This window comes from Aerococcus sanguinicola (genome assembly GCF_008726925.1).
GTDB lineage: Bacteria > Bacillota > Bacilli > Lactobacillales > Aerococcaceae > Aerococcus.
In genome coordinates this window covers 287,313-344,106 of sequence record NZ_VYWO01000001.1, presented here as the reverse complement: position 1 = coordinate 344,106, position 56,794 = coordinate 287,313, and the positions used below count along the sequence as shown (strand labels likewise).

The window sequence follows — 56,794 nt, the reverse complement described above, 5'->3', positions numbered from 1 at the left end:
ACGAGTCCTAAGTTTCTTGTCAAAGAGAGTGTGACAAAAGTCGGTTAGCCCTGAATCTGCTAACGCATACTATATCTGTAACTCCCTTCGCTTCGAACAGCTATAGCAACTGTCCGCGAATTATGGAAGAACCTTGTCAAAGGATCTTCCATAGTTCGTGAAGTGGATGTCAGGACTGACTTTTGGAGCACGTTTTTAAAGAATAGTTCGTATTTTATAAAGAGGCCGGGACTTTTGTCCCAGCTTTTTTCTTATTTTTATAGCAGGCTGGTCCTGTGTTAGAATAGGGGTAAAGCTTAGAAAAGAGGTTGTCTGATGCAAATCAAATGTCTAACTGTTGGCGCACTCCAGGCCAATTGCTATATTATCAACCAAGAAGGGTCCAGTCAGGCCCTCTTGCTGGATCCAGGGAGTGAAGCTGACCGTATCATCGCTTACCTAGAAGATCAGGGTTTAGAACTTGAAGCTATCCTCCTAACGCATGGACACTGCGATCATATTGGCGCCTTGGAGGCCATCCGCCAATATAGCCAAGCAGCTGTCTATATTCATCCAGCTGACCAGGACTACTTGCTATCTGCGGAGAAGAATTTATCCGCTCTCGGCTTTGCTAGCCAAGCTGTGACTTGCCAGCCTGCTGAGGAGACCTTCCAAGAGGGGAAGCTCTATCATTTAGCAGGTCTTAGCTTCGAAGTCTTCCATACGCCAGGCCATACACCAGGCGGGGTCTCTCTTTATTTTGAAGACGAAGGCCTGCTTTTTTCTGGGGATACCCTCTTCCGCCATTCCATTGGGCGGACCGATTTGATTGGTGGAGATACAGCGACTATTCTCAAGTCTATCATTCAAAAGCTCTTCTTGCTTCCAGAAGAAACGCGAGTCTTCCCTGGACATATGGGAGAAACGACGATTGCTGAAGAAAAATCCCATAATCCCTTCTTTAAGCTATCTGATTAAGGGATTTTACTTACAATTTGGCCTTTACTAAGTTATAATTATATTAGAAAACAATGCTTACAATTAATCAATCGGAGGGATCACACGATGTCCATTAGAAAAACATTTGATAACCAACTACATGAACTGAGCGAACTTTTTAAAAGCATGGGGGAATTAACCCTCCAAGCGATTGAACATTCGAGTGATGCTTTACTCGATCATAAGGTCGTTATCTCCCAACAAGTGATTGAAAATGATGATGAAATTAACGAGTACGAGTTCAAGATTGAGCGGGATTGCTACCGGTTAATTGCCTTACAACAGCCTGTTGCTAACGACCTACGCATGATTGCCTCGATCTTGAAAGCTACCTCTGACTTGGAACGGATGGGTGACCACGCCGTATCGATCGCCAAATCTTCCTTGGTGATTGCCGATTCCCAACGTCTACCAGACATTGAGGAAAAAATTCGCGACATGTCCGTCAAAGTTGAAAAAATGGTTAAAGATGCCATCGCTGCATTCTTCGCAAAAGATGCCAAAGCAGCTAAGGAAATTGCCGAAAGAGACCACGAAATCGATGCGCTCTATAAGCAAGTCCATAATGATATCGTTGAGGAAATTACTGCGGGCGGGGATGCTGAAATCAGCGAAAGTGCAGCAGCTTATCTCTCGATTGCTTCAAACTATGAACGTTTAGGGGACTATACGACTAATATCTGTGAACGCGTTCTTTATATGGAAGACGGAGATATGGTAGACTTAAACGCTTAATCCTCAACCTGAATGAGCCAGTCTGGAAACAGGCTGGTTTTTTTTATTGCCTAGACCTAAGCGATCAATCGTGACCGCTTATTGACTGACTAATAGTAAGTGATTTATGCTATGATAAGTATAGATTGGAGGAATCACAATGAAAAAAACTAAAATCATCTTACTTGCCGTCCTAACACTTTTCCTCACGGCTTGTTCCCAGGGACAGACCGAGTCAGCGTCTGGTGAGCAAGACCACTATATTATTGGATCTATGTCAGGGGATGCCGACGTCTGGGACTTCATTAAAGATTCTCAGGCGCTCAAAGATGCCGGGCTAAGCATTGAGGTCCGCCGCTTTGATGATGGTGTCTCCGCTAATACAGCGACGATTGAGGGGGAGGTAGACGCGAACGCCTTCCAAATGATTGCTTATCTAAAGCAGGTTAACGAAGAAACAGGGGATAAGCTTCGGGCTGTGGGGACAACTTATCTAGAGCCCATGGGTATCTATTCTGATAAATATGAGACTTTGGAGGAAGTCCCAGATGGAGCGACTGTGGCGATTTCAGACCAAACAGCTGGTTTAGCCCGGGGTTTGGAATTATTACAGACAGCTGGCTTGATTGAATTAGCTGATGATTTTGATTCTTTTTCTACCCAAGCAGATATTACTTCAAATCCTAAAAACCTACAATTCGTTGAAGTGGACGATCCCACCATGCCACGCGTACTCGGTGATGTAGATATTGCATTAATGGGTAATACAAATGCCTTGGAAGGCGGTTTAAACGTCTTCGAGGATGCGATCTTCTATGAAGAAGTTAATGAAGATACTGTAGATAAGGTCAATGTGTTTGTGACGCAGAAAGGCCGGGAGCAGGATCCTGGCTTGCAGAAACTCCTAGAGATTTATCATTCAGATGATGTGAAGGCTTTTATCGATGAAGAATTTGGAGGGACTAAACAATCTGTTCAGCTATCGGGAGAAGAACTCGAAGAAGTTTTAGGATTATAGATCCAGAGGCACCTCTTGCCACTAGCTTATAGGCTAGTGGTTTTTTATTGACAAGTACTTAAAGCAGTTTTTGCTTGACGCCTAAGAATTAGGTCTTTAAGCTTAACAAGGGATAGAAATTAGTTTAGAATAAGTTTAGCTGACGAAATTTTCATAGAAAAGGTGCAAAGCATTGAAAAAAGGATTGTGGACGTTTTTCTTAGGCTTGCTTCTAATTTGTGCTTTGGCAGCTTGTCGGCAGGCCGCCGAGCCCCAGGAAGACCTGACGATCGAAGTTTATGTCGATGACCAGCAGCTTGAGCAAAGAACTTTAGCTAATGAAGAAGTTGTCGGGGAGAGTCTGCTGGATGTCATGGCAGACAATTTCAAAATTGAAACGGATGGGCACTATATTCAAGCCATCGATGGTTATCGGGAGGACCCCCAAGCCAAACGTTGGTGGCGCTATGAAGTCAACCAAGAAGCGAGTGATATGCCCTTAGACCAGGTTCAGATTGAAGCAGGCGACCATTTTGTTTGGAAATTGGAGAAGATCAACTAGCTGATCTTTAGGCAAACTAAAGTTAAGCAATGAAGAAAGGAAGAAAAGCGATGAAAAAATTGACACATTACCTCGCAGCCCTAAGCTTGGCGGCCCTGGTTCTCAGCGGTTGTTCAGCTGAGAAGGCGCCGGTCAAGGAAGCCCATGAGGCAGCGAGTGAACAAAGTAGCCAGGTGGAGGCGTCCTCTAAAGCAGACCAAAAGGCGAGTGCGGAAGAAGTTGCGGCTGCTAAAGAACGGATTAAGGGTCTCAATTCTGTTATTCCAGTGATTGGAGCAGTTGCTTATCCAGAGGCAGATATTTATGTGCCGCTATTTGATGGCTTAACCGAAGAGAATATGCTCCATGGGGCTTCGACTTTCTTCCCCGGTGAACAAAAGTTAGGCCAGGGAAATTATCCGATTACCAGCCATAATATGAATTATTTTGGAGAGAACTTACTGCTTACGCCCATCTTGGATAAGACCAAAATGGGAGATAGCATCTATGTGACGGACTTAGATAAAATTTATCGCTTCGAGGTTGACTTCAATGAGGTGGTCCCTGAAACCCGGGTGGACTTGGTTGATCCGAAGACGGACCATGCCATGCTGACCTTGATGACCTGTACCAAGGCCCTAGGTGATGACCCGAACCGTAAGATTGTACAAGCTAAGTTAGTTGACACCATAGATTTTGACCAAGCGGACCCAGAGACCTTGGACCTCTTTAAAGCAGAGTATCGTGATGTGGAACATATCTACTAATAACAAAGCGGCCCTTCCTCGAGCATCGAGGGAGGGCCGCTTCATGTCTTTAGCCATTATTTATATTCTTTAAAATAAGAAGTCGGCGTCTGGTCAGCGAGTTCGCGTAAGCGGTCGCGGGATTCTTGGGGGAGTGACCCACCGAAGTCCATAAATTCAACCAGGTCCTTAAAGGCCCGGTGTGGAATCTTTAAGTCATCGAGTTCTTCTACAGAGAAGCCTATATCAATAGCATCTTCCCGGCCTTCTTCAAGTTTCGTTACGAAATCAGGTTCGGTGACAAAGACGGAAGACAAGCCTACCATATCTGCATGTTGGAAGGCTTCTAAGGCCTTGTCTGGGCTATTGATTCCACCCGTGGCAATGACGGGCACGCGGCCGTTCACATGCTTGTAGACAGCTTCATTAACCAATTGGCCTTGGTATTTACCAGCCCGCACTTTTTCCTTGTAGATGTCGTGGCCCCAGCTAGCGATCGCATAGTATTGGACATCAGCGACATCGAGCAAGCGGTCGAAATAGTCATTGAATTCTTCGACGGTGTAGCCAATTTGACTGCCCCGGGTCTCTTCAGGTGTCCCACGGAAGCCGAGTATAAAGTCCTTGGCACCTTCTTCTTCAATAACTTTTTGGCAGGCAGCCATGACTTCAACCCCGAAGCGGGCTCGGTTCTCGAGCGATTGGGGCCCGTATTGGTCGTCTCTTTGGTTAGAGAAGGGGGAGAAGAATTGTTGGGGAAGGAGACGCTGCGCATTAGAAATCTCAACCCCTGCAAAGCCAGCCTGGATGGCTCGACGGGTAGCGGCAGCATATTGGGCGATAACATGGTCAATTTTACGCTCGCTCATCGGATAGACGGTATGTTCAACTGGGGTCTTCAGTTCCATCCGGCTTGGCCCATAGACCACATGGTAGTCTTGGAGAGCAATCTTAGCGAAACGACCAGCATGGGTGAGCTGGAGGATGGCCTTGGCGCCGTCAGCTTGCATGCTTTCAGCTAATTTGGATAAGCCGTAGATGAAGCGGTCATCGCGAACACTGGGTCCGTATTCGAAGAGCTGGGCATAGTCTTCGATATAGGCCGCTGTGGTGACTTGTAGGGGCGCTGATTGGGACCGTCTCTCGGCATAGAAGAGGTCTTCATCGGTTATAAAACCTTCACGCGATGAAGAGTTCGTCGTCAATGGATTAAGGCTAAAGCGGTTGGCTAATTCAATGCCATTAGGAAGTTGAATGGGTTCAAAAAGGGCCTGGTATTTGGCAGTTGTTTGTTCTGACATCTAATTTCCTCCTATTATTATTTATAATCGATTATAGCACATTCTTTTCGTTCAAAAAACTTTTAAAAAAGACGTGCAATTTCTAGACCATTCATCTATTATAGTTAGTACTGAGTCGAAAGATGCATAATTTAAGTTAAAGGAGTTTCAGCGATGCAGATTGAGCGTCTGGCCTTGGAGGATGCCGACCAAAGCTCTGCGATCATTAAACTTGTTTTGCTGTCTATTAATGATATGATGGAGCTTTTAATTGGGGCACGTCCTCATGCGCATCTAATTGGCTATTAAATGAAAGACTAAGAGAAAGAAGCGAAGTAAAACAAAATGAAAATATCCATTGTGGGTGCTGGAGCAGTTGGCTCCGCCTTATGTGAGGACCTTTCAAGTAAACAATATGATGTGACGCTGATTGAAAAAGATGCCCATAAATTAGAAGACCTGCTCTCTAACTACGATATTATGGGGGTCTTGGGTAATGCGGCGACCATTAGCGTCCTTAAAGAAGCTAAGATTGAAGATTGCGATGTTTTTATTGCTGTGACAAATTATGATGAAATTAACCTGATGGCATCCATTGTTGCCAAGGAATTGGGGGCTAAGTACACCATTGCCCGGGTGTCTAATCCCGAATATACGGATTACTTGAACTTCTCCAATGGCAAGCTAGGCATTGACTTAATTGTCAATCCTGAGCTGGAAGCGGCTACTGAGATGCTCAATAATTTAGACTATCCCTCAGCTTTTAGTGTAGAATCTTTCTTTAGGGGGCGGGCCCATCTGATTAGCTTGGATGTGAGTGAGGGGAGCCAGATTGATGGGCTAGCCCTCAGCCAACTGGGAACTGTCTTCGACTATATCGATAAAATCTTGATCTGCGTAGTGGAACGCCAGGATGAAATTTTTATTCCTTATGGGGACTTTGTTATCCGAGCTAATGACCGGCTTTATGTCACAGGCGATACCCAGCAATTGCGCGAGTTCTACCAGGTTTTGGGTGGGTCGACCAAGAAGATTCGCTCGACTATGATTGTGGGGGCTTCGAATATTGCCTTCCATCTGGTACCCAAATTGATCCAGAGAAAAATTGCGGTCAAAGTGATTGAGCGCAAAGAAGAAAAGGCTTACCGTCTGGCAGCAGAGAATGAACAAGCCATGGTCATTGTTGGTGATGGCACCCATCCTGACCTCTTATTTGAAGAATACTTGGAAAACTTCGATGCCTTAATTACCCTGACTGGTATTGATGAAGAAAATATCGTCCTGAGTATCCTAGCCAAACGTTTAGGAATCAGTAAGACTTTGACCAAGATGGACCGGGTGGCCTTATTAGAATACACCGGGCTCATGGACCTAGAAACGGTGGTGATTCCCCACCGGCTCTTCGCTGACCGCATTATTCATCTCGTTCGGTCTTTTGTCCGCTCCTATGGCTCGAGTATTGAGAAATTCTATCGGATAGCCAATAATCAGGTGGAAGCGATCGAGTTCATCGTTGCTTCTGACTCCCGTTTAGTCGGCAAGTCCCTGATTGAAATTAACCTGGTTGATAATGTCCTAATCGGATCGATTTTCCGCCAGGGACAAATTATCATCCCAAGCGGCCATGACCAATTACAGGTGGGGGACCGGTTGATTATTGTTGCTTACCAACGGGATATCTCTGACTTGGATGACATTCTAAGGGGGTAGGGCATGAATACACGTGTAATTATCCATACCCTCGGTCGTATCTTAGCAGTTTGTGGCTTCCTCATGCTCCTTCCCGTCTTAGTCGCTATCTTCTACCAGGAAGGCTGGGATAATGTCCTAGCCTTCCTTGGGCCGGCAGTTTTCCTGATGGGGATTGGGGGCTTAATGAGTTGGCGCAAGGTGCGAAATTTGGCCATCTATACCAAGGAGTCCATGCTGGTTGTGGCCCTCTCTTGGATTCTGATGAGTTTTTTCGGTGGCCTTCCCTTTATTTTTACAGGCAGTATGGATTCTCTCTTCGATGCTTTCTTTGAGACAGTGAGTGGTTTTACCACTACGGGAGCCAGTATCCTGACCGATGTGGAGGCGCTCGACCATTCCGTTCTTTTTTGGCGGTCTTTTACCCACTTTATTGGGGGGATGGGGATTTTGGTCTTCGTCTTGGCTGCCTTACCCCGGGTCGACCGACGCGCAAGTAAGATCATGAGCGCTGAGGTGCCCGGTCCAAGCTTTGGTAAGATTGTGCCGCGCCTCTCCTTTACTGCGCGGATCCTCTATGCTTTGTACTTCGCCTTCTTCTTGGTTCTCATTATTGCCTTGATCCTAGCAGGTATGCCCGTCTTTGATGCTATCCTCCATGCCTTTGGGACAGCTGGGACAGGGGGCTTTGGGATTAAGGCGACCAGTGTGGCCTACTATGATTCCAGTCTGATTAACTATATTTTAACGGCTGGGATGTTAATTTTTGGGGTCAATTTTAACCTGTATTTCCTCTTTCTGATCCAAAAAGATCGTCGGGCCTTTCGAAATGAAGAGCTGAGAAACTACCTCTTAATTGTGGCAGGTGCCACTGCTCTCATTATTTGGAATATTAAGGACCAGACTTCAGGTTTGGGCCAAGCTTTAGAGGAAGCCCTCTTTACCGTGGCTTCGGTGATTTCGACCACCGGCTTCTCCATCAATGACTTTAACCAGTGGCCAGAGTTTTCTAAGCTTATCCTGTTCCTCTTGATGTTCGTTGGCGGCTGTGCGGGGTCTACTGCCGGAGGGCTTAAGGTCTCACGGCTCACCATCTTATGGAAGAGCTTCTTGGCTAATACCAAGCGGATGATCCATCCAAACCAGGCTGTGGCTTCACAGATGGAAGGCAAGCAAGTGGATAAGGCTTGGCTGACAAGTGTTAAGAACTACTTTGTGACCTATGTCTTGCTCTTCGTCCTCTTTGTCCTCCTCGTAGCACCAAGCATGGGAGACTTAGAAACCATCTTGTCAGCTGTCGCTACAACTTATAATAATGTGGGGCCGGGTCTAGGAGAAGTAGGTCCAGCCGCTAGCTTTGCAGACTTAAGCAATTGGAACAAGCTGGTCCTATCCTTTGCCATGCTCTTTGGGCGCTTAGAGATCTATCCGATGCTCCTACTCTTCTCTAAGCACACCTGGCAAAAAATCTAATTGACAGTCTAGGACAAAATGATTAAACTATAAAAAGAAAATAAAAAAAGGAGGGCCGTCAAATGAAAGAACATATGCTTAATTTTGATTCGGTCCCTCTTTTTTATTATTATTATTATTTGTCTGATTTAGAGTCCCACTTATTAGCTAAGGGGCTCTTTTTTTAATTTATTATTAGGAGGGCTTATCAATGGCAGTGCCAAGTCAAATTCATCACTTTCATTTTTCTAATTGTCTTATGAATGCTTCTGGTGTTTCTTGTGAAAGGAAAGAAGAACTAGCTAGCCTGGACGAATCGGCAGCTGGGACATTTATCACTAAAACAGCTACGCTTGAAGCAAGGGAGGGGAACCCCCAGCCCCGGGTTGAAAGCTTTGCTTTGGGGAGTATTAACTCTTCTGGTCTACCCAACCAAGGCCTAGCCTATTACCTCCAAGCGCTCGCTGACTTCCAAGCGGCCAAGCCGGACAAGGTCTATTTTCTCTCGGTTACGGAATTAGAAGAAGAAAAAATCTATCAAATTCTAGAAGCAGTGGAAGCAAGTGACTTCAACGGACTTGTTGAGCTCAATCTGTCTTGTCCGAATGTGGTTGGCAAGCCCCAGATTGCCTATGATTTCGAAACAACAGATCGGATTCTAAAGCGTGTCTTTTCTTTCTTTACTAAGGCCTTAGGTGTCAAACTGCCACCTTTCTTTGACCCTAGTCATTTTGACCAAATGGCTGATATTCTCAATCGCTATCCCTTGACCTATGTCAATTGCATTAATTCAGTCGGCAATGGCTTAGTGATCCATGGTGAGCAAGTCGTGATTAAACCTAAACATGGCTTCGGTGGAATTGGGGGTGAGACCATTAAGGCAACGGCCTTAGCCAATGTCCATGCTTTCTACCAACGCTTGCGGTCAGAGATTGCCATCATTGGGACAGGTGGTGTCTGTGATGGTCGGGATGTCTTTGAACATATTCTCTGCGGTGCCAGCATGGTAGGGGTCGGAACAACCCTCTATGAGGAAGGGGAAGGCTGCTTTGCCAGCCTCACGGAAGAATTGGAAGCAATCATGGTCGACAAAGGCTATCGAACGATTGAGGACTTCCGTGGTAAATTAAAATATATGGATTAAAATTAAAAGCTGTGCATGGAATGAGCACAGCTTTTTCTATTTCCTTTATTGACTTTGCTTGCTAATCCGGGCCATGGTTTGGCGGACAGACTGGAGATAGATCGAACCAAACTTATAGAGGTGGAGGGCTTGGAAATAGAGCTTGTAGAATTCTAAGCGGCCCTTGGCGCCGGGGGCTAGGGGATAGGCTTCCTGGTAGGCTTGGTAGAAGTCTGGTCCAAAGCCTCCGAAAACAAGGCTGACGCCGAGGTCAAATTCCCGGTCGCCATAAAAACAAGCCGGATCAAAGAGTAGGGGCTGGCCTTCTTGGTCAAACATATAATTACCTGCCCAGAGATCCCCGTGAAGGAGGGAAGGAACAGAATCATGGTTTTCTAAAGTTTCCGCAATGCGATCAAGAAGAGTTCGGTAAGTCGCTTGGTCTGCTGTTTGCCAGAGCCCTTCTTGGTCTATGGCTTGGCCTAAGGGGAGTAGGCGCTGCTTAATAAAGAAATCAGCCCAGTTATCTGTCCAGGAATTGTCGAAGCTGATATCGCCGCCCTGGTAGGCTAAATCGAAGCCGAATTGCTGGCTCTCGGATTGACTGCGGTGGAGCTTGGCTAGCATCCGGCCGAGCGCTGCCTGTTGGCCCTGGCCTTCCTGGATAAACTCTAAGAGCAGGTAGGCATCTGGTCCTAATTCTCCATGGGCTATCACTTGGGGTACCCGGATACCCGCTTCAGCCATCGCTTCCAGGCCAGCAATTTCAGAGGCGTAGAAATCAGCCCCGCGGCCAGGTTGAACTAAGAGGAAGTAGTCTTGGGCTTTGCTTTGGACACGGTAGGCCTGGTTGACATCACCCCCTGTGACGGGAGTCAGACTTTGCACTTCTTCTAGGGGCAACTGCGCAATTTGTTCTTCACTTAATGAATACATCTTTTACCTCCTGAATCTTTATTCACTTGCTAAGTCTATTCTAATGCTTTTGGGCCCAAAGCTCAAAAGCTAGGATTAGTTTCAAGCTGGGATATTTGTTATAATGGAAGAAGATTGAAATGACTCATTAGAAAGGTGGATGTCGATGGCAGACCGAGTGCCTGGGCTGACTTATACGGCAGTCTTTAAGGGAATTAATTTATTACTTCAAGAAGATTCAAATATTGTAACGGATATAGTGGGGCATGGGGGGATTGGTAAGTCCCAGCTCGTCCGTGAGTTGGCTGCCAGCAATGGCTTCCCCTTCTTTGAGATCACCTGTTCGCTCTTGCAGCCAGGGGACCTCACCATGCCGGTGCCTAAAGAAGACCGGATCGATTACTATTTGAACCCCCAAGTCCAAGGGGCAGTGGATGCAGCTAAGGCCCATCCAGATAAGAAAGTCATCCTCTTCCTCGATGAATTTAACCGGCCTATCGCTATGGTCCAAGGGGAATTAATGAACTTGGTCCTCCAGCGGAATCTGATGGGGATCGACTTGCCCGATAATGTTGTTATTATTACGGCTGAGAACCCTTCTTCTGATGTCGAAGGTTTTGAAGGGTCATCCTATGCGACCAATGCCCGGGATATGGCCATTAATGACCGGACCATGCGTATCCGGATGGGAACGACCTTGGACCAGTGGCTCGCTTCTTTTGCCCAAGTGGACCATCCCCAGCGGTCAGGTCAAGCTAGGATCCATCCGCTCATCTCTGACTTCCTACAAGCTGAAGGCCGGCAGTATTTCATTGTTATCGACGAGACCCGGGATAAGAACCCCACGCCACGTGCCTATGAACGCTTATCCGAACTCTTCTATAACTATGAAGACGCTGGTTATGACCTGCTGGACCTGGCGGATGACGACCTCCTCGCCTTCCTTATCGAAGGGATTGATGGCTGTATCGGGGAAGAAGCCGGGCAAGTCTTCCTTTCTTACCTCCAGACCCACCAGGGAGACTATATCAAGGCGCAAGAAGTGGTCGAAGCTGAGGGGGACCATTTAGATCCTGCTATCTTAGACCGTTACCAGGCCATGCAGGCCATCCGTAAAAAGCGGGTTATCGAAGACTTAACGGCATATCTCTTGGACCATGAAAACCTACTAGAAGACCAAGCACTCCTCAGTCGCTATCTTGACCTCTTCTTGGCAACGGAAGCCGATGAAGTCTATAGTTTAGTGAAGCGTCTGAATGAAGCCGCAGCCGATTCAGCCATGGGACGTTTGAATGAAGCCCTCTCCCAGTTTGAAGCTTACGTGGACCGGGCCTTTGAAATTACCATGGCGGTTTCAAAAAATTAGAGTGAAGGAAAGGAGACCTGTATGGACGGAATCAAAACAAATAAGAGTCGGGATGACCTGTTGGCCTTGATGGGTTCTAGCCAGCAGGAGCTCGCCATTGACAATATCGACGACCGCTATTTTCGCTTGCGGATTGCCTTCATCATTTATATGAACTTTGGAGCGGATGAAGACTACCAGGTCTTTTCTGACCTCATGCACGACTTTATTGGCCTCTTAACGGCCTCTCTGATGACGGATCGCAGCTACAGTGGGGCCAATGATAGCCTCTTTGCAGGGATTATCTACCGCTTAGACCGGCAGATGAGTAAGACCCTGGCTAAGCCGATGAATTTATCTTTTGAAGGCCTGCGCTTTACCTTGACGGTTAATCCCATTCTTTTCTTCATGTATTATGAGAGCCCTAAGCAAATGTTGGCAGGTATTCGGCAGATGTGCTACCACATTATTTTCAACCACATGACGGATTACGATTGGGCCTTCCAAGAAAGCGAAGATGCTAAAATCATGAGTGTGGCCATGGAAACTGAGATTAACCAGTATATCCAAGACCTGCCAAGCCATTCGGTTTCACTAAAAGGCTTAAGGCAGAAATTGGATGTCCGCCTCCAGGAGAAGAAGGGAACGCTCTATTACTACCAAGAAATGAAAAAGATAGCTGATGACCCGTCCCATCCCAGTCATAACCGGACCCTATCTACCTTCGAGAAGATGAAGGGGTCGGGTCAGATGGATGACCTCTACAGTCAATTAGCAGGCAACTTCGATGAAGACAAGCTATCGGACTTGCGCATTGATTCAGCCGAACAATTAAATGATGAAATGAAGAAGAACTTCTCCATGCAGCAGGTGATCCCCCAAGGCAAGAATAATGACCTCCACCGCAAAATTATTAATGGCTTGGTCCGCAAGGCTTACGATGACTTGACCGATGAGATGCGGGAACACTTGTCAGGGCAATTGTCGGAACAGGTGAAACCGATGAATAAATCGCGCGCCATTAACTGGAAGGAGATCATCCAGCGGGGGGAGGGGGCTACTCCTGTCCCTTACCGGCTCTCTAAGAACCGCATGAACCGCCGCCAGCCCTTCCGTGTGGACTTGCCTGGTCGGGTATTGGATACTGCGACGACACTCATTGTCTTTGTCGATACTTCTGCTTCGCAAAACGAGGAAGCCCTAGCCTATAGTCTAGGTGAATTAGCCAATATTCAAAAGACCCTGGGCAACCAGGTCTGGCTCGTTCAAGTGGATACCAAGGTGGTCAAAGCAGAACGTCTTACCCACCAGACCTTGGCCCAATTTTCTTTTGAAGGTCGGGGAGGGACGAGTTTTGCGCCCGCCTTCGATTGGCTCCACGCCAATGGTTTTAACGACCATAATTCGGTAGCTGTTTACTTCACAGACGGCTATGGGGATGATGGCTTTGACCGCTATGGTTACCATAACATGTACTGGATTCTCACCCAGGCTGATCCCCAGGAGGAGAATCCGCTGTCTACGGAAAGCTATGGTAAAGTTCTCTACTTGCGTCAAAGTGCAGCCTATAATAATCAATTGATGCAGCACCGCCTGCGTCAACCGCTCGATTAGAAGGAGGGGCCTATGTCACAAACACTTGACCTGAAGAAAGCACTGATTCGGCTTCAATTTGGCGATTACCTGCCCTTGGTGCAAGCCTTTAACTATCAAGACTTAGACAAGGTGAAGAATCAGCTGACCTTCAATTTTGCTGAGATTACGGACCAAGCGGCCTTTTATATGGTGGCCCGGGGCTACCTGGCCCATTGGGAAAGCCCCTATCAGAAGGAGAGTTTGGTGCGTAAGGGCAACCGTTACCGCCAAGACAACCGGGTAGTGGATGAAGTCGAAGATGACTTCCTAGAAGCGGTCTGGCAAGCCTATGTCCAAGTCAAGGAAGAGGCTCAGAGCCAAGATTCAGCCCGGGGCCAGTCAGTGATCACCCGGCATGGGAGCCAAGAATCCATCTGGGAACAGCTTATGCGGGATGGCGTGCCCGAACTTAAACAAAAAGTGAGCCAGTACAAGGCTCAGAATGGTTTGGAAGATTAAAGAAAGGAGTCTTTTAGATGTCAAAATTAAATACCTTATGTGCCCTTGCCATTGCACCCTATGGACAGGGAGATCATTTGTCCCAGTATGTTGTTCAAGCGGTCAAGGTCATTCAAGAATCTGGCCTGCCTTATCAGACCCATGCGATGACTACAGAAATTGAAGGGGACTTGGATGAAGTCATGGCAGTTGTGAGCCGAGCAGCTAAAGCCCTGGCTGAGCATGGCATCCGCACGGAGATTAGTTTCCGGGCAGATATTCGCCCAGGCCGAGAGAATGCTTTCGAACAGAAAAAGGCTAGCCTAGCTCGCGAAGAGAAGAAATTAGCTGACCAGTAGGCAAAAAAGAAGAGATTGACTTAAAAAATCTAAAGTCAATCTCTTCTTTATTTATTAATCTTCTAGCTGGGATGAACGGAAAGCTTCTGCCAAGGAAATTTGGCTAGGAATGCCAAGTTTTTGGAAGGCCTTGTCGAGGGCTTGGTACATGGCATCGAAGTAGTCCACTTCCATATTGGATCCCATATGGGCAATCCGCAAGATGCGTTCGCCGAGTGGCCCATCGCCACTGACAATTAAGATCCCTTCTTTTTTGACCTCTGCCATGACGTCAAAGCTATTAAAGCCTTCAGGTAAGAGAACGGCGGTCAATGTATTAGCCGGATGGTCCTTAGCATAAAGTTCAAAGCCTGCTTCTTGGAAAATTTTCCGCGTATTTTCTGCCCACTTGTCATGCTTGGCTGCGAAGTCATAGGATAGGGTTTGGTCTAGGGCAGCATCCATGGCATAGACCAAGTTCTCGCTCATGGTATATGGGAAATCGAAATGATCATTATCAAAGCTGAGATAAGATTTAAAGTTGGAGTAGAAAGAAGGGATAGGACTCTCTCTCTGGTCTAGCTGGTCCAGGGCGTTTTGGGATAGAGTGACGGTCCCAATACCCACAGGTGCTGAGAGGCATTTTTGGCTGCCGCCTAGCAAGACGTCGACTTGGGCGCGGTCAAAGTCGATGGCTTCCCCTCCAATTCCTGAAACGGAGTCCACAATCGATAAGATCCCATAGCGGTGGAGGAGTTGGCCAATGCCGTGGATATCATTGGAGATACCGGTTGGGGTCTCACAGTGGACGAAGGTCGCCACTTGGAAGTCGTGGTCGGAGGCTAGGAAGCTTTCCAATTCATCCAATGCTAGGCCGTGGCGCCAGTCTTGCTCGAAGAGGACAGGTTGGCCTCCAACAAAGCGTACAAAGTCGGCAAAACCAGCCCCATAGACCCCGTTGGACAAGATTAAGACCCGGTCGCCTGCTTCAACCATGGAGAAAATGGCCGCTTCCAAAGTGATGAGGGCTTCGCCTACCATGAAGAAGGAAGGGGCGTCCGTCTGTAAAACTTGAGAAACTTTCTTTTCAACCTGGCGCTGGTATTTGGTATAGTCATGGTCAAGGTCGGTATTGGTCTTTGACTGGGCAAAGGCTTTTAGCACCTTGTCACTCACATGAGAAGGACCTGGACTGATATTTAGCATAAACAACTTCCTTTCAAAACTAAATTTTATTTATTATAATACAATTTTAATCTTTTGCCCACCTGTTGGGTAATTGGGGATTCAAGAGCTCAAATTCACGGCTCTCTAGGTTGACTTTGCCCAGAGTCTGATCACTCTTAATCAGCTGGTCCAGATAGCCCGCAATTTCATCCGCTTCATTGTAATGTTTCCACACATCATCTGCCTTCAGGGACTCATCCTGGGAAGCTACATTAATAAAAGGCGTGTTCACAGCAGCAGGCGCTAAAATTTTGACCTGGACCGAAGCTTCCTTATTGTGGAGATAGCGGCCAATATTTTCGGAAAAGGCGCTGATATAGAACTTCATCGGGCTATAGAAGGGTGAGGACTCCATGAGCTCGTAGCCCGCCACTGAAGAAACATTGACCAGGACTGCTCCTTCAACTGCTTGGTAATCGCTTAAGTAATATTGGCTGAGCAAAGTGGGCGCCACCATGTCTACTTTCATAAGTTGCAAGATTTCTTGGCTGGTCAGGCTGAGAAAGTCCTTCTTATTCGAGAAGCCCGCGTTATTGATCCAACAATTAATGGAATAGGCCTGGGTTTTCTGGTAGAAGCCTTCCAATTCGTCAATTTGGCTCAGATCCTGGACTAAATAATGGACCTGGATTCCAGGATATTCATGCTCAAATTCTTCCTTTAAAGCAAGCAAACGCTCTTCGCGGCGGGCAACTAGGATTAGGTTTTGCCCTTGGCTGGCTGCCAAACAGGCATAGGCCTCGCCAATTCCTGAACTAGCTCCCGTGATTAGTGTGTATGCTTTCATAGGTCATCCTCCTTTACATACAGTATAACATGGAAAGGCTTTCAGTTCAGAGATTTACTTTTTAAAGATAGCAGATAATTTAGTTTGCTTAGCCACTTGATCTAGGGGATTCGCAAATAAAATCATATGCTTATCTTTATTTAAAGTTCAAAAAATAAAATAATTAGTAAAAGGGCTTGCTTTTACAGGGAAAATTAGGTAGAATAGTCTTATTGACGGGGGCGTAGCTCAGTTGGGAGAGCGCTACACTGGCAGTGTAGAGGTCGTCGGTTCGAGCCCGATCGTCTCCATTTGATATTTTTATAAATGTTGGTGTATCAACGTTTAGAGCGGGAAGATAGCAATCTATTTTGTTATCCTCCCGTTTTTTGTTCCGTTCCCCTAATTTTACCTAAAAATTAACATAGCTTGCGAATAGTTGGGCACTTCTTTGTTCTGATTGTTCTGTAACATGAGTGTAGATGTTCATAGTCGTTTTAATATCCCCATGCCCTAGGCGCTTCATCACGTCTTTCATGGGAACCCCAGCCTCAAAGAGCAGGGAACAATGTGTATGCCTTAGCCCGTGAATCTTGATAAACCTAAAGTTGTTTTGTTCGCAAATTTTCTTAAAGCGAGTGTAGATTATTGAAGGATTTAGTAAGCTATTTGTTTTAGGATGGTTAAAAACAAGTTGTTGTTTCCCTAGTGGCTTAAAGCCAAATTTTAATAATTCTTGGCTTTGTTCAGCCCGCCAGCGTCTTAAAACGTTTAGTGTAGTATCGTCAATGCTAATTGTACGATTGCTATTTTCGTTCTTAGGGTCTTTCAAGTAAATCTTATTGCTATTCGTTTGGCCGACAGCCTTATCCACCGTTAATGTTTTGTTGGTGAAATTAATATCGTTCCAAGTGAGCGCTAGAATTTCCCCACGCCTTAGCCCAGTATAGGCCATAGTCCGAATGCAAGCATGCCATTTGCGACTTTCTTCAGCTTCAAGAATCTTCATCAGTTGGCGCAATTCCTGAATATTGTAAAAGGGGCACTTGTCTTCTTGGTCACAACGATATTTCACTTTCTTTTTAGGTGTGACAACCTTATCTGTTTCTAGACTAGTAACGTAACCATGAATATAAGCATACTTCATTACCCGTTTGAAATAAGCAAACATTTTTCTATGATGTTTATATTCTTTGTGCCAATGGTTTAATTTGCTCTGTATCATTTGGCTAGTAATTTTATTGACGAAGCAATCCCCGAAAGCGGGCAATATATGTTTTTCAAAAATAGTTACCGTTTTGCTAAGTGTTGACTCTTCAACATCATTTTTATATATTTCAAGCCATTCATGATATACTTGAGTAAACTTCATCTTTTTAGGCTTTGCGATACTTTCGCCATTAACAAATTTGATTTTTTGTTGGTCAAAGTATTGTGAAGCCTCTTTTTTTGTCTTAAATCCTCTTTTATTGATTCTCTTATCTTTGCCAGTCAATTCATCTATGCCCAGGTAACCCCGAACCGACCAGAATTCACCCTTGCTATTGGTATATTTCTTATACGTTGCCATTTCTAACATATCCTTTCTAAATCTACCCCCACGGCTGAATTAGCAAGTCTGTATGTTAGGTAGGCTTGTGGCTAGTTGTATTCAAGTATTTGTTTTTTGTGGATATCTTCGATGGGGTAAGGGAAGTTAAGAGGGATATTTTTAAGAATGCCACTGTTTAAAATATCAGACTTTTCCCAAGTAAACTTAATATCATGGTTAGATTGCCAATACTTCTTGATTATGCGCACGACTTGTTCACTAGATGTTATTGGTTCTTCAAATACTAGATGTTTTTGCCCAGTCTTTTCGTCAAAGGCTTCAACTTGTATAGTTTCAAAGATCCCCATGCTTAACTTATAGTCATCACTTTTTAAGTCATCAACGTTAGTCATCAAATACAAGCGGCCTTCATAAATATAGAAGGCGTATTGTGGCTTTTCGATAAGTTTTTGATAAGCAAGACTTTTCTCTATGCCTTGCGCTATAGGGGATAAGTATCTTGATGCATATTCACCAGGCAAGTCTTCATAGTTAGCCATATATTGTTCAGCTTGGATAATTTGACTTTCCAATATATCATAAAGTTTCTTTTTATCGTTCATAGGAACAATTAATTCTGGCTTCTCACCTTGCAACAACTCTTCTACCGTGATGCCAGCCAAGTCAGCTATAGCTTTAAGACGCTTATTGTTCGGTAAAGATATACCGTTTTCCCACCTAGATATGATTCCAGGCTTAACGGGTGGATTTTCGAGTTTTTCCCCAAATATTTCTAAGGACCAGCCATGGCTTAAACGAATTTCCTTTATCTTATTTCCTACTAAATTTTTATCTACTTTCAATTATTTCACCTCCTGATAAATATATAATACCATAAATCGTGTAAAAAAACGTAAAAACAAGTTGATTTACGTAATTATACGTTATATAGTCTTTTTGAAAGGAGGTGAGACGATGAAAGTTAATAAAGTTTCAGCTTATAGAAAAGCTATTAAAATGAACCAATCTCAAATGGCTAAGCTTTTGAATCTATCTGTAGATGCTTACAGCAGAAAAGAAAGAGGACTATCAGAATTTAAACAAAGTGAAATGGCAAAAATTGTAAATATAATTTCAAAGAAAGAACCTACAGCAACTATCGAAGCAATTTTTTTTAACTAGAATTTACGAATATTTACGCTAGTCCCCACGGCTGAATTAGCAAGTCTGTATGTAACGCCTATTGACGTTTAGGAGGTGAAAAAATGGAAGAACTGACCCGAGCAGAAAAGGAAGTTTTTGACCTATTACCGACAGGGCGAAGGCAAGCGAAAACTGCCAGTACGCTTTGCCAGCTACTCAAGCCTCAGCTTTCTGTTCGAGAATTTAGGGAGCTGATTGCTTCAATGCGGGCAAAAGGCCTATTGATTGGAGCAAGCCGAACAGCCCCACAAGGCTATTATTTAGTTGCTGATGAGGACGAATTACACGCCTTCATTGCCAGCTATGAATCCCAGGTAAAAGAAGAAATGCGAGTGCTGACAATTCTAAAGAAAAAAACCGGCACTTGGCCAGCTAGTTAAATTATAAGCAGTGAGATGAAAACCCGTTTACATTCAAAATAGGAAGGAGATACCACCATGCAACTAGTTTATTTAGAGAACGGCAAAGAAGCCCCATATACATTAAGTTCGATTGTGGCAGAATGTGCTGAGGTACAACACCATACTGTTACACGGCTTATAAGAAAACGCCAATCTAGTCTAAATAAATTTGGCAAGGTTGGATTTAAAATCCAAGCTTCAGAAAGTGGCCAAAAAGAAAAAGACTACAAGCTAAGGGAGCGAGAGAATGCCAGGAAGAGCACCCCAGCCCTCGACCTGATGACCGGGGACGAATTGGCCAGGTACAGAGAGCTGGCAACGCTAGTCATTATGTACCTTAATCAGGGCCTAACCTACCAGGAAATTAAGAATCAAGTGATGTAATAAAAAGCCCCTTACCAACCAGACGACTAGCAGAAGGAGAACATTCAAAAACACATGCTTAGCAGGACCAGAACGCGAGTTGACTAATCAATAAACTACTTTAAGGGGGTGAAGCCATGAAGATTTTATTAAAGAGCTTAGGGGCTTTTATAGCCGCTACAGCAACACTATTCTTGTTTATGTATGGTTTGCTGACCTATAGCAACCATGTTTACCTAGAACGTTATAAGGCAGGGAATGATGATTATTACTTATAAGCCATACACTTTGAAAAGTGACAGGGGAAAAGGTTGTACGGAACAATGAATTTTATTCAAAATAGAAGGAGTATTATCATGAGCATTAACGGCGGAAAAATTGAAGCAGAAATTAACAAAGCACTTGTAGTTATCCAACAAGCTGAAAATCTTTCGTTACCTCTTTCAAAGAAACTAGAGGATTGCGACGAACAATTAAAAGAACTGAAACGGCTAGCGTACACTATGAATGCAGCAATTCTTGGAACATCTATTGCACTTACAGGAGCTAAAAAATTAATAGCTGAGGAATTTGAAGATGGAATTTAAGACCAGCAAGGGGCGACCATGTTCAAGAATGGAAGCCGAAACAATTATAACCTATGATGCGGAGCTGAAGAAGTGGTTTATCTATACCGACCACGGCCCCCATGCTAGGAAGTGGGAAGACAAAATTATCCCAAGTGATGATGTACCGAGTCGCAAAATTTACCACGAAGACAGCGGAAAGCTGATAGCCATTGAAGGGGAAATAAAAGGCGGTGTGGGGATTCATAGCCCTAGAAAGATGACCGAGGAACAAAAAGAGCAGGCAACCAGACGCCTACTCAAGAATGTTCACGGTGTTGAATCATAGAATGCCATATTTGCCTGTAGAAATGATTAAGTTATAGGAATATCCAACCGAAAGAAGCCAGCAAGGTATTTGCCTATTAAAGGCTAGAAAGAAGGTTAATTATGGCAAATAACGGTGTTCTACAGTTTGAGTTGCCAAAGGACTTTAACGACCAGCTCAAAGCATCACTAATCTATCTTTATCGTGATGCCATGGAAGAAGCTAAGCGGGATTGTGCTGTAACTAGGGAGATGCTGACGATTGACGAAGCATGTAGCATGTACAACACTAGCCGAAACACCATTACAGAGAAATGGCACAAAGAAATGGGCTTACCGCTTAGTAAGCTAGGCAACAAGATTTACATTGAACGGAAGGTACTCAATGACTTTATCAGAGCGCACCCGTACCAATAAAAAAAGCTTGTGGGGGTTACCTCACAAGCCAACATATCAGAAAGTTAATTTATTGTACCACAAAAAAGAAAGGAAGACACATCATGACAGATAACAAATATTTGGCGTCAAAAATACGGCCAATTATAAAATTAATCGAACATCACGAACTAGCAACAGACTTAGCCTTTATAGCAACTTGCCAAACGGATGGAGAAATAAGCAGACATCTAGCCCTTGCTGAAGAACTTAATAGCGTCTTTATTGAACTAATGACAGGGGACTTGGCTAAGAACCTAGAGGAAGTTTATTGTGCCTTGCTTGACGAAGAATAAAAGGAGTGATGCTATTTGGACGCTAAAGAGTTACACGAACGATTATTTCAGATAAAAGAAAAGCTAGACCGAGTCGAGACAACGAACCTAGCGAGGATAAAAGATATTTTAAACAGGATTTACTTTGCTGACATTGAGGGACAGGCTAAGTCAATCGAGAATGTGGGCAACGTATTTCATGAGGTAAAAGGTTTTGAGCATGGCAAATATTATAAAAACCTTCACTTAAATTATATCATTGAAGCAGGAAAAACGGGGATATTTTATGGGCGAATTGTAACCAAACGAATGAAAAACGGGAATGATAACGAAGTCGCAAAGCCTGAAGCATTCTCAAACTATGCTATGTTTGTTGCTGATGTCTGTTCAGGTAGGGTGATCTATAGTGAAAAGCTAGAATGTTTCTTACTGTTAGACCATGCCCATACCTACCTAAAAATTAGCGAGGGGCAATTTGAATATCATTACGGCGTAGAGAAGGGGTCAAAAATAAGAGACTTCTTGCAAGTGTTCGAAGAATTGTTCAGCCAGCACTTTGAAGAAGATCATGGCTACAACGTCTTACCCTATACGATTGCGGGAGAAGATTGGATCTATAATGTGGCTGATTTAAAGATGGAAGAACATAAATTACAGTCTGATGAACTAGTCGAAAGCTACTTTTCTGAAGTGGCTTTTAGCAATTTAGAAGTTGATAGAGCTAAAGAATATCTTGAGTTTATCAACGATAAGCCAGAATGTTATCACAATATGCGCCTTATTTATGCTTATGTCGTGCAAAGAAAAATGGGAATCATACAGCCCGAGAAGATATTTTTAATGAAAGACAGTGGCGGAACAGGAAAAGGCTTGTTCATGCATAGCATGCAACCCGTGTTTAATGTTGTTCCTGTTGACCCTGACAGTCTTTTACAGGGAACAAGTATCGAGAAACAAAATGCCTTCATGCGCTTCCTAGGGGCTGAAGTGGCTCACTTAAACGAAACAGGCAGCATCACTTCAAAACAGTGGCCCACTCTTAGAAAAATTGGAACAGGCGAAGTATTAACGGGGCGCTATATTGGGGCGAACCAAATTTCCTTCAAGAGTGAAGCGGTGCTCATCCTTGATACCAATGAAAAAATTGAAGCACCAAGCCTAAAAGCAAACTTGCGCCGAATGGTCAATATTGCCCCGAAAGACAGAGGAGAAGAGACACCCGAAGAAACGAATGCTAATTTTAAACCGTGGTGGGATTGGATTGCACCCGATCGCACACCTAATGTTAAAGCAGGGCTAAGCTTTTTATTAGCAAGCCTTGATTATCTTAAAGAGCAAGGCGGGAAATTTAATTTTCAACCTTATACCTTCCCATTAGTGTCTAAAAGCGAAGAGTTTTCAGAAACACAAACCATTATGTTGCGGGTGATTAAACAACAAGGATTTATCTTAGCGGGAGATGAGATGTTACAGAAGGCTATCAGGGAAGACTATGGGAACTTGAGAAAGAAAGTAGCAAGAGAAGCTGTTAAGGGGATCGGTGTAGAAATAAATAGATCAAAATGGATCGAGGGACAAAATATTAAAGTTCATGAAGTAGGTAATCTAAAGCTATTTAATGAGATGTATGAATTGTTAAATAAGGTGGCCTAACCCTACCTAGCCTAAGTCACACCCTTACCGCACCTTCATATTACTAATATAACAACAACTAACCTATCTAACCTTATTTTATATATTTTTTTTATCTTATATAGTAAGTGTCTCTAGTTGATGATGATTTGTTTTATATACAGACAAGGTTAGGAAGGTGTTGAGTTAGGTTTTTTTTTAAAATGCTGATATAACAATGTTTTTAGACTATAAAAACCGAACCCTTTCCGAACTCTCATGTTAGGAAGGGTTCGGGAAAGAGGAGGGAGAACATGAGTGTTTGTCAGAATGCTATTAATTTACTGAGTGATCAAATTCAAACAATTCCCATGAACGGAAAAAAGCCGAAAGTTTCATTTAAAGATGTACCTATAACTGAGGCCTTTATTTTGAGACATGAAGCAGAATATGAACAAGCAACAGGCTTAGCGGTTTTGTGTCGGGGAGTATGGTGCATAGATATAGATGTGGCGAAACGTGATGGCGAGAAGAGCGGGGAGGATTCTCTAAAGGAAATCCCCTATTATGAAGAGCTTCAAGAAAACGCTAAGCATACATGGATTCAGTCAACACCTAGCGGAGGACGTCATATTATATTCAAGAAGAATGAGGGGGTAAATTATGGGCACAAAGTGGACTATTTGGAGCATGTAGATATCAAGGCCCATGACAACAACTATTTCCTTTTGACGGGATCCAGAACAGCTAAGGGTGTTTATGATACAGTGAATTGGTGTGAGCCTATCCATTACGAGGGGGAATTTGAAGATAGAATATTCAGACAAAGAGGGGGCTATATCAAGCAGACCTTAGCCAAGTATTCAGCGAGTAATGTGTTACAAGATTATGACTTCAGCCATCTTCAATCCAGGGGAACAGGGGAGGGAGAAGGAAAGCGGGCTTATGATCGTATTATTAACGGAACAAGTGAGAATCGCAATAATGATCTATTCAAGGCGGTTAGCTATGCAAAAGATTGTGGCCAGCCAATCGAACCGCTTAGGTGCTTGATTGGCTCTATAAAAGCTGGTGATGAATTCACGGATTCAGAATGGGAAGCGACTGTTTCTAGTGCTTTAAATCGCTAACGTGTAATGTATTGTAACTATGTTTTAGGGTGCAAAAGCGAATTATCTTGTTTCGCTTCTTGTGGTATAATTTTGTTAAAGGTAAGGGAAAGCGGAAAAACCGCAATCCCTATATAGTGAAACTAATTGAAAAGGTCTAAAAGCTTTGTAGCTAGCTTGATAACTGCTATTATCAAGTCTAGCGCTTTATCAAAGCTGATAGGCTTTTTCTTTATACAGACCCCCCGCCTAAACAAAAGGCGATTCTTTTGGGGGATTGGTCAACGGAAGGGGGACATGCTAAAATAAACGACATTTTTTATTATCGCGATAAGATGCAAATTCAGTTAAGTTTTAGGGGACACTAGCTGTATTTTAGATGACGTCTGTACTAGAGACCCCATCTTTTAAAATGGAGCTGATAAGGTGTCACTAGTAGTTACAGCATGTTTATTTTAGGGTTTGCGTTTGAGTATAGGGGGCGTCTGTACTAGAGACCCCCTCTTTTTAAAAATGGAGCTAGTGAGGTGTCACTAGTAGTTACAACCTTCGGTACCATTCCGGTAGGTCAGACGGGAACTGAATAACGTTTTGTTATTGATATTATGGACACTCTGAACCTTGAGCTTAAAAGCTTGCGGTGAAAACGGTGTTAGCCTTTGGGCGTAAGAATTACGGCGATTCATGATTTTTTTGATGTAGAAGTATTCTCTTCATATGGTAAAATTAATTCAAGGGTAGTGATTAGGCCAATAATTGCCGTTATTAGCCCAATGTATGCTATTCTTAGTTCAACTTGCTTTAAGCGGTCATTATGTGACCGCTTTTTTATAACGTTTCATAGTTCCGCCCCTTTATACCCTAAAACTCAATCACGTTATGTTATTGAGTACGGTCAATAAGGGTGTCCATAGTACGGACACCATAATCTTGAGTTTAAAGCAGGAGATTCATGCACTTTTTGATATAGAAGTGTTCTCTTTCTATGGTTGAATTAGTTCAAGGGGAGGGCACTAGCTAAAGGGCTAGCGCCTTGTTAAAAAAAACAATGCAACATCATTAATTGGGTTATTACAATTGCTAAGCTAATAACGGCAATTATTAGCTCAATACATTTTATCGATAATTCAATTTGCTTAAGGCGTTTACCTATAAATGAACGCCTTTTTGCTTTTAAAGCTTCATATCTTCCCCCTTCAAAAGGGGGTTAATCTGAGCACAAAAAAGCACCTAGCTTAATAGGTGCTCACTTACTAATTTAGCGGTGAGGGTAGATTAAAAGTGTGTGTTGTTTTTTGTTCCGTTAATTATCTGTTTCAAGTCTTATCAAGCATACCCAACAATTCTAAAAAACGCCTATGTATCGATGTTTTAGATAGCGATTTACTTAGAATATTTAATTGAAAAATGCCCGATCGTCTCCATAAGATAATTTTATAAACGTTGTTCTATCAACCTTTAAGCAAGTAAGCTAGCCATGGATTGTGCTAGCTTACTTTTTTAATTCTTTTGAGAATTTATAACCAAATAAGCGCTCCAGGCTAAATGAATCCTGGAGCGCTTATTTTATGCTCGTGAAGAGAAATACTTCCAAATATTTAAAAAGAAGACGAGTAGGAGGAGGTAGCGGACCAGGTCAAAGATTCCTAGGAAGAAATTCTCATAGCTGACTGGCGATAAGAGATAGATGAGAAGAAAAAGGACCAAGCATAAACAAACGCTCAGTGTAATCCCAACAAACATAGAAGAGGTTCGAATGGATTGCTTGAGTTTGAAACACTCTAAAAAATATTCTTTCACATCGTCAATATGCATTTGTCATCCACCTTACATGTCTAAAATTTAGTCTTATTATACAGGAAACTTTTCCTAACTGAAAGGATTTTCATTTAGATAAGAGCTTATCTTGGCTTTTTATACCGTTCAGGAGTGATTAATAACAGTTTAGGAAATAATGAGTTTTTGCTGATAAAATGTAGTATACTTATACTATGAATAAGGAGGAGATTATATGAAGAATAAAGAAAACACACTCTCATTTCGTAAACTGAATCTAGGTCTTGCCTCTGTAGCCATTGCAGGCTTCCTCGCAGCCAACCCTCAAGTGGTTGAAGCAACTGGAACTGCCGCTGCAGGCGATACAACTGCCACAACAGCGACTACAACAGCAGCTCCAACAGATCAAGCTGGCAATGCAGCTTATGAAATCCAAGATCCCAAGCAAGCTGAGAGAACTTTGGAATTAATCCGCAATACCCGTAATAGCTATTATGACGATGAATCAGTACCTTTTGAAGGCACTTCGCTCAAAAATTACGTCACTCAAAAAGGCTTGAACAAGGAAGAATATGTCAATGGTATCAGCTATGACCGGATGCTTGAAAAAGATGCCTACATTCGGGCAGAAGAGACAGCGATTCATGGTTTGACCGAACATAAGGCACCGGATAAAGTAAGTGACCCACAGTACCACAATAGCAGTGCTTGGGGAGAAAACCTGAGCTGGGGTCACTCTAACCTGGAAGCTGATTTTGAAGCTTGGACTAGCGCGGAACTACCTGCTTTGAAAGACGCAAAAGGGATATGGACCGAACAAAATGGTCACCTCTATCAAATCTTAAATCCAAGTAATATTTCCTTTGGCTATGGAACATTTTCCAAATTAACTCCTGGTGTAGATGCTTCTAAGTATGAAACTAAGTACAATAGAATTGCTGCTTTGACTTTATCGTATCAACCTGGTGATACCAATTATGAAGCTGGAAAAATTGGTGGTACTGTAAAACCTGATTCAGAACCAACACCGGATTCAAACCCAGATTCTATTAAAAATCAAGATCAAAGCAATAACAATAACTCCGATGTAAATCCATCTAATGACAAGCCTTTAACTGATAAAGATACAGATAAGACCAATCCAGGTCAACAAGGTCCTGATCAAAAACAAGATAAAAACAATAACAATAACGCCAAGCCATCAACTGATACAACTAGCAAGGATCCAAAGAAAGAGACGACAAACCAACCAGGCAGTACAAACTCAAGCTCTACGACCACAACTACTCCTGGCCAACCATCTAAACCAACTACGCCCCCTAGCGCAGTGGCCCCGACAAATACTAAGCCAACAACCGCTGCCCCTACAACTGCAACGCCTAGCGCAGTAGCACCAAGCCAAAACCTAGACAAGCCATCACCAGGAAAAGACCAAGCAGCTCAAGCCCCTGCAAGTGAAGTTAAACCAAGTCTTTCACCTGCTAAAGACCAAGCCCCAGCTCTTAAGCCAGGGAATGTAGCTGCTTCTGCACCTAAGGCAGCTAAGCCAGGACAGGCTAAAGCTAGCCGCACGCAACCAACAAATTCTGTTTTACCAAAAACAGGTGCAGTTGCGGTATCTTTCACCGGATTCGGACTTGCCTTAGTCGCTGCTGGCGCTGCCTTGTTAAAACGTCGCAAATAGATTTATCTAAATCCTTTTTAAAGTCCAGGCTCTCTTAGAGCTTGGGCTTTTTGTCTGTTCAAGAGCTCTAAGGACCTTTTTAGGAGGGATTCGCTTTCTAAGGCGCAAAAAAGGGTATAGTAGAGCTAAGACTATTAATAGGAGGCAGGTTTAGTGACGAAAGAAGATTTAATCGATACAGCCACTTACAAGAAAGAGGACTTTAGGCAAGCACGCCTTCCCAAGGCCTACTGTACCCATTGCGGCTATAGGCTCCATGACCAGGCGACCTACTGCTACAATTGTGACCAGGATCCCTTAACGGGGACGGCCTATTGCCGGCGCTGTGGGGGGAGTCTCCTCATTGGACAGAAATTCTGTTCGCGCTGTGGGCTGGCGCAAACTAATTCCTCTAGCATGCATAAGCAACGCTTTCCTTTTGCGGGTGAGACGCCAGCTATGCAGGCTGAGCTGGAGAAGATCGAAGCGAGTGACGGCCAGGACAAGGGGCGCTTTAATATCTGGGCCTTTATCTTTAGTGGGCTGTGGTTTTGCTACCAGGGCTTATGGGAATTCGGTCTGATCTTAATCCTTCTTATTTGCCTGCCTTTTGCTTTCTATTTGAAGTTGCTCTTAATAGCTTTATTCTCAGGACGCTATGCCTTCTACATCAAGTACCGCTATCTCAAATACGGCGAACGCCTACCCAACTTGAAAAAAATATGCCAGTAAAAAAAGACCAGTCAAGAGTTGATTTGACTGGTCTTTAGCTATTTGGCTTAAATTTTAGCGGTCTACGTCATCTTCGGGTTCTACCAGAGCTTCTGGGTCGTTAAAGATGGCTTGGTTCATATTGCCCATGGCCTTAGAGGTGACGGTCCCGGCGATAATGGAGTCGTTCACGTTAAGGGCGGTCCGGCCCATGTCAACGATTGGTTCGATGGAAACCATGAGGCCGATAACTTCAATCGGCAGTCCCAACATACCGAAGAGGATGAGGGAACCGAATGTAGCCCCGCCGCCAGCACCGGATACCCCGATGGAAGTAATCGTCGCAGCGGCAATGATGGTAATCCAGGTGCTTGGGTCAGAGAAGCTCATGCCCGCAGCTGGGGCAGCGATGACAGCAAGCATCACGGGATAGATCCCAACACAGCCGTTCTGTCCGATCGATAAGCCAAAAGTAGCTGAAAAGTTAGCCGTTGGCGTATCCACACCCAAAGCTTCTGTTTGGGTTTGAATATTTAGCGGTAGAGAACCGGCACTGGACCGTGCGGTGAAGGCAAAGATCAAGACGTTAGCAGCCTTCTTGAGGTATTGGATAGGATTAACCCCAAAGAGGGCAAGGATGATCAAGTGGATGATAAACATCACAATCAATGCGACATAGCAAGCCACGATAAAGGTTGCCATGGTTTGAATGGTGGACAAGCTTGAAGTCGCCAGGGCCTTAGTCATCAAAGCAAAGATCCCGTATGGTGCAATTCTAAGCACTAGGGTCACTAAGCGAGAGACGATAGCATGGAGACTATTGATAATCTTTTCAAAGATTTCAGCTTCTTCTGGGTGGTGGCGGCGAACCCCTAAATAGGCAGCTCCCACAAAGACAGAGAAGATAACCACAGCGATGGTTGAGGTCGAGCGGCTTCCTGCCATATCCGCGAAAACATTCACCGGAATGAAGGAGCGGATGGTTTCAGGAATAGTTAAGTCTGCAATTTCTGAATTCCGTTCAACTAATTGGTCGATCCGGGCATTCTCAGCAGCCCCTCGAGCAAATTCAGCGCCATCTAAATTGAAGAGAACCCCTGTCGAAATAGCGATGAAGGCCGCGATGGCCACTGTAATCAGTAGGGTCCCGATGACGCCGGTCCCAATCTTCCCGAGATTGGTTTGGTTGTGGTCCAACTTAGTGAAGGCGCGGACCATAGAGACCATAACCAAGGGGATAACCAGCATTTGGAGGAAGTTGATATAGCCTTTTCCGACAATATCAATCCAGTCCATGATTTCCGCTGTGACCTCACTGTCAGCCCCTAGGATAAGCTGGATGAGAAGTCCAAGGACAATCCCCAGGCCAAGACCGGTGAAGACACGGTTGGAATATTTAACATGCTTGCGGCTCATCTGGTTGAGGACCAGGCAGAGCGCCAAAAATATAAGTAAAGTAATAATAACTTGCAATGTGCATACCTCCTTCTTGTCCACTTACTATTTATTAGCTCATGAACTGATTTTATTATAGCTTATTTTTTATTAGAATGCACCTAATAAGTCTCGAGACTGATTTTTTATCATTTTTTTCTTTTTAGGCTGAAGAAATGGTATAATATAGCTTTAAAGAAGAGTTTGAGAGCAGATTAGTGATTGATCGGCTTGCACTTAAAGGAGACGACTCATGGTAAAATTTAACCAGCACTTTGATAACCCAGACCAATTGAAGGCCCAGTTACGCCGAGTAGACCGCCCAGAACTGGAAATGGAATATTTAGAAGTTCAAGATGCCCTGGAAGACCTAGCAGTCCAACCTGTTTCCAGGGAAAATCACCGCCAGCAGGTGAACTTGGAAACTTACCGGGATGCTTTGGTGACCGTCCTGAATGAAAAGCCCATCGATGAGCTAGCTTTAGAAGAGGAGGCGGGCGATTCGCCGGTAGAAGCTTCTTCTGAGGCGACCTTGTCAGAGGGGGAATCCCAAGAAGAGGATGGCGCTGATTCCAGTATCAATGCCAAGGGGGCGGCCTTCCTTTCTAATTTGGGCCAGCAGGTCAAGCGTGGGGTCCAAGCTAGCGGTCAAGCCATTAACCGGGGATTTGAACACGAAATGGCCAAGAAAGAACCTTGGAAGGAGAAGAAGGCTGCCCTAGAAGAAGAACGCCGACGGGCCAAAGCAGCCAAAGAAGAGGCGCAAGCCCTTGCTAACCAAGCCCAGTACAAAGCCTACCCTAAAAAAAGGCGGCGGGGTTGCGGCTGCAGCGGCTGCCTCTTAGTGATTGTCCTGGCCTTGGTCCTAGGCTATGCGGCCCTGAGCCAGGCTCAGGTCTACCTGCCTAATCTTTCCTTCAATGCCCCTGACATCACAGTAGATGGTGGGTCTTTGATCCAGGAAGGTTGGGAATATGCCAAGTCTTGGTTGACCAATCTCTTCTCTAGTGACCAGGGAGAGGATAGCGGCCAGGGTTGGCAAGCACCTGCTGATAATGGAGGAGGGACTTGGCAAGGCCAGGAAGCCCCTGCCACGGATAATGGGTGGACAGAGCCTTCCTCTCCCCAACCAGCGCCAGCCCCAACACCTGATCCAGCGGGCCCTTCTGAACCCTCTTATTAAAGAAAGGTGTACGAAATTGATAAGTAGACAGCTCCTCCAAGCTAGGCGGGCTGTCTTTTTTAATGATAATCCTGTAAGAAAGATTAACATTTATTAATATTTCCCTTGACTTTATGATAATGGCGGTTTATTATTAGGACATCACGACAGGAAGGAGCATGAAAAATGAGACAATTGAATTTAGAACATGTTAATTTTTCATGTTCTGCCAAGAAAATGAGCAAGTATTACTTTAGCTATTTTAGATCGTGTTTGTAGCTGTGAATCCATCATAGGTACAAACTTCACCGTTTTGGATCTATGATGGCTGAAGCCTTTTAAAGTGTTTAGCCATCCAGAATGATAAATTCTAATGGCTAAAGGCATAGCTTATAAATCAGATAGCCTTAAGGTTTAATTAGTTTTTATCATATCTAATTAAACCTTTTTTGTTTGCCAGGAAGGCTGAACGGTCTGTGCCTTAGCACTAGAAATGGAGAGAAAAATGAATAAGAAAATACGTACGATCTTAGGACTAGGTCTCATCGGCCTATCCCTGGCAGGGTGTAGCCAGGGCGGTCAAGACGGGCAAAAGGAGATTGGCATTATCCAGTACGGGGAACACCAAGCTCTGAATAATGCCCGGGAAGGTTTTGTGGAAGGGCTAGCAGAGGCTGGGCTAAAAGATGGGGAAAACATCCAGATTGACTATCAGAATGCCCAAGCTGACCAATCCAACCTGAATTCCATTGCCCAGAATATGAAGGGGCGTAAGGATTTGACCTTCGCGATTGCGACCCCAGCTGCTCAAGCAGCGCTCAATGCAGACAAGCAGACGCCTATCTTATTTACAGCGGTAACAGATGCGGTCTCTGCCAACCTGGTCAAGTCCCTCGACCAACCGGGGACCAACGCCTCGGGAACCAGTGATATCGCCCCTGTGGAAAAAGCGGTGGACCTGCTTTTAAGCATTGATCCATCGATCAAAACAGTGGGCATGCCCTACAATTCAAGCGAAGTCAACTCAGAAATCCAGTTTAAGGCCTTCAAGGACTACGCTGAAAGCAAGGGACTCAAGGTGGAAGCCCAAACGGTAACAACGACCAATGAAGTGCAGTCAGCTGTAGCGGCTCTGGCCAAACGTGTCGATGGTATCTGCCTACCGACCGATAATACCATCGCCCAAACCATTCCGACCATCGGCAGTGTGGTTCGTGAAGCTAAAGTGCCTACTATTGGCGCTGAGAGTGCCCATTTAGAAGGCTGTCTGGCGACTTACGGGGTGAATTACAAGAATTTAGGCCGGCAAACTGCTGAAATGGCTGTTAAGATCCTCAAAGAGGGAGCAGATGTCAGCCAGATTCCTGTTGAAAAGGCTAAGGATTATGAATTAGTGGTCAATGAAGAGATGGCTAAGGCCTTGGGGATTGACCCTGCACAGATTAAGAAGGGAGAATAAGTGACATGGATTTAATTGTTTCAAGTATTTCACAGGGGCTCATGTGGTCGATCCTGGCGATTGGGGTCTACCTGACCTTCCGTATCTTAGATATCGCCGACCTATCAGCAGAGGGGAGCTTCCCCTTGGGTGCTGCGGTTTGTGCCAAGCTGATTGTTTCTGGGGTACACCCCTTGCTTGCTACTGTGGCTGCCTTCCTCGCTGGTTTACTGGCAGGCTTAGTCAATGGTTTTATGATCAATAAGATGCATATCCCAGCCCTACTTTCAGGGATTTTGACCATGACAGGGCTCTATTCCATCAACTTGCGGATCATGGGCCAAGCCAACATTCCACTCTTAGGGGAGGCTAATATCATGGAGAGCTTCCAAGCGACGGGCTTAAACCCCACCCTAGCTTCTTTGATTATCGCTTTGATTTTCCTAGTTATTGTCATTAGCGCCTTGGTTATCTTTATGAATACCGAGTACGGCTTGACCCTTCGTGCAACTGGGGATAACCCTCTCATGGCAGAGGCCAATGGGGTCAAAACCGATCAAATGAAATTGGTGGGCCTCATGCTTTCTAACGGTCTGATTGCCTTATCGGGGGCCATTATTTGCCAGAACAACGGCTATGCGGATATTGCCATGGGGACAGGGACTATTGTTATTGGTCTAGCCGCCATCATTATCGGGGAAGTGCTCCGCCGGAATTTAACCTTCGGCAAACGTTTGATCACGATTGCGATTGGGGCTGTCATCTATCGTTTAATTATTGATTTCATTATGCAGCAACAATTGCTTCCCGTCTTGCCAAGCGATATCAAGGTGCTTTCATCGATTGCGCTTGCGATTATTCTCTATGCCCCCCATGCCAAGGCGACCTTGGCTAACCGGCAAGCCAGTGCTAAGTAAAGGAGTAGTGTTATGACGAAGTTACTAGAACTTGATCAGATTAATAAGATCTTCAATCCAGGAAGTATTAATGAAAACCATGTGACCAAGGATTTGTCGCTAACCATCCATGACCATGACTTTATCTCAGTCATTGGTTCGAATGGGGCAGGCAAGTCCACCTTGCTTAACTTGATTGCAGGGACTATTCCTGTTAGTTCAGGGCAAATCCGACTGCGTGGCGAAGACATTACAGCTATGCCAGCCTATAAGCGCGCAGCTGGGATCAGCCGGGTCTTCCAGGATCCACAGATGGGGACAGCCCGCAATCTCAGTATTGAAGAGAACCTCGCCATTGCCTATAAGCGCGGTAAGCGTCGGGGTTTTGGCCGGTCCGTGACCGAAGACATGCGCCAGCTCTTTCGCCAGCAGCTCAGCCGGGTAGACTTGGGCTTGGAAGACCGCTTAAATACAGCGGCTTCTAACCTATCAGGCGGCCAGCGCCAGGTTCTTACCTTGCTCATGGCTATCTTAGAAACTCCTGAGCTCTTACTCTTGGATGAGCACACGGCTGCCCTTGACCCTCGGACGAGCCAGATGGTCATGGACCTGACCCAACGTTTAATTGAAGAAAACCAGCTAACCTCGCTTATGATTACCCATGATATGAATGACGCTCTGACCTATGGCAACCGCCTGATCATGCTTCATGATGGTCGGGTTGTCGTTGACGTCAGAGGCGAGGACAAGGCTAAGTTATCCGTAGAGGACTTGATGGAACTCTTCAAGGAGAATGTGGGGAATCAATTACGGGATGATGACCTGCTCTTAAAAGCTTAATATTGATAATGAAAACCCTCGACTGTCACTAAATGGTCGAGGGTTTTTATGCTTAAACTATCTTAGTAAGTTAATTGGCTAGGACTTTAATCCACATACCAGGCTCTGCGTTGCTTGGTTGAGGCTTGGAAGGCGTCTTGGAGTTGGGCGTAGTCATTGTTTTCGAGGGCTCTTTTGATGCGGCTGACTTCTTTTTCAAAGGCTTCGATGCTTTTGAGCAGGTAGTCCCGATTATGGAGGAAGAGGTCGGTCCACAAGGGGGCGTTGACGTCGGCAATCCGGGTGAGTTCCTGGAAGCTGTTGCCCGCAAATTGCATGGTATTCTCACAATCTGGGGCAGCGTTCACGGCGGCTACGGACAGGACGTGCATGAGTTGGCTCACATAGGCAATTGCCCGGTCATGGTCTTCGGCCCTTACCCGGCTGACGTCTTGGAAGCCCATGGCCCGGTAGAGGGCTTCGACCAGTGCCAGGTGACTTTCTTGGTTTCTGGGGCTAACTACGAGAAGAGCATTGGCCCCCCGGAATTGGGCACTGTTTAAGCCAGCAATCCCCGCTTTCTCACTACCGCGCATGGGATGGGCGTAGATGAAGTCCAGTTCCGGGCGGAGGATCGCTTCCACCTGGGCCATGACATCCCGCTTGATCCCTGTCACATCCGTCAAGAGGCAGCTGGGTTTAAGCAGGTCTTGCTTGCTTTTGACATAAGGGGCGACGGCTTGGGGATGGAGGGTGATAAAGACGAGGTCAGCCTGGCTGAGGGCTTGGTCGTCACTCGTTTGAGCGGTCTTAACAATACCCAATTCCTCTGCCTTAAGACAGGTCTCAGGCTTGCTGTCGATACCGCGGATGTCTTGGTAGCCAGCTTGGGTCAAGGCCTGGGCAAAGGAAGAGCCGATAGCCCCTAGGCCAACAATGACAATTTTCATGATTTATCCTCCAAATGCATGACCAGGGCTTGAATCCCTAGGGCGTAACTGGCCTTACCAAAACCTGAAATTTGTCCGATGCAAGCGGGCGCAATAACTGATGTCTGACGGAAGCTTTCTCTCTGTTGGATGGCTGAGAGGTGGACCTCAACGCAGGGGATTTGAATACTGCTTAGGGCATCGTGGAGGGCATAGGAATAGTGGGTGAAAGCCCCAGGATTGAAAACAATCCCATCAATCCCTTCATGATAAGCTGCTTGTAGGCGGTCAATAAGAGCCCCTTCATGGTTGCTCTGAAAGAAAGTTAAATCCTGGTCAGAATTTTGAAGTAATTCGGCTTCGATTTCTTGTAAATTATTATGCCCGTAAATTTCGGGCTCACGAATCCCTAAAAAGTTGAGATTAGGGCCGTTAAGAATTAGAAATTTCATGGTTTTTATCCTTTCGATAGGTCGCTATAATGTTGGATAGGCACTGGTCGAGGCTGGCCGGGTTAGGAATATGGAAGTCAGCAGCTGCCTGGTAGAGGGGATAGCGGTCCCGGTAGAGGACTTGGAGCTGGTCCACGCGCCCCTTGAGGAGAGGCCGTTGGTCAGCTGCAATATCTCCAGCGATCTGCTCCAAGGGCCGGTCGATAAAGTAGACCTTGCCCCCCTCCTTCAATGCCTTGATATTTTGGGGGTCTTTGACGATGCCACCGCCCGTTGCAATAATCAGGCCTTGAGCTTGCCCCAGGTCCTTGGCTAGCTGGCTTTCTAAAGCGCGAAAGTAATCTTCTCCCTGGTCAAAGAGCTCAGGGATGGACTGGCCAGCGCGCCGTTCAATTTCTTGGTCCATGTCCAAAAACTTTAAAGGGAGTTCTTGGGCCAGGGCTTGACCTAGGCTGGATTTCCCCGAACCGGGCATGCCGATGAGGATGAGGTTAGGCTGGGTCATGGGCGTATCCTTTCTTCACGCGCTCTAAGATCTTTTCAACAACACTCGGGGAGAATTTCTGGTCTTCCCAGATCTCGACCGAACGGATGGCTTGGCCGACCAACATGTCCAGGCCGTTACAGTAAGCTTTGCCCGCTGCTTTGGCGTCGCTTAGGAGCTGGGTCTCATAGGGATTGTAGATGGTATCGAAGACGTGGTCAAAGCGGTCTAAGTCAGCAGCCTCTAGAGGGGAGGCCGCTGTTTTGGGATACATCCCAAGAGGGGTGCAATTGACGAGGTAATCAGCTGAGCCCTCTTTGACTTGGGCATAGGAGAGGCAGGGCCAGGGCTTATCCAGGTGCTGGTCAGGCTGTCTGGAGACCAAGTGAACCTGAGCCCCATGGTCCGTCAAATAGTGGGCTACAGCCTGGGCAGCACCCCCAGTTCCTAGGATATAAGCCGTCTTATCCTGGGTCTGCCAGTGGCGGCGCTTGAAACACAAATGAATGCCATCATAATCGGTATTATAGGCCCTTAGCTTGCCATCCACTTGCTTGATGGTATTTACGGCGCCCAGTTTCTTAGCTGTAGCTGAGAGCTCATCTAAATAGGGGAAGAGGGCTTGTTTATAAGGAATCGTGACATTGGCCCCGCGAATATCCAAGACTCTCATCGCATCCAAGGCCCGGCCTAAGTCTTCTGCAGGGACTTCAAACAGTTTATAGGCGGCCTCAATCTGGGCCTCCTGGTAAATAATTTGGTGGATCTGTGGGGATAGGCTATGGCCGAGCGGATAGCCGAATAAGCCATAAAATTCCATCTCATCACTCCGTTCTAGCTTAATTTCACTTACAATAATGATAAAGTTATCATAATTGTAATGCAAGTCTTGCTTGGAAAAAGGATTGAAAGAGTTGATAAAGCAAGAATCTTCTTGAATCCAAAAGTGATTTATTAGAAAAATAAAAATAAGATTAAAATATTATCATTTAAGAGTTGACAGGAACTTTCTTCTTTGCTATATTTAAGGCACGCATTAAAGAAAACCAGTGAGGAGGAAGAAACATGTTAATTCACCAACAAGATTTATTAAACAACTGGTTTTACTTTAGCTTCTACTTTTTTAAAGGTAATGGAGGCTAGAGCAATCTTTGATGCATAGGGCTCCATTGATGGTCAGAAATCGAATGGAGCACCCACTATCTAGGACTTGATATCTCGAGAGGATTAGTCAGGCTGCATTCGGTTAGCAACGGATGCAGCTTTTTTGCTTCCAAGAATCCATTGAGGACCCGCAGATGGTATGATAATAGAGAATTAACAAAAGGAGAGAAAACAAATGATTATTGTGATGAAAGCTAATGTAACTGCTGGCGACGTGAAAGATGTCATTGAAAAAATCGAAGAAACAGGGAATAAGGCCGTCATTATTGAAGGGCAAGAAGTTGATGTGATTGGGATCGTGGGCGATACCTCACGCATTGACCAATCCAAATTACAGGCCAATGACACCATTGCCGAAGTGATCCGAGTATCTGAACCCTATAAATTAGCCAACAAGGCCTTCCATCCTGAGGCTAGTCAAATCAAGGTCCGCGACCAAATTATCGGGGGCAAGGAATTAGCCATTATTGCTGGGCCTTGCTCGGTTGAAGGGGAAGAACAAATTGTCGGTACAGCTAAGCGGGTCAAGGCTGCTGGGGCGAATATGCTCAGAGGGGGCGCCTACAAACCAAGAACCTCACCTTACAGCTTCCAAGGTTTACAATCGGAAGGTATCCGCTTACTCGACTTAGCTCGCCGTGAGACCGGTTTACCGATTGTGACGGAATTAATGGCGATCGAACAGCTGGACGAATTCGTGGAACATGTGGATGTCATCCAGATCGGAGCGCGGAACATGCAGAACTTCTCCCTCTTGAAAGAATTGGGTAAAACGGACAAGCCGATTCTCTTGAAGCGGGGATTGAGTGCGACCTACCAAGAATGGTTAATGTCTGCGGAATATATTATGGCAGAAGGTAATCCTAATGTCATCCTCTGCGAGCGCGGTATCCGGACCTTCGAAACCGAGACTCGGAACTGCTTAGATATCCAAGCAGTTCCATTGATGAAGCATAAGACGCACTTACCAATTATTGTTGACCCTTCCCATGCTGCTGGGATTGCCTACATGGTACCAGCTGGGGCTAAGGCAGGGATTGCAGCGGGAGCTGACGGCTTGATCATGGAAATCCACCCTGATCCTAAGAATGCATGGAGTGACGGCCAACAGAGCCTGACCCCAGACCAATTCGACCGTTTGATGGAACAAATCCGTGTCCTAGCAGAAGTTGAAGGACGGACCGTACCAGAGGGCGACAAGAATAAGTAATGAATGAGAGGAGCTGTTGAAATGGCGGAGCTTGAAATTAAGCTGAACCGACCAAGCATCACTTACCCCTTAAAGATTAAGAAGGGTTTGCTCGGTCACTTAGCAGAGGAAATCCAAGCGGTCCATAAGGGGCGAAAGCTTGTTGTCGTCACTGACGACAATGTCGCTCACTATTATGGTAGCCAGGTAGAGGCTAACTTACAGGCTGCAGGCTATGACTTTGAGATGATTGTCCTGACGCCGGGCGAATCCAGTAAGTCGATTGACCACCTCCCGGAACTCTATGGCCGCTTGGTCCGTTTCGGTATCAGCCGGAGCGACTTGATTATTGCCTTAGGAGGTGGCGTGATTGGCGACTTAGCAGGCTTCCTTGCGGCTAGCTTCCTGAGGGGCATTAAGCTCATCCAAGTCCCAACCACCCTCCTGGCCCAGGTGGACTCCAGTGTCGGGGGCAAGGTAGCAGTCGACCTCAAGGAAGGCAAAAACCTTGTGGGGGCTTTCTACCATCCCCATTGCGTCCTGATTGACCTCAATGTCCTCGAGACGCTCTCGGACAAGGCCTTCAGTGATGGGATGGCAGAGGTTATCAAGTATGGTTGTATCCGCGACCGGGCCTTTTTCGACAAAGTGAAGGGAGCGGGCAACCGGGCAGGACTAATGGCGGATATAGAAAGCGTCCTCGAGCGATGCTGTGCCATTAAACAAGAAGTGGTGGAAGCTGATGAGAAGGATACGGGCCAAAGGATGCTCCTCAACTACGGGCATACCCTCGGCCATGCTATTGAGGCCTACTACCACTATGAACGCTACACCCATGGCGAAGGGGTTGCGATTGGCATGCTCGCCATCAACCAATTAGCTGAAGACCAGGGACTCAGCCCCCAAGGCTCTACCCAGGAAATTTACCAAGTGGTTAAAAACTTTGGCTTACCCACAGCCCTGGAACGCCCAGAAGACTATGCGGGCATCCTGCCCCTTATCAAAAATGACAAGAAGAATTTGAATGGCCAGCTTCATATTATTACCCTGAAAGCTATCGGTCAGGCTGAAATTCGTCAAGTGCCCGATCATTTCTTCGATCCCTTGCTGGAAGGAGGGAGCTCTAATGACTGATTTAAGCATCGAAGCCAAGCCCTTGGCGGGGGAGGTTCATATCCCGCCGTCTAAGAGTCTGGCTCACCGTGCCATTATTGCAGCCGGCCTAGCCCAGGGGCAAAGCCAGGTACGCAATGTGCAGTTGTCTGATGACATTCGGGCAACGATTGAGGCTATGCGGAGCTTGGGGGCTGACATTACAATCACAGAGGCAGACGATCACCGGGTCAATCTAGAGATCCGAGGCGGGAAACCGGCAGAGGCCGGGGCTTCCCGAGTGATCGATGCCAACGAATCTGGCTCTACCCTGCGCTTTATGATCCCGATTGCTAGCCTCTTTCCTGGCCGGACGCAGTTTATTGGTCGGGGTAAGTTAGGCAGCCGGCCTCTGGATCCCTATGAAGCGATCTACCGCGATCAAGATCTCTTCTATGAGAACCTATCAGAGTCTGCCTTGGACTTGCGAGTGGAAGGCAGGCTCAAGCCAGGAAGCTATCAGCTAGCAGGCAATATTAGTTCGCAATTTATCACGGGTTTACTCTATACCCTGCCCCTCTTGGAGGGGGATTCGACCCTGCAAATTACAGGACCATTGGAATCAATTGGCTATATCCATCTGACGCTCGATATTCTCGCGCGCTATGGGATTGCTATTGACTACCGAGAAGACGAGCAATGCTTCCGTATCAAAGGCAAGCAGGCCTACCAAGCGGCTGATTACCAGGTAGAGGGGGACTATTCCCAAGCGGCCTTCTTCCTTTGTGCAGGAGCTTTGGGTAATGAGGTGACCGTGACAGGCTTAGCCCAGTCTAGCCAACAAGGAGACCAGGAAATTATTGCCTTCCTTGAGAAATTAGGGGCTAAATTGAAGCTTCAGGAAGAGGGTGTCCAAATCCAGGCCCAGAACCTGGAAGGGGGCTGTGATCTCGATGGGTCCCAGTGTCCTGATGTAATTCCTGTCCTAGCGCTTACGGCCTGCCTGGCTAAGGGTGAAACCCGGATTAAGAATCTTGCCCGTTTACGTATCAAAGAGTCCGACCGTCTGGCGGCTAGCCAAGAAGAACTCAGCAAGCTGGGGGCTCAAATTGAAATCCTTGATGACAGCTTAATCATCCAAGGGGTGGACCAGCTCAAAGGGGGCTGCCGGGTATCCAGCCACAAGGACCACCGGATGGCCATGATGTTAGCGATCGCGTCGACGGTTTGCCAGGAAGCGATTATAATAGAAGACGCAGAGAGCGTCAGCAAATCTTACCCTCATTTCTGGGAAGATTTTGCGAACTTAGGAGGTGACTACCGTGAGTGGAATATGGGGTAAACAATTACAAGTAGCTATCTTTGGAGAATCTCATGGTCCAGCTATCGGCATCACTATATCTGGCTTACCAGCTGGCCTAGCCCTCGATGAAGACAAGATCCTGGTCGAGATGGCCCGCCGCCGTCCTGGTCAGAATGAATTGACGACCCCTCGGCGTGAGAAAGACTTACCGGATATTGTTTCTGGCTATTTTAACGGTCATACCACGGGAGCGCCCTTGACGGCTCTCATCTACAATACCAATACGCGGTCCAAGGATTATAGTCAGATGCGTAAGCTCATGCGGCCGGGTCAGACAGACTATCCTGCGCTCAAGCGTTACGATGGTTATAACGACTACCGGGGGAGTGGCCACTTCTCGGGACGGATTACGGCACCTCTCGTCTTTGCAGGAGCTGTTTGCCAACAGTGGCTAGACCAGTTTGGGATTACGATTGGGTCGCGGGTCTGTTCCATCGGCCAAGTCAAAGATGAAGCTAAAGTTGACTTCCAACATCTTAGTCGGGAGGACTTGTTGGCCTTTCGCCAAGAGACCTTACCGGTGTTGACTGAGGGCTTGGATGAAGAGATGGCACGCTGTATCCGCCAAGCTAAGGGCCAGCACGATGCAGTGGGCGGTATTGTAGAAACTTATATTCTAGGTCTTGAAGCGGGTTATGGCAATCCCTTTTTCGATTCCATTGAATCGACCTTGGCCCAGCTGATCTTCTCTGTGCCGGCGACCAAGGGCATTGAATTTGGGGCAGGTTTCGAGATTGCTTCCATGCTTGCTTCAGAAGCTAATGATAATTTTTACTATGATGACCAGGGCCAGGTCCAAACTTCCAGCCTGAATAATGGGGGGATTGTTGGTGGGATTAGCTTAGGCACGCCAATTAACTTCCGGACAGCAATTAAGGCGCCGGCTTCGATTGCCAAGGCCCAGGCAACCATTAATATTGAAAGCCAAGAGAATGTCGAACTAGAAGTTACAGGACGTCATGACCCGTGTATCGTGCCCCGGGTATTACCTGTGATTGAAGCCGTGACGGCCATCGGGTTGATGGACTTAATCCTCACCCGGTCATAAAACAAAGAGAAAGAGGGATGAGGGATGCAAGTTGCTTACCAAGGGATTGTGGGTTCCTACAGCGAAGCCGCACTGGCCCATTGGCAGAAGATGGATAGTCAGGAAGCTTTGTATGAGGGGGTGCCCTATGACGGCTTTGCTCGGATGGTGGATGACCTCTTAGCTGCTAAGATCGACCGCGCCGTGATGCCCATTGAAAATTCTACCACCGGTCTGATTACCCGCACTTTGGACCTTTTTCGCTACCAGCAGGTCTATGCGGAAGCGGAATACTACCAGCCCATACGGCATGTCTTATGGGGACTAGAAGGGGCTCAACTCAGCCAGATCAAGCAGGTCTATTCTCATCCCGAAGCCCTCTCCCAGTGCACCCAGTTCTTCCAAGACCACCCTTGGATCCAGCCCATTTCTTATAAGGATACGGCCCAGGCTGCCCAGTTCATAGCCCAAGAGGGAGATAAGCGTCTAGCGGCCCTGTCCAGTGAACGCTGTGGGGCGATCTACAAGTTAAAAGCTCTGGCCCGCCAGGTTCAGAATGAATCGACCAACATGACACGCTTCTTTATGATGCGACGCTATCGCAATGAGCTCTTGGCCTTGGATCGGGACCAGCTCCTCGTCCAGCTCTTGGCCGACCATCCCCAGGCTAACCGCTTGATGCTCTATGTCGAAACGGCCCATAAGCCAGGTGCCCTCCATCAATTGCTGACAATCTTTAACTTATTCAATTGTAACTTGGAAGGGCTGGATGCCCGCCCCATTAAGGACCAACCCTTTAGCTATGGTTTCTTTATCGAGGTGGATATTCACGGCTTAGCAGGCCAAGCCCAGCTTTTCTGGCAAATGCTTGACCATGCCAGCCAATACCTACAAATTATCGCTTGTATGGAGGCCCAGGAGGCTGAAATTTCTTATCTGACCTAGGCCTATTGCTTGCTTACTGGTCCATAATAGGTTACTCTAAGTAAGTAAATAAAAAAGGAGGACAAGCAATGTCTAAAGTAAAAAAATGGCTTAGCCTAAGCCTGGGTCTGATCTTAATAAGTGGTCTCTTGGCTTGTGGGCGGACGGTTGAGCCTGAAACAACCATTCGTGTGGCAACTTCACCGGGACCTTATAGCGAACTCTTCTTAGAGGAAGTGAAGCCTGCCCTAGAAAAAGAAGGTTACCAGGTTGAAAATCGGGACTTCGATGACTTACAGCGGGCGAATATTGCCATCCAAGAAGGGTCGATGGACCTCAATGTCGACCAACATACCCTCTACATGAACCAGTTTAACCGGGAAGCTGGGGCTGATTTGGTGGCAGTAACACCAGTGCCTACCGTGCCAACTGCGCTCTTTGCTGGACAGAAGAAGAGCTTAGAGGATGTGGAACCAGGTGACCAGGTCGCGATTTCCGATGACCCGGTTGATGTCACCCGGTCCCTGCTCCTGCTCGAGAAAGCGGGTTGGATCCGCCTTAACCCTGAGACCGATAAGTCTGAAGTAGGGGAGGATGACATTATTGAGAACCGAGCTGGGATTGAACTCTCCTTAGTCCAGGCCCCCGTCCTTCCCCAAGCCTTAAAGGATGTGGCCTATGCGATTATCCCGGGCTCGACCTTCTACGACTCCGGTATGTCCGCTGACCAGGCCCTGCTCAACGAGGACCTGCGTCCAGAGTTGAAGTTACAGGCTGTGGTGCGGTCAACAGACCAAGAGGCGGACTGGGTTAAGGATTTGGTGAAGATCTACCAATCCGACCAACTCAAAGAACGTGTGGAAGAAATTAATCAAACAAATGACCGGGTCCAATGGGCTTGGACTGCGGATTAGAAGTAAAATTTTATCGTCCTCCTGTGAGGAAGAGAGGAGAGTGTGACAAAAGTCGGTTAGCCCAGAATCACTGGAGGGAATTATGGAAGAACCTTGTCAAAGGCTCTTCCATAATTCGTGAAGTGGATGTCAGGGCTGACTTTTGGAGCACGTTTTTAAAGAATAATTCGTATTCTATATAGAAGCCGGGATTTTTGTCCCAGCTTCTTTTTTTATGTGATAAAATTAGGGTTCAGGCGAACAAATGGATAAAAAATATAGAAAATGTTCGTTATTTGTTAACAAGTCGGGGGAAATATGTTAAAGTAGGGGATAAACAAATGGATTAACGAATGATGTCCCTTGGGGCAAGGAGGAATTATGCAAGAAAACGAACACGCCATTAAATTGCGCTACCAGGTCGAAGACTCGCCGGCTCTTGTTGAATCGGTTATTCTGGGCTTTCAAAATGTCATCACAGCCTTTGGGGGCTTGGTTGCTGTTCCCCTGATTATCGCGGGCATGGCTTCCTCTAGTGTGGAACAAACCGCTTATTTAATCAGTGCGGCCTTATTTGTATCTGGTCTCGTTTCCATTATCCAGTCCAGGGGGTTTGGTCCCCGTTTTTTCCGGGTGGGAGTGGGCTTACCGACGATTATGGGTACGGACTTTGCCTTTATTGGCCCTGCCCAAAGCGTCATCGCCTTAGGAGGCTTGCCGGCTTACTTTGGGGGAACCATGTTGGCAGCTTTGCTTGAAATTGCCATGTCTTATTTTGTTAAACCCTTGATGCGTTTTTTCCCGCCGGTGGTCACCGGGTCGGTGATTACGCTCATGGGAGCGACCTTGATGTCTACCGCTATGGACTGGGCAGCAGGAGGGGTTGGCGCAGCGGATTATGGGGACCCTAGCAACTTAGCGATTGCTGTCCTTGTCTTCTTTATTGTGGTCCTCTTCAATCACTACGGTCGGGGCAATTGGTCCTCCTACGCCATCCTCATTGGGATGGGGATAGGCTATCTCTTGTGTTTGGTCCTAGGCCGGGTGGATACGGGTCAAATCCTGGACGCGCCTTGGTTTAGTATGCCGTCTTTTAACCGGATTGGGATTGATTTTGATTGGCGCTTTGCCCTTCCTTTTCTTTCGGGCTACTTGGTGACCGTGATTGAAACAGTGGGGGTTATGCAGACCCTAGGGGAAGTGACCCAACGCGACCTGAGCGATGAGCAGGTAGCAGCTGGGGTAAGAGCTGATGGTTTTGGTTCCTTTATCGCACCGCTTTTCGCTTCAGGACCAGCGGCAACCTTCAGTCAGAATACGGGTTTGATTCCTTTGACTCGGAACGCTTCAAGGAAGGTGGCCATTGTTGCTGGGCTGATTATGATTATTCTCTCCATGAGCCCTAAATTGGCGACGGTTATTTCCGTGATGCCACTTCCTGTCTTGGGAGGAGCGGGTGTCCTGATGTTCGGGACAGTGGCAGCTTCAGGCATCCAGTCGCTCAGCCGGATTACTTTTGACACCCGCCACTTAATCATCACGGCCTCAGCTATCGGCATCGGCCTAGGGGTTTCCTTTAGACCAGAGATTACCCAAGGCCTCCCCAGCTTCTTGGCGGGCCTCTTCTCTTCGGGGATCTCAGCCGGCACCATCGTAGCTCTTGTCCTCAACGTCCTACTCAAAGAACGGAAGACCTTAAGCTAACTAAGTTAAGAGACTCTAAGGGGTCTCTTTTATTTTTCCTTAAGATAGGATCAAGTCAAGGCATATTGTCAGTAAGTTGGACTTATTTCTGATAGAATGAGAATATCTTAATGTAATAATTATTTCACAATAAAGAAAGGGTGTTTCATTTGTCAGAAAACAATAATCAGTCGTTCGGTTGGGGGAACTTTATCTTGGGGATTCTCTTCATCCTCCTCGCCCTCTTCGCCTTTAGGGATCCCTTAGCGAGTCTAATGGCCTTGGCCTTTGTTTTTGCGATTGGTATTTTGGCCCGGGGGATCCATCAATTGGTCTTCCGCCACCAGGTTAAGGAATCATTCGGAGTTAAGCCAACCTATCTTTTAATCTTTGGGATAATTAATATCTTGCTTGGCCTCTACTTAATCTTTAAACCAGGCTTATCTGCTTCCATCTTGCCCTTTATTTTCGCTTTCTGGGTATTCCTCTCGGCCATCTTTGGCTTTATGAGCCTGCCAGCTATCAAGCAAGTAAGTACGCCCTTGTTCTGGCTGACTCTAATCCTCAATATCATTGCTTTGATCGTGGCTATTTTCCTCATTTTTAATCCGCTGAGTGCCTTGGTCAGCCTGACTTTCTTAGTCGCTTTTTACTTCTTATTATCAGGCATCCAACACATTATTTATGCTTTTTAAGCATATTCTAATCTAAGCAAGGGCAATTTCCCCTTGCTTTTTTGCTTGGCTTGGCGTATAGTAATGAGCAATGAATCAAGAAAATATTTTCCTTTAAATTTAGTCCCGTGAGGCTAAGAAGGAGCTAGATGTCTCGGGGTGGGGTGCGTCCTCAGCCTGAAATCTAAAAGACTTGCTTTTTTTGTGCGAGTTTCTTTGACTAACCATCAACTCCTGTCCTCTGCGGGCAGGAGTTTTTTTGTATCTAGTGAGTCAACCAAGGGAGGAAATTTAGAATGTCTGTAAAAGAAATTGTCGATGCCGTTACGATTAAACGCGCCCTTACCCGGATCTCTTATGAAATTATTGAGCGCAACCACCAGCTTGACCAGCTTGTCCTCGTGGGCATTAAAACGCGAGGGATCTACCTAGCCCAACGGATTGCCCAACGCCTCAAGCAATTAGAGGGAATTGAGGTGCCTGTTGGGGAATTGGATATCACTCGCTACCGTGACGATCAAAAAAGTAAGGGCCAAGAAGCAGAAGTCAATGATTCCAGTATTCCTGTTAGCTTAGAGGGTAAGGAAGTCATCATTGTTGATGATGTCCTCTATACGGGGCGGACCATCCGTGCAGCCTTGGACGCCGTGATGGACTTCGGTCGACCAGAGCTTATCGCTTTAGCTGTTCTCGTTGACCGTGGCCACCGTGAACTTCCCATTCATGCAGACTATGTGGGTAAGAACCTACCTTCTTCACGCAAAGAACGTGTCCTCGTTAAGATGGAAGAAGTCGATGGGGAAGACGGCATCTTCATTGAACAGAGTCACTAAGCATCGGATGAAGCGCTCCTAGAAGAGCTAGAAAGGATTGTCATGATTTTAAACACGCAAAAAATCTGCCTCCAACACCTTCTCAGTGTAGAAAGCTTAAGCAACGAAGAAGTGCTCGGACTCATTAAAATGGCCCAAGTTTATAAATACCATCCCGAGCATTCTCCCGTTCAGAAGCAATACTTCGTCAGCAATCTCTTTTTTGAGAATTCAACGCGGACCCACCGCAGCTTTGAGATTGCTGAACGGAAGCTTGGCTTGGAATGCTTAGACTTTGAAGCTTCGACTTCCTCGGTGCAGAAGGGAGAGACCCTCTACGACACCGTACTTACGATGTCGGCCTTAGGGGTAGATATTGCGGTCATCCGCCACCAGGAAGACCACTATTATGATCGCTTGGTCGAAAGTCCCCATATCCATTGTGCCCTCATCAACGGCGGAGACGGTAGCGGTCAGCACCCGAGTCAGTGTTTACTCGACCTCATGACAATTTATGAAGAATTCGGCCACTTCCAAGGCTTAAAGGTAGCGATTGTCGGCGACTTGGTCCACTCCCGGGTGGCTAAATCCAATATGCAGATGCTTAAACGCCTGGGGGCTGAGCTCTTCTTTGCGGGAGCTCCTGAATGGTATGACCCATCCTTTGACCAATATGGCCACTATGAGCCCCTCGATGAGATTGTAGAGAAGGTGGACGTCATGATGATGCTCCGGGTTCAAAAAGAACGTCACCAGGGAGAGGAAGCTTACTCTAAAGAAGATTACCACCAAGCTTATGGCCTAACACTAGACCGGGCCAAGCGCCTACAAGACCATGCCATTATCATGCACCCAGCCCCCGTTAACCGGGATGTGGAGATTGCAGATAGCCTGGTAGAATCCGACCAATCGCGGATTATCCAGCAGATGTCCAATGGCGTCTTTATGCGGATGGCTATCTTAGAAGCCGTGATCAATGCCAAAGAAGCAAACGAAGAAAATAGGGAGGCTAAGCATGAAAACACTAATCAAAAATGGCTTAATGAATGGGCAGGCTAATGACTGTTACCCCATTGAACTCGTCATCGCGGACGGTCAGATCCAAGCCCTGGGCCAAAATTTTGCAGAAGAAGACTATGACCAAGTCTTTGACGCGCAAGGTGGCTTAATCAGTCCTGGGCTGGTTGATGTCCATGTCCATTTCCGAGAGCCTGGCCAAGAACACAAGGAAACAATTGCCTCAGGTAGCTTGGCTGCTGCCCGTGGTGGCTTTACGACGGTTTGCGCCATGCCTAATGTAGACCCTGTGCCATCGACCAAGGAAGCTTTAGATGCGATGTATGACTTGATTCACCAGGACGCCAAGATCAAGGTCCACCAATATGCGACCATTACCAAGGGATTGCGCAGTCAAGAATTGGTCGATTATGAAGCTTTGAGCCAAGCAGGTGCTTTTGCCTTTAGTAATGATGGGGTAGGGGTCCAGAGTGCTGGCACCATGTACCAAGCCATGTTAGCAGCAGCCCAAGTGGGTAAGGCCCTGGTTGCCCATGTGGAAGATGATTCCCTCTTATTCGGGGGTGTGATGAATGCGGGCGACCGGGCTAAAGCGCTCGGCTTGCCGGGTATTCTGCCGATTTCAGAATCTTCACAAATCGCCCGGGACGTGCTTTTAGCTGAAGCTACTGGTGTCCACTATCATGTCTGCCATGTGTCCACTAAGGAAAGTGTTCGTGTGGTGCGTGAAGCTAAGGCAGCGGGCATCCATGTGACCTGTGAAGTCTCCCCCCATCACCTGCTCCTAGCTGACGAGGATATTCCAGCAGATAACGCCATGTATAAGATGAATCCGCCCCTGCGTTCAGCAGCAGACCGTCAAGCCTTGGTTGAAGGGCTTTTGGACGGGACGATTGACTGTATCGCAACCGACCATGCCCCCCATGCCCTCGAAGAGAAGAACCAAGGCTTCCTCAAGTCAGCCTTTGGTATCGTAGGGATTGAGACCGCCTTCCAGCTGATTTACACGAATTTCGTTGAGACGGGGATCTTTACTTTAGAACAGGTCTTGAACTGGATGGCTAAGCGCCCGGCAGAGATCTTTGAGCTAGAAGCCGGCCGTCTTGAAGTGGGAGCTCCCGCCGACCTAGCGATCTTTGCCCTCGACCAGGAAAGTACGATTAATCCCGATGACTTCCTATCCAAAGGGAAGAATACGCCCTTCGTTGGATGGAAGATCAAGGGCGAGACCCTAGCAACTTTTGTTGATGGGCAATTGGTATGGCAAAAGGAGGCCTAAGCATGGAAAGAATTTTATTACTTGAAGACGGCACTTATTACAAGGGACAGGCTTTTGGAGCCCTAAAGGAGGTCAGTGGGGAATTAGTTTTCACCACTGGTATGACGGGTTACCAAGAGACAATTACAGATGCTTCCTACTGCGGCCAGCTAATTACCTTCACCTATCCTATGATCGGCAATTATGGGATTACGGCAGACAACAATGAGTCCGTGGCCCCATCCTGCCAAGCAGTTATCGTTAAGGAATGGGCCCGCCGTCCTTCCAATTGGCGGAGTCAAATGAACCTGGATGTTTTTTTAAAAACTTATGATATTCCCGGCCTTGCGGGCATCGATACCCGGGCCTTGACCCATAAGCTGCGCGAACAAGGGGCCATGAAAGCGGCCATTATTGCAGCTGATGAGGATATCGACCAGGCTTTGGCTCAGCTTAAAGCCCAAGCGCCAAGAACCGACCATGTAGCCAGTGTTTCAACGAAGACAGCTTATCCCAATCCTAACACTGGACGCCGGGTCGTGGTGGTTGACTTTGGCCTCAAGCATTCTATCTTACGGGCCCTCTCTGAGCGCCATTGTTCAGTGACTGTTGTCCCTTATGACACCGATGCTCAAAGCATCCTCGCCCTTAATCCGGATGGGGTCATGTTGTCCAATGGGCCGGGTGACCCTAAGGACCTGCCAGCTGTCTTGGACATGATCCGCGAAATTCAAGCCCAGGTCCCTGTCTTTGGGATCTGCCTGGGCCACCAGCTCTTCGCTCTAGCCAATGGGGCGGATACCTATAAGATGAAATTTGGCCACCGCGGTGTCAACCATCCTGTTCGAGAAATTGCGACCGGCCGCATTGATTTTACCTCCCAAAACCACGGCTATGCCGTAGCCAAGGACTCCATCGATCCAGAAAAATTAATCATTACCCATGTGGAAATCAATGACGGGACAGTGGAAGGGCTCAAGCACCGCCACTACCCAGCCTTCACCGTCCAATACCATCCAGATGCCGCCCCAGGGCCACATGATGCCCTCCATCTTTTTGATGATTTCATGGCGATGATTGATGCAAGAAAGGAGCACTAAGATGCCAAAACGTACAGATATCCAAAAAATTATGGTCATTGGGTCAGGGCCCATCGTCATCGGCCAAGCTGCTGAGTTTGACTATGCGGGGACCCAGGCCTGTCTAGCCCTGAAAGAAGAGGGCTATGAAGTGGTCCTAGTCAATTCCAACCCAGCCACCATTATGACCGATAAGGAAATTGCGGATGAGGTTTATATTGAACCGATTACCTATGAATTCGTCTCCCGTATTTTGAGAAAAGAACGCCCCGATGCGATCTTACCTACTCTGGGAGGACAGACCGGTTTAAATATGGCCTTAGAATTGTCGAAAGCAGGTATCTTAGATGAATTGGGGATTGAATTATTAGGGACCAAGCTTTCGGCCATTGAACAAGCTGAGGACCGGGACCAATTCAAGCAGTTGATGGAAGAATTAGGGCAACCGATTCCTGAATCCACCATCGTCCATACCGTGGCTGAAGCGGTCGACTTTGGGGCCAAAATTGGCTATCCCTTGATTGTTCGTCCCGCTTATACCCTAGGGGGCACGGGTGGGGGACTTTGCGAGAACGAGGAGGAGCTTAGAGAAATTACAGAAAATGGGCTCGCCCTATCTCCCGTTACCCAGTGTTTAATCGAGCAGAGTATTGCCGGCTATAAAGAGATTGAATATGAAGTGATGCGGGATTCAGCTGACAATGCCATTGTGGTATGTAATATGGAAAATTTTGATCCTGTGGGCATTCATACAGGAGATTCCATCGTTTATGCTCCTAGCCAAACCTTGTCGGATGATGAACACCAGATGCTCCGTGATGCTTCCTTAGCCATTATCCGGGCCTTAGAAATTGAAGGCGGCTGTAATGTCCAGCTTGCCTTGGATCCCAAGAGCTTCAACTACTATGTCATTGAAGTCAATCCCCGGGTTTCTCGGTCTTCAGCCCTGGCATCTAAAGCAACCGGTTATCCTATTGCCAAGTTAGCTGCTAAGATTGCTCTCGGCCTGACTTTGGATGAGATGATGAATCCAGTAACTGAATCGACCTATGCCGAATTTGAACCCACTCTCGACTATGTGGTGTGCAAGATTCCGCGCTGGCCTTTTGACAAATTCCAAGAGGCAGACCGTCGCTTGGGAACCCAGATGAAGGCGACGGGAGAGGTCATGGCTATCGGACGAAATATCGAGGAAGCGACCTTGAAAGCTGTCCGCTCTCTAGAAATCGGCTGCTACCATGCCGAAATGGAAGGCCTAGAAGCTGTTTCTGACGATGTCATCAGTGAGCAATTAATCAAGGCCCAAGATGACCGTCTCTTCTACATCATGGAGGCCATCCGCCGGGGGTATACCATCGAAGATATTGCCCAATTAACGAAGATTGACCTCTTCTTCTTGGATAAGTTATTACATATTGTAGAAATTGAATGTGACTTAAAAGCACATCCAGGGGACATGGCTAAAGTTGCGCAAGCGAAATCATATGGCTTTACCGATTATAAACTGGCCCGCTTATGGGAAATGAATGAAGCCGACTTCCGTCAACAGCGACTTGAAGCGGGCATCCATCCTGTCTATAAGATGGTAGATACCTGTGCAGCCGAATTTGAAGCCTCAACTCCATACTTCTACAGCAGCTATGGCAGCCAAAGTGAAAGCCAGGCCTCCCATGACAAGACATCTATCTTGGTCTTAGGTTCTGGCCCTATCCGGATTGGCCAGGGGGTTGAATTTGACTATGCCACAGTCCACTCGGTCAAAGCTATCCAAGATGCTGGCTATGAAGCCATTATTATGAATAATAACCCTGAAACGGTATCGACGGACTTTTCAATTTCCGATAAGCTCTATTTTGAGCCTTTAACTTTTGAGGATGTTATGGAAGTCATTGCGGTTGAAAAGCCCCTAGGAGTGATCGTGCAGTTCGGTGGGCAGACAGCCATCAACCTAGCTGAACCGCTAGCCAAAGCCGGTGTTAAAATTCTAGGGACGACAGTGGAAGATTTGGACCGGGCCGAAGACCGTGACTTATTTGAACAAGCTCTGAGTCAATTAGATATTCCCCAGCCCATCGGAGATACTGCCAGGAGCCCAGAAGAAGCTGTTCGCATTGCGGATGCTATCGGTTATCCCGTACTCGTTCGTCCATCTTATGTGCTCGGGGGACGGGCCATGCAGATCGTTGACCACCAGGCTGACTTAGAGAATTATATGGCCAATGCGGTCAAGGCTTCGCCAGAACATCCGGTCTTAATTGACCGCTATCTGCCAGGCTATGAATGTGAAGTCGATGCTATCTGTGATGGGGAAAATGTTCTTGTGCCAGGTATTCTTGAACATATCGAACATGCTGGGGTCCACTCCGGCGACTCGATGGGGATCTATCCGCCTCAATCTTTCTCTGATGAGATTAAGGCGACCATCCTGGACTATACTGAGAAACTCGCTCTTGGTTTAAACTGCATCGGTATGATGAACATTCAATTTGTCATCTACGAAGGCCAAGTTTATGTCATTGAAGTGAATCCGCGGGCCAGCCGGACCGTTCCTTTCTTAAGTAAGGTTACGGATATCCCGATGGCCCAGCTCGCAACCAAGGCTATTCTCGGTCAAAAAATTACGGCCCTGGGTTATCCAAGTGGCCTAGCTCCTGAAAGGGACCAAGTCTATGTGAAGGCACCGGTCTTCTCCTTTACTAAGTTGAACCAAGTCGACTCCTATCTCAGCCCTGAGATGAAGTCGACAGGAGAAGTTATGGGCGGTGACCGCGACAGCAACAAGGCCCTCTATAAGGCCTTTGAAGCAGCTGGTCTCCATATGCCAGACCATGGCAACTTGCTCTTTACCATTGCGGATGAAGACAAGGAAGAGGCCTATGACTTGGCTCGAGCCTTTGCTGAACTAGGCTATGGTATCGTAGCAACAAGGCATACGGCTGCTTATTTTGAAGAACAGGGATTGACTGTCCGAGCCATTGAAGGGCAGAGTCCAAATGGTCAGGGCCCATCGGTTAGAGAAGCCATCCATTCAGGATCTATCCAAGCTGTCGTCAACCGGGTGTCCCAGGATGAGGATAAGAGTCAGGATTATAGTTTTGCTATCCGCCAAGCTGCTATCGAACAAGGGGGTCCGCTCTTTACCTCCTTGGATACAGCTCGCGCCATCTTGCGTGTGATGCAAGCACGAGCATTCTCAATTCAAGCCATTTAATCAAGTATAGAAAGGGGAAAGGACATGCGCCAGGAGATGATGACCATCATCAAGCAGGAAGAAATTGCACCTAGAATCTTTGAAATGACCTTAAAAGGAGACCTTGTCCAAGAAATGGGGGAATCGGGACAATTTATCCACATCCGGGTGCCCCGGCAAGACCTCTTGCTCCGGCGGCCTATTAGCCTCAACCGGATCCATAAAGAACATGGCACCTGCCGCATCATCTACCGAGTGGAAGGGGATGGCACGCGCATTTTCTCTGAAATGACCAGTGGTGATCGCCTCGATGTGATGGGGCCATTAGGTAGGGGATTTGACTTGTCCCAGCTAGAAGCTGGGGACCATGCCTTCATAATAGGTGGTGGGATTGGCATTCCACCCCTTTATGAATTATCTGTCCAGCTCCGTCAAAAAGGGGTCCGCTGCCATCATTTCCTCGGTTATGCCAGTGGGGAGGCGGTCTTCTATGAAGCGGCCTTTAGCGTCTTGGGGCCCACCCATGTGTCAACCGATGACGGCTCCTACGGCTTTCACGGCAATGTCTGCCAGCTTGTCCAATCAGTAAGTATCCAGCCTGATGCCGTCTTTGCCTGTGGTCCCAACGGCCTCCTCAAGGCGGTCTACCAGACCTGCCAGGGGACAGACAATATCCAATTGTCCCTAGAAGAGCGTATGGCCTGCGGGATGGGCGCCTGTGCAGCTTGTGTCTGTCGGTCGTCTGAAGATGGTCCCCAAGGTCAGATCCGGACTAAAAAAGTCTGCGAAGATGGCCCTGTCTTCCAAGCCAAGGAGGTGGTCCTCTAATGACCAATCGTTTAGCTGTTCAATTACCCGGCCTTAACTTGAAAAATCCGATCATTCCCGCTTCCGGTTGCTTTGGCTTCGGAAAGGAATACGCCAAATACTACGACTTAAACCAGCTCGGCTCCATCATGGTCAAAGCCACCAGTCCCCTGGAAAAATTGGGGAATCCTACGCCCCGGGTGGCCGAAACGCCTTCTGGGATGCTCAACGCCATTGGTTTACAAAACCCCGGCCTAGAAGTTGTTATGAAGGAGTATTTACCGGCACTGGAGGTCTATGAGGACTTGCCGATTATTGCCAATGTTGCCGGCTCCTCCCAGGAAGACTATGTGATCGTTTGCGAACGTATCGGCGACGCACCCAATGTCAAGGCCATTGAACTCAATATTTCTTGTCCTAATGTGAAGGAAGGGGGGATTACTTTTGGTACTGACCCAGAAGTTGCCTTCGATTTGATCCAAGCGGTCAAGAAAGTGGCTAAGGTGCCAGTCTATGCTAAGTTATCTCCCAATGTGACGGATATCCTGCCCATTGCTGAAGCCATAGAGGCAGGGGGAGCAGATGGTTTCACTATGATTAATACGCTCTTGGGTATGCGGATTGATCTCAAGACGCGCCGGCCCATCCTGGCCAACCAAACCGGGGGCTTGTCGGGGCCAGCCATTAAACCTGTCGCCATTCGCCTGATCCACCAGGTGGCCAGCCATTCTAATCTCCCGATTATTGGCATGGGCGGTGTCTTTACAGTCGACGATGTTCTTGAAATGTTTATGGCGGGCGCCTCAGCTGTAGCTGTGGGAACCGCTAACTTTACAGATCCCTATATTTGCCCGAAATTAATCCAAGCCCTCCCGCAAAGAATGGATGAACTAGGCATTGAAAGCTTAGAAGAATTAATTCTTGATGTCCGTCAGCGGCTGAGAGAGGCTTAGTGGTCGATTTAACATCTCAACACGGAAAAACTCCCAAGTAAAACTTGCTGGCGAATCAGTCAAGCATTACTTGGGAGTTTTATATTATAATTATTATAATATAGCTTGACATAATGAAATGGATTATTTATAATGAATACAGAAAGTTAAATAATCGATGAGAGCAAGTGGCGGATTTTAGAATCCAAAACCCGGTCGGGAGGTGAGACTTCCGACAGCAGAGCGCTTTTTGCACGCTGTGAGGCAGTTTCAACTGTCTTTCAGCGTGCTTTTTTTATCGATTAGATTCTTTCTAAATAAAATAGAAAAGGAGTGTTGAGTGATGGCAAGTGAAGTAGAAAATTTTAACCGTGGTGAAGGGGTTAAGTCCATGGTCTATGGTGGTCTGGACGGGATCATTACAACCTTTGCAGTGGTGGCAGGGGCAATTGGTGGCGAACTTAAGATGGAGGTCATTATCATCCTCGGCTTTGCCAACCTGCTTGCTGACGGCATTTCCATGGCTGTTGGCGACTACCTGTCCAGCAAGTCCGAGCGGGCCTATGACGACTTTGAACGTTTAGAAACAGCCAAACAGCTTAAAAATAACCCCCAACTCAATCATGTCCACATCCAAGAAGCCTACGAAAGTAAGGGCCTAGACAGCGACCAGGCCCAGCTTATTGCGGAGAAACTTTCCCAGCATGATGTCGATACCCAGATGAAAGTCCTCTCTGTTGGGGAGGAAGAAGCCTCTCAGCCTCTGACTAATGCCTGTATTACTTTTTTCTCTTTTGCTTTCTTTGGTCTCTTTCCTTTAATTATCTTTATCCTAGCTTACTTTAATTCCCAATTAGTGCCTTATAGTTTTCCTTTCTCAATTGTCATGACCTTCACTATGCTCTTTATCTTAGGGGTTGCCAAAGCTTCTGTGACTAAAGAAAATAGCTTCAAATCGGGTCTCGAAATGTTAGTCGTTGGGGGCCTAGCAGCTGCCGCGGCTTATGGCATCGGAAGTTTCTTGGCCAATATTTAAAGGCAATTTTATGTGAAAAGCGAGTCCAGAAGAGCTTTAACAAGCTTCTAGACTCGCTTTTATTTTAAATGATTCTAATTAAACTGGTAGTGGGTTTGAATTTGATTGCTTTCGCTCAAAATGATTTGTTCAACCGCACACTGGCTATCAACGTATCGCTGCAGGTTTTCTTGCTGCTTGTCGGTCAAGTCACCCTCGATATTTAAGCGAATATCGGCTTGAAGATTACGCTGACGCTGGTCATCTCGGCCCAAATTAGCCTCTAAGTCAAGCGAAACGGTGACGCCTTCGATGTGTCGGCTGGCTAAGTAAGATTGGGCCAGCATCAGCTTACAACCAGCCAGTCCCACTAAGAGGGCACCAGCCGGCGTCGTAGCTTGGGCTTGGTAAGAGGATTGAGGGCGGTCATGGTCTAATTCATAAGTGTGGCCATCAACTGTCAGCTCCAAATGCAAGTGGTCAATCACTTGGGCTTTGACATGCATACTTGTCATTTAATCACGCTTTCTTTAGTGGGCAGAGGCGCCAGATTGGGCATCAATTTCCCGCTGCTTGGCAGCTTCTTCGGGATCGGAAGAGATAAAGTAATAAGTAGGCACATCTTCTTCGCTGTCATAATCAATTTCTAAGTTGTAGTCTTCAAAGAACCACTGATCTTCGTCCTCAGCAAAGATTAATAAGCCATCTTTTTCCACTTGGGCGAAGACATTTTCTGGGGCTTCAACAAGGATTCCAACCGAATAATTATCGTGCACATTGGTTGACCCGTAAACCTTACCGTAAATACGGATTCCTTGGCCCGGACCGGGCGCCACTTCTTCTTTAAAGAAATTTACCGCCGCATCAGAAACCTGAATCTCCATTATCCAACACATCCTATCTATTATTCATTCATTGCTTCTAGTT

Annotated in this window: 59 protein-coding genes, 1 tRNA gene and 1 pseudogene (1 of these 61 running past the window's edge); 47 read left to right on the top strand and 14 right to left on the bottom strand. The window is 46.5% G+C overall.

The window, feature by feature from the left end:
- The 6 genes from lepA to F6I03_RS01735 all read left to right on the top strand — a co-directional run.
- A protein-coding gene (gene lepA, locus F6I03_RS01760) for a translation elongation factor 4 (protein ID WP_070430690.1) crosses the window boundary here: on the top strand, nt 1-11 show its end. 1,828 nt of this gene lie to the left of the window's left edge; 11 of the gene's 1,839 nt are visible here — the last part of the coding sequence; the start codon falls outside the window, past its left edge; its stop codon occupies nt 9-11.
- A 304-nt stretch (nt 12-315) separates the two neighbouring features.
- On the top strand, nt 316-957 hold the full coding sequence (locus F6I03_RS01755) for an MBL fold metallo-hydrolase (RefSeq protein ID WP_070626078.1): 642 nt from the start codon (nt 316-318) through the stop codon (nt 955-957).
- A gap of 87 nt (nt 958-1,044) precedes the next feature.
- Complete coding sequence (gene phoU, locus F6I03_RS01750; RefSeq protein ID WP_083290541.1) at nt 1,045-1,713, top strand: phosphate signaling complex protein PhoU; 669 nt, start codon at nt 1,045-1,047, stop codon at nt 1,711-1,713.
- Between the two features lie 139 nt (nt 1,714-1,852).
- Nucleotides 1,853-2,710 (top strand): MetQ/NlpA family ABC transporter substrate-binding protein, encoded by an 858-nt coding sequence (locus F6I03_RS01745; protein WP_070430692.1) that lies wholly within the window; start codon nt 1,853-1,855, stop codon nt 2,708-2,710.
- Nucleotides 2,711-2,882: 172 nt separating this feature from the next.
- Nucleotides 2,883-3,251 (top strand): DUF4430 domain-containing protein, encoded by a 369-nt coding sequence (locus F6I03_RS01740; protein ID WP_070430693.1) that lies wholly within the window; start codon nt 2,883-2,885, stop codon nt 3,249-3,251.
- A gap of 50 nt (nt 3,252-3,301) precedes the next feature.
- Nucleotides 3,302-3,997, top strand: coding sequence for a class A sortase (locus F6I03_RS01735; RefSeq protein WP_070430694.1), 696 nt, complete (start codon nt 3,302-3,304; stop codon nt 3,995-3,997).
- Nucleotides 3,998-4,053: 56 nt separating this feature from the next.
- Here F6I03_RS01735 and F6I03_RS01730 read toward each other — a convergent pair whose 3' ends face one another.
- Complete coding sequence (locus F6I03_RS01730; RefSeq protein ID WP_070430695.1) at nt 4,054-5,277, bottom strand: NADH-dependent flavin oxidoreductase; 1,224 nt, start codon at nt 5,275-5,277, stop codon at nt 4,054-4,056.
- 153 nt (nt 5,278-5,430) lie between these two features.
- On the opposite strand from F6I03_RS01730, the gene F6I03_RS09905 reads away from it, so the two are divergent.
- From F6I03_RS09905 to F6I03_RS01715, 4 genes are all read left to right on the top strand, one after another.
- Nucleotides 5,431-5,565, top strand: a complete 135-nt coding sequence (locus tag F6I03_RS09905) for a hypothetical protein (protein ID WP_256365968.1) — start codon at nt 5,431-5,433, stop codon at nt 5,563-5,565.
- A gap of 36 nt (nt 5,566-5,601) precedes the next feature.
- Nucleotides 5,602-6,966: a Trk system potassium transporter TrkA gene (trkA, locus tag F6I03_RS01725; protein WP_070430696.1), complete on the top strand. Its 1,365-nt coding sequence runs from the start codon at nt 5,602-5,604 to the stop codon at nt 6,964-6,966.
- A 3-nt stretch (nt 6,967-6,969) separates the two neighbouring features.
- Nucleotides 6,970-8,418: a TrkH family potassium uptake protein gene (locus tag F6I03_RS01720; protein WP_070430697.1), complete on the top strand. Its 1,449-nt coding sequence runs from the start codon at nt 6,970-6,972 to the stop codon at nt 8,416-8,418.
- A gap of 190 nt (nt 8,419-8,608) precedes the next feature.
- The gene (locus F6I03_RS01715; RefSeq protein ID WP_070430698.1) at nt 8,609-9,541 is read left to right on the top strand and encodes a dihydroorotate oxidase; all 933 of its coding nucleotides are present in this window, start codon (nt 8,609-8,611) and stop codon (nt 9,539-9,541) included.
- A 45-nt stretch (nt 9,542-9,586) separates the two neighbouring features.
- Here the strand turns inward: F6I03_RS01715 and F6I03_RS01710 are convergent, their stop codons facing one another.
- Nucleotides 9,587-10,456 carry a fructosamine kinase family protein gene (locus tag F6I03_RS01710; RefSeq protein ID WP_070430699.1) on the bottom strand — a complete coding sequence of 290 codons (870 nt, stop codon included), beginning with the start codon at nt 10,454-10,456 and terminating at the stop codon, nt 9,587-9,589.
- A 145-nt stretch (nt 10,457-10,601) separates the two neighbouring features.
- Here F6I03_RS01710 and F6I03_RS01705 point away from each other — a divergent pair, with 145 nt between their 5' ends.
- From F6I03_RS01705 to F6I03_RS01690, 4 genes are read left to right on the top strand one after another with little or no spacing between them, the layout of a single operon-like run.
- Nucleotides 10,602-11,801 (top strand): AAA family ATPase, encoded by a 1,200-nt coding sequence (locus F6I03_RS01705; RefSeq protein ID WP_070430700.1) that lies wholly within the window; start codon nt 10,602-10,604, stop codon nt 11,799-11,801.
- Nucleotides 11,802-11,822: 21 nt separating this feature from the next.
- Entirely contained in the window at nt 11,823-13,394 is a 1,572-nt protein-coding gene (locus F6I03_RS01700; protein WP_070430701.1) for a VWA-like domain-containing protein, read from the top strand.
- 12 nt (nt 13,395-13,406) lie between these two features.
- Nucleotides 13,407-13,874 (top strand): hypothetical protein, encoded by a 468-nt coding sequence (locus F6I03_RS01695; protein ID WP_070430702.1) that lies wholly within the window; start codon nt 13,407-13,409, stop codon nt 13,872-13,874.
- Nucleotides 13,875-13,891: 17 nt separating this feature from the next.
- Nucleotides 13,892-14,212 carry an MTH1187 family thiamine-binding protein gene (locus F6I03_RS01690; protein ID WP_070430703.1) on the top strand — a complete coding sequence of 107 codons (321 nt, stop codon included), beginning with the start codon at nt 13,892-13,894 and terminating at the stop codon, nt 14,210-14,212.
- 54 nt (nt 14,213-14,266) lie between these two features.
- Here the strand turns inward: F6I03_RS01690 and F6I03_RS01685 are convergent, their stop codons facing one another.
- Complete coding sequence (locus tag F6I03_RS01685) at nt 14,267-15,397, bottom strand: pyridoxal-phosphate-dependent aminotransferase family protein (protein WP_150983043.1); 1,131 nt, start codon at nt 15,395-15,397, stop codon at nt 14,267-14,269.
- A gap of 46 nt (nt 15,398-15,443) precedes the next feature.
- Nucleotides 15,444-16,205 (bottom strand): SDR family NAD(P)-dependent oxidoreductase, encoded by a 762-nt coding sequence (locus tag F6I03_RS01680; protein ID WP_070430705.1) that lies wholly within the window; start codon nt 16,203-16,205, stop codon nt 15,444-15,446.
- Between the two features lie 217 nt (nt 16,206-16,422).
- Between F6I03_RS01680 and F6I03_RS01675 the strand changes: the two genes are divergently transcribed.
- Nucleotides 16,423-16,495, top strand: a tRNA-Ala gene (locus tag F6I03_RS01675).
- A 101-nt stretch (nt 16,496-16,596) separates the two neighbouring features.
- On the opposite strand, the gene F6I03_RS01670 is transcribed toward F6I03_RS01675, so the two are convergent.
- Both F6I03_RS01670 and F6I03_RS01665 read right to left on the bottom strand, forming a co-directional pair.
- Entirely contained in the window at nt 16,597-17,754 is a 1,158-nt protein-coding gene (locus F6I03_RS01670; protein WP_070430706.1) for a site-specific integrase, read from the bottom strand.
- A 71-nt stretch (nt 17,755-17,825) separates the two neighbouring features.
- A complete protein-coding gene (locus F6I03_RS01665) occupies nt 17,826-18,578 on the bottom strand; it encodes a helix-turn-helix domain-containing protein (RefSeq protein WP_070430707.1) in 753 nt (250 codons plus the stop codon).
- Between the two features lie 112 nt (nt 18,579-18,690).
- Between F6I03_RS01665 and F6I03_RS01660 the strand changes: the two genes are divergently transcribed.
- From F6I03_RS01660 to F6I03_RS01620, 10 genes are all read left to right on the top strand, one after another.
- Complete coding sequence (locus F6I03_RS01660) at nt 18,691-18,897, top strand: helix-turn-helix domain-containing protein (protein ID WP_070430708.1); 207 nt, start codon at nt 18,691-18,693, stop codon at nt 18,895-18,897.
- 83 nt (nt 18,898-18,980) lie between these two features.
- Nucleotides 18,981-19,298 carry a hypothetical protein gene (locus F6I03_RS01655; RefSeq protein WP_083290544.1) on the top strand — a complete coding sequence of 106 codons (318 nt, stop codon included), beginning with the start codon at nt 18,981-18,983 and terminating at the stop codon, nt 19,296-19,298.
- 57 nt (nt 19,299-19,355) lie between these two features.
- Complete coding sequence (locus tag F6I03_RS09815) at nt 19,356-19,703, top strand: hypothetical protein (protein WP_070430709.1); 348 nt, start codon at nt 19,356-19,358, stop codon at nt 19,701-19,703.
- A gap of 116 nt (nt 19,704-19,819) precedes the next feature.
- Nucleotides 19,820-19,960, top strand: a complete 141-nt coding sequence (locus tag F6I03_RS09715) for a hypothetical protein (protein WP_168160466.1) — start codon at nt 19,820-19,822, stop codon at nt 19,958-19,960.
- Between the two features lie 78 nt (nt 19,961-20,038).
- Nucleotides 20,039-20,269, top strand: coding sequence for a hypothetical protein (locus tag F6I03_RS01645; RefSeq protein WP_070430710.1), 231 nt, complete (start codon nt 20,039-20,041; stop codon nt 20,267-20,269).
- Complete coding sequence (locus F6I03_RS01640; protein WP_070430711.1) at nt 20,259-20,576, top strand: hypothetical protein; 318 nt, start codon at nt 20,259-20,261, stop codon at nt 20,574-20,576. The genes F6I03_RS01645 and F6I03_RS01640 overlap by 11 nt, the downstream gene beginning before the upstream one ends.
- A gap of 101 nt (nt 20,577-20,677) precedes the next feature.
- Complete coding sequence (locus tag F6I03_RS01635) at nt 20,678-20,971, top strand: helix-turn-helix domain-containing protein (protein WP_070430712.1); 294 nt, start codon at nt 20,678-20,680, stop codon at nt 20,969-20,971.
- Nucleotides 20,972-21,054: 83 nt separating this feature from the next.
- The gene (locus F6I03_RS01630; protein WP_070430713.1) at nt 21,055-21,285 is read left to right on the top strand and encodes a hypothetical protein; all 231 of its coding nucleotides are present in this window, start codon (nt 21,055-21,057) and stop codon (nt 21,283-21,285) included.
- Between the two features lie 15 nt (nt 21,286-21,300).
- On the top strand, nt 21,301-22,917 hold the full coding sequence (locus tag F6I03_RS01625) for a hypothetical protein (RefSeq protein WP_070430714.1): 1,617 nt from the start codon (nt 21,301-21,303) through the stop codon (nt 22,915-22,917).
- Between the two features lie 272 nt (nt 22,918-23,189).
- Nucleotides 23,190-24,005, top strand: a complete 816-nt coding sequence (locus F6I03_RS01620) for a bifunctional DNA primase/polymerase (RefSeq protein WP_070430715.1) — start codon at nt 23,190-23,192, stop codon at nt 24,003-24,005.
- Between the two features lie 1,545 nt (nt 24,006-25,550).
- On the opposite strand, the gene F6I03_RS01615 is transcribed toward F6I03_RS01620, so the two are convergent.
- Entirely contained in the window at nt 25,551-25,799 is a 249-nt protein-coding gene (locus tag F6I03_RS01615) for a hypothetical protein (RefSeq protein WP_070430716.1), read from the bottom strand.
- A 196-nt stretch (nt 25,800-25,995) separates the two neighbouring features.
- Between F6I03_RS01615 and F6I03_RS01610 the strand changes: the two genes are divergently transcribed.
- Nucleotides 25,996-27,444 carry a YSIRK-type signal peptide-containing protein gene (locus F6I03_RS01610; protein WP_070626082.1) on the top strand — a complete coding sequence of 483 codons (1,449 nt, stop codon included), beginning with the start codon at nt 25,996-25,998 and terminating at the stop codon, nt 27,442-27,444.
- 153 nt (nt 27,445-27,597) lie between these two features.
- Nucleotides 27,598-28,155: a double zinc ribbon domain-containing protein gene (locus F6I03_RS09810; RefSeq protein ID WP_070430718.1), complete on the top strand. Its 558-nt coding sequence runs from the start codon at nt 27,598-27,600 to the stop codon at nt 28,153-28,155.
- A 54-nt stretch (nt 28,156-28,209) separates the two neighbouring features.
- On the opposite strand, the gene F6I03_RS01600 is transcribed toward F6I03_RS09810, so the two are convergent.
- The gene (locus tag F6I03_RS01600; RefSeq protein WP_070430719.1) at nt 28,210-29,607 is read right to left on the bottom strand and encodes an L-cystine transporter; all 1,398 of its coding nucleotides are present in this window, start codon (nt 29,605-29,607) and stop codon (nt 28,210-28,212) included.
- Between the two features lie 214 nt (nt 29,608-29,821).
- Here F6I03_RS01600 and F6I03_RS01595 point away from each other — a divergent pair, with 214 nt between their 5' ends.
- The 4 genes from F6I03_RS01595 to F6I03_RS01580 all read left to right on the top strand — a co-directional run bounded on the left by F6I03_RS01595 (nt 29,822) and on the right by F6I03_RS01580 (nt 33,904).
- Complete coding sequence (locus tag F6I03_RS01595; RefSeq protein ID WP_070430720.1) at nt 29,822-30,751, top strand: hypothetical protein; 930 nt, start codon at nt 29,822-29,824, stop codon at nt 30,749-30,751.
- 484 nt (nt 30,752-31,235) lie between these two features.
- Nucleotides 31,236-32,189 carry an ABC transporter substrate-binding protein gene (locus F6I03_RS01590; RefSeq protein ID WP_070430721.1) on the top strand — a complete coding sequence of 318 codons (954 nt, stop codon included), beginning with the start codon at nt 31,236-31,238 and terminating at the stop codon, nt 32,187-32,189.
- A gap of 5 nt (nt 32,190-32,194) precedes the next feature.
- On the top strand, nt 32,195-33,085 hold the full coding sequence (locus tag F6I03_RS01585) for an ABC transporter permease (protein ID WP_070626084.1): 891 nt from the start codon (nt 32,195-32,197) through the stop codon (nt 33,083-33,085).
- Between the two features lie 12 nt (nt 33,086-33,097).
- Nucleotides 33,098-33,904 (top strand): ABC transporter ATP-binding protein, encoded by an 807-nt coding sequence (locus tag F6I03_RS01580; RefSeq protein WP_070430723.1) that lies wholly within the window; start codon nt 33,098-33,100, stop codon nt 33,902-33,904.
- Between the two features lie 86 nt (nt 33,905-33,990).
- On the opposite strand, the gene F6I03_RS01575 is transcribed toward F6I03_RS01580, so the two are convergent.
- Genes F6I03_RS01575 through aroE form a run of 4 tightly spaced genes read right to left on the bottom strand, consistent with a single transcriptional unit; the run spans nt 33,991 to nt 36,568 of the window.
- A complete protein-coding gene (locus F6I03_RS01575; RefSeq protein WP_070430724.1) occupies nt 33,991-34,833 on the bottom strand; it encodes a prephenate dehydrogenase in 843 nt (280 codons plus the stop codon).
- On the bottom strand, nt 34,830-35,264 hold the full coding sequence (aroQ, locus tag F6I03_RS01570; RefSeq protein WP_070430725.1) for a type II 3-dehydroquinate dehydratase: 435 nt from the start codon (nt 35,262-35,264) through the stop codon (nt 34,830-34,832). The genes F6I03_RS01575 and aroQ overlap by 4 nt, the downstream gene beginning before the upstream one ends.
- Complete coding sequence (locus F6I03_RS01565; RefSeq protein ID WP_070430726.1) at nt 35,245-35,769, bottom strand: shikimate kinase; 525 nt, start codon at nt 35,767-35,769, stop codon at nt 35,245-35,247. Before F6I03_RS01565 ends, aroQ begins: the two co-directional genes overlap by 20 nt.
- Nucleotides 35,756-36,568 carry a shikimate dehydrogenase gene (gene aroE / locus F6I03_RS01560; RefSeq protein ID WP_070430727.1) on the bottom strand — a complete coding sequence of 271 codons (813 nt, stop codon included), beginning with the start codon at nt 36,566-36,568 and terminating at the stop codon, nt 35,756-35,758. Before aroE ends, F6I03_RS01565 begins: the two co-directional genes overlap by 14 nt.
- 519 nt (nt 36,569-37,087) lie before the next feature.
- Between aroE and aroF the strand changes: the two genes are divergently transcribed.
- From aroF to F6I03_RS01480, 16 genes and pseudogenes are all read left to right on the top strand, one after another.
- Nucleotides 37,088-38,122 (top strand): 3-deoxy-7-phosphoheptulonate synthase, encoded by a 1,035-nt coding sequence (gene aroF / locus F6I03_RS01555; RefSeq protein WP_070430728.1) that lies wholly within the window; start codon nt 37,088-37,090, stop codon nt 38,120-38,122.
- Nucleotides 38,123-38,143: 21 nt separating this feature from the next.
- Nucleotides 38,144-39,235, top strand: coding sequence for a 3-dehydroquinate synthase (gene aroB / locus F6I03_RS01550; RefSeq protein ID WP_070430729.1), 1,092 nt, complete (start codon nt 38,144-38,146; stop codon nt 39,233-39,235).
- Nucleotides 39,228-40,535, top strand: coding sequence for a 3-phosphoshikimate 1-carboxyvinyltransferase (aroA, locus tag F6I03_RS01545; protein WP_070430730.1), 1,308 nt, complete (start codon nt 39,228-39,230; stop codon nt 40,533-40,535). The genes aroB and aroA overlap by 8 nt, the downstream gene beginning before the upstream one ends.
- Nucleotides 40,516-41,604 (top strand): chorismate synthase, encoded by a 1,089-nt coding sequence (aroC, locus tag F6I03_RS01540; protein ID WP_070430731.1) that lies wholly within the window; start codon nt 40,516-40,518, stop codon nt 41,602-41,604. Before aroA ends, aroC begins: the two co-directional genes overlap by 20 nt.
- Before the next feature lie 24 nt (nt 41,605-41,628).
- Entirely contained in the window at nt 41,629-42,528 is a 900-nt protein-coding gene (locus tag F6I03_RS01535) for a prephenate dehydratase (RefSeq protein WP_070626088.1), read from the top strand.
- A gap of 68 nt (nt 42,529-42,596) precedes the next feature.
- Nucleotides 42,597-43,421, top strand: a complete 825-nt coding sequence (locus F6I03_RS01530; RefSeq protein WP_070430733.1) for a MetQ/NlpA family ABC transporter substrate-binding protein — start codon at nt 42,597-42,599, stop codon at nt 43,419-43,421.
- A 360-nt stretch (nt 43,422-43,781) separates the two neighbouring features.
- Nucleotides 43,782-45,104, top strand: coding sequence for a uracil-xanthine permease family protein (locus F6I03_RS01525; RefSeq protein ID WP_070430734.1), 1,323 nt, complete (start codon nt 43,782-43,784; stop codon nt 45,102-45,104).
- Between the two features lie 149 nt (nt 45,105-45,253).
- Entirely contained in the window at nt 45,254-45,778 is a 525-nt protein-coding gene (locus tag F6I03_RS01520) for an HdeD family acid-resistance protein (RefSeq protein ID WP_070430735.1), read from the top strand.
- Nucleotides 45,779-46,053: 275 nt separating this feature from the next.
- On the top strand, nt 46,054-46,590 hold the full coding sequence (gene pyrR, locus F6I03_RS01515) for a bifunctional pyr operon transcriptional regulator/uracil phosphoribosyltransferase PyrR (protein WP_070430736.1): 537 nt from the start codon (nt 46,054-46,056) through the stop codon (nt 46,588-46,590).
- Between the two features lie 42 nt (nt 46,591-46,632).
- Nucleotides 46,633-47,553 (top strand): annotated as a pseudogene (locus F6I03_RS01510) (aspartate carbamoyltransferase catalytic subunit); the annotation flags it as partial.
- A 31-nt stretch (nt 47,554-47,584) separates the two neighbouring features.
- Complete coding sequence (locus F6I03_RS01505; protein WP_070430737.1) at nt 47,585-48,865, top strand: dihydroorotase; 1,281 nt, start codon at nt 47,585-47,587, stop codon at nt 48,863-48,865.
- Nucleotides 48,866-48,867: 2 nt separating this feature from the next.
- Complete coding sequence (locus tag F6I03_RS01500; RefSeq protein WP_070430738.1) at nt 48,868-49,944, top strand: carbamoyl phosphate synthase small subunit; 1,077 nt, start codon at nt 48,868-48,870, stop codon at nt 49,942-49,944.
- 1 nt (nt 49,945) lies between these two features.
- Nucleotides 49,946-53,134: a carbamoyl-phosphate synthase large subunit gene (gene carB / locus F6I03_RS01495; protein ID WP_070430739.1), complete on the top strand. Its 3,189-nt coding sequence runs from the start codon at nt 49,946-49,948 to the stop codon at nt 53,132-53,134.
- Nucleotides 53,135-53,158: 24 nt separating this feature from the next.
- Complete coding sequence (locus F6I03_RS01490) at nt 53,159-53,941, top strand: dihydroorotate dehydrogenase electron transfer subunit (RefSeq protein WP_070430740.1); 783 nt, start codon at nt 53,159-53,161, stop codon at nt 53,939-53,941.
- On the top strand, nt 53,941-54,873 hold the full coding sequence (locus F6I03_RS01485) for a dihydroorotate dehydrogenase (protein ID WP_070430741.1): 933 nt from the start codon (nt 53,941-53,943) through the stop codon (nt 54,871-54,873). The genes F6I03_RS01490 and F6I03_RS01485 overlap by 1 nt, the downstream gene beginning before the upstream one ends.
- A gap of 322 nt (nt 54,874-55,195) precedes the next feature.
- Nucleotides 55,196-55,888, top strand: coding sequence for a VIT1/CCC1 transporter family protein (locus F6I03_RS01480; RefSeq protein WP_070430742.1), 693 nt, complete (start codon nt 55,196-55,198; stop codon nt 55,886-55,888).
- A gap of 74 nt (nt 55,889-55,962) precedes the next feature.
- Here the strand turns inward: F6I03_RS01480 and F6I03_RS01475 are convergent, their stop codons facing one another.
- Both F6I03_RS01475 and F6I03_RS01470 read right to left on the bottom strand, forming a co-directional pair.
- On the bottom strand, nt 55,963-56,382 hold the full coding sequence (locus F6I03_RS01475) for an OsmC family protein (protein WP_070430743.1): 420 nt from the start codon (nt 56,380-56,382) through the stop codon (nt 55,963-55,965).
- Between the two features lie 15 nt (nt 56,383-56,397).
- Entirely contained in the window at nt 56,398-56,751 is a 354-nt protein-coding gene (locus F6I03_RS01470) for a HesB/YadR/YfhF family protein (protein WP_141737843.1), read from the bottom strand.
- Nucleotides 56,752-56,794 lie beyond the last annotated feature (43 nt).

Excerpts from the sequence above, each read along its gene's own strand:
- F6I03_RS01755 (WP_070626078.1), top strand. The coding sequence starts at position 316 with ATGCAAATCAAATGTCTAACTGTTGGCGCACTCCAGGCCAATTGCTAT.
- phoU (WP_083290541.1), top strand. The coding sequence starts at position 1,045 with ATGTCCATTAGAAAAACATTTGATAACCAACTACATGAACTGAGCGAA.
- F6I03_RS01745 (WP_070430692.1), top strand. The coding sequence starts at position 1,853 with ATGAAAAAAACTAAAATCATCTTACTTGCCGTCCTAACACTTTTCCTC.
- F6I03_RS01735 (WP_070430694.1), top strand. The coding sequence starts at position 3,302 with ATGAAAAAATTGACACATTACCTCGCAGCCCTAAGCTTGGCGGCCCTG.
- F6I03_RS01730 (WP_070430695.1), bottom strand. The coding sequence starts at position 5,277 with ATGTCAGAACAAACAACTGCCAAATACCAGGCCCTTTTTGAACCCATT.
- F6I03_RS09905 (WP_256365968.1), top strand. The coding sequence starts at position 5,431 with ATGCAGATTGAGCGTCTGGCCTTGGAGGATGCCGACCAAAGCTCTGCG.
- trkA (WP_070430696.1), top strand. The coding sequence starts at position 5,602 with ATGAAAATATCCATTGTGGGTGCTGGAGCAGTTGGCTCCGCCTTATGT.
- F6I03_RS01720 (WP_070430697.1), top strand. The coding sequence starts at position 6,970 with ATGAATACACGTGTAATTATCCATACCCTCGGTCGTATCTTAGCAGTT.
- F6I03_RS01715 (WP_070430698.1), top strand. The coding sequence starts at position 8,609 with ATGGCAGTGCCAAGTCAAATTCATCACTTTCATTTTTCTAATTGTCTT.
- F6I03_RS01710 (WP_070430699.1), bottom strand. The coding sequence starts at position 10,456 with ATGTATTCATTAAGTGAAGAACAAATTGCGCAGTTGCCCCTAGAAGAA.
- F6I03_RS01705 (WP_070430700.1), top strand. The coding sequence starts at position 10,602 with ATGGCAGACCGAGTGCCTGGGCTGACTTATACGGCAGTCTTTAAGGGA.
- F6I03_RS01700 (WP_070430701.1), top strand. The coding sequence starts at position 11,823 with ATGGACGGAATCAAAACAAATAAGAGTCGGGATGACCTGTTGGCCTTG.
- F6I03_RS01695 (WP_070430702.1), top strand. The coding sequence starts at position 13,407 with ATGTCACAAACACTTGACCTGAAGAAAGCACTGATTCGGCTTCAATTT.
- F6I03_RS01690 (WP_070430703.1), top strand. The coding sequence starts at position 13,892 with ATGTCAAAATTAAATACCTTATGTGCCCTTGCCATTGCACCCTATGGA.
- F6I03_RS01685 (WP_150983043.1), bottom strand. The coding sequence starts at position 15,397 with ATGCTAAATATCAGTCCAGGTCCTTCTCATGTGAGTGACAAGGTGCTA.
- F6I03_RS01680 (WP_070430705.1), bottom strand. The coding sequence starts at position 16,205 with ATGAAAGCATACACACTAATCACGGGAGCTAGTTCAGGAATTGGCGAG.
- F6I03_RS01670 (WP_070430706.1), bottom strand. The coding sequence starts at position 17,754 with ATGGCAACGTATAAGAAATATACCAATAGCAAGGGTGAATTCTGGTCG.
- F6I03_RS01660 (WP_070430708.1), top strand. The coding sequence starts at position 18,691 with ATGAAAGTTAATAAAGTTTCAGCTTATAGAAAAGCTATTAAAATGAAC.
- F6I03_RS01655 (WP_083290544.1), top strand. The coding sequence starts at position 18,981 with ATGGAAGAACTGACCCGAGCAGAAAAGGAAGTTTTTGACCTATTACCG.
- F6I03_RS09815 (WP_070430709.1), top strand. The coding sequence starts at position 19,356 with ATGCAACTAGTTTATTTAGAGAACGGCAAAGAAGCCCCATATACATTA.
- F6I03_RS09715 (WP_168160466.1), top strand. The coding sequence starts at position 19,820 with ATGAAGATTTTATTAAAGAGCTTAGGGGCTTTTATAGCCGCTACAGCA.
- F6I03_RS01645 (WP_070430710.1), top strand. The coding sequence starts at position 20,039 with ATGAGCATTAACGGCGGAAAAATTGAAGCAGAAATTAACAAAGCACTT.
- F6I03_RS01640 (WP_070430711.1), top strand. The coding sequence starts at position 20,259 with ATGGAATTTAAGACCAGCAAGGGGCGACCATGTTCAAGAATGGAAGCC.
- F6I03_RS01635 (WP_070430712.1), top strand. The coding sequence starts at position 20,678 with ATGGCAAATAACGGTGTTCTACAGTTTGAGTTGCCAAAGGACTTTAAC.
- F6I03_RS01630 (WP_070430713.1), top strand. The coding sequence starts at position 21,055 with ATGACAGATAACAAATATTTGGCGTCAAAAATACGGCCAATTATAAAA.
- F6I03_RS01620 (WP_070430715.1), top strand. The coding sequence starts at position 23,190 with ATGAGTGTTTGTCAGAATGCTATTAATTTACTGAGTGATCAAATTCAA.
- F6I03_RS01615 (WP_070430716.1), bottom strand. The coding sequence starts at position 25,799 with ATGCATATTGACGATGTGAAAGAATATTTTTTAGAGTGTTTCAAACTC.
- F6I03_RS01610 (WP_070626082.1), top strand. The coding sequence starts at position 25,996 with ATGAAGAATAAAGAAAACACACTCTCATTTCGTAAACTGAATCTAGGT.
- F6I03_RS01595 (WP_070430720.1), top strand. The coding sequence starts at position 29,822 with ATGGTAAAATTTAACCAGCACTTTGATAACCCAGACCAATTGAAGGCC.
- F6I03_RS01590 (WP_070430721.1), top strand. The coding sequence starts at position 31,236 with ATGAATAAGAAAATACGTACGATCTTAGGACTAGGTCTCATCGGCCTA.
- F6I03_RS01585 (WP_070626084.1), top strand. The coding sequence starts at position 32,195 with ATGGATTTAATTGTTTCAAGTATTTCACAGGGGCTCATGTGGTCGATC.
- F6I03_RS01580 (WP_070430723.1), top strand. The coding sequence starts at position 33,098 with ATGACGAAGTTACTAGAACTTGATCAGATTAATAAGATCTTCAATCCA.
- F6I03_RS01575 (WP_070430724.1), bottom strand. The coding sequence starts at position 34,833 with ATGAAAATTGTCATTGTTGGCCTAGGGGCTATCGGCTCTTCCTTTGCC.
- aroQ (WP_070430725.1), bottom strand. The coding sequence starts at position 35,264 with ATGAAATTTCTAATTCTTAACGGCCCTAATCTCAACTTTTTAGGGATT.
- F6I03_RS01565 (WP_070430726.1), bottom strand. The coding sequence starts at position 35,769 with ATGACCCAGCCTAACCTCATCCTCATCGGCATGCCCGGTTCGGGGAAA.
- aroE (WP_070430727.1), bottom strand. The coding sequence starts at position 36,568 with ATGGAATTTTATGGCTTATTCGGCTATCCGCTCGGCCATAGCCTATCC.
- aroF (WP_070430728.1), top strand. The coding sequence starts at position 37,088 with ATGATTATTGTGATGAAAGCTAATGTAACTGCTGGCGACGTGAAAGAT.
- aroB (WP_070430729.1), top strand. The coding sequence starts at position 38,144 with ATGGCGGAGCTTGAAATTAAGCTGAACCGACCAAGCATCACTTACCCC.
- aroA (WP_070430730.1), top strand. The coding sequence starts at position 39,228 with ATGACTGATTTAAGCATCGAAGCCAAGCCCTTGGCGGGGGAGGTTCAT.
- F6I03_RS01535 (WP_070626088.1), top strand. The coding sequence starts at position 41,629 with ATGCAAGTTGCTTACCAAGGGATTGTGGGTTCCTACAGCGAAGCCGCA.
- F6I03_RS01530 (WP_070430733.1), top strand. The coding sequence starts at position 42,597 with ATGTCTAAAGTAAAAAAATGGCTTAGCCTAAGCCTGGGTCTGATCTTA.
- F6I03_RS01525 (WP_070430734.1), top strand. The coding sequence starts at position 43,782 with ATGCAAGAAAACGAACACGCCATTAAATTGCGCTACCAGGTCGAAGAC.
- pyrR (WP_070430736.1), top strand. The coding sequence starts at position 46,054 with ATGTCTGTAAAAGAAATTGTCGATGCCGTTACGATTAAACGCGCCCTT.
- F6I03_RS01505 (WP_070430737.1), top strand. The coding sequence starts at position 47,585 with ATGAAAACACTAATCAAAAATGGCTTAATGAATGGGCAGGCTAATGAC.
- F6I03_RS01500 (WP_070430738.1), top strand. The coding sequence starts at position 48,868 with ATGGAAAGAATTTTATTACTTGAAGACGGCACTTATTACAAGGGACAG.
- carB (WP_070430739.1), top strand. The coding sequence starts at position 49,946 with ATGCCAAAACGTACAGATATCCAAAAAATTATGGTCATTGGGTCAGGG.
- F6I03_RS01490 (WP_070430740.1), top strand. The coding sequence starts at position 53,159 with ATGCGCCAGGAGATGATGACCATCATCAAGCAGGAAGAAATTGCACCT.
- F6I03_RS01485 (WP_070430741.1), top strand. The coding sequence starts at position 53,941 with ATGACCAATCGTTTAGCTGTTCAATTACCCGGCCTTAACTTGAAAAAT.
- F6I03_RS01480 (WP_070430742.1), top strand. The coding sequence starts at position 55,196 with ATGGCAAGTGAAGTAGAAAATTTTAACCGTGGTGAAGGGGTTAAGTCC.
- F6I03_RS01475 (WP_070430743.1), bottom strand. The coding sequence starts at position 56,382 with ATGACAAGTATGCATGTCAAAGCCCAAGTGATTGACCACTTGCATTTG.
- F6I03_RS01470 (WP_141737843.1), bottom strand. The coding sequence starts at position 56,751 with ATGGAGATTCAGGTTTCTGATGCGGCGGTAAATTTCTTTAAAGAAGAA.